The following is a 56,931-nucleotide window of genomic DNA, read 5'->3' as shown; positions in this document are numbered from 1 at the left end:
CGGCATGGCGATGGGGCTAATGACCATCGCGTCGGGCTATCTCTACGCCTGGCTCGGGCTCGTCAGCTATTACGTCATGGCGCTCGTCGCGCTTTCCGGCCTCGGGCTGGTGATCTACGCCTATTACCTTCAGCCCCAGAGGGCGTTTTCCGGCGGGAAGACCAGAGAAGCGGCATAATGCAGGCCGGGCTCGCGGTCTCGGGCGAGCAGCAGCGGACCGTCGAGATCGACAAAATCGGCATTCTGGGCGAGCAGCACCGCCGGCGCCATGGCAAGCGAAGTGCCGACCATGCAGCCGATCATAATGGAAAAGCCGAGCCGCTCGGCTTCCGCCTTCATCGCCAAGGCTTCCGTCAGGCCGCCCGTTTTGTCGAGCTTGATGTTGATCGCATCGTAGCGGTCGGCAAGGCTTGCGAGATCGCCGGTGTGATGAACGCTCTCGTCGGCGCAGACGAGGAGTGGGCGGCGGATCTCGGCAAGCAGCGCATCCTGGCCGGCCGGCAAGGGTTGCTCGACGAGGGCCACACCTGCTTCCGCGGCGATATGAAGGTGACGTTCCAGCACCGCTTCGGGCCAGCCCTCGTTGGCGTCGAGAATGATTGCGGCATCAGGTGCTGCCGCACAGACGGCGCGGATGCGGCTTTCATCGTCGCCGGTTCCGACCTTGACCTTGAGCAGAGCGCGGCCGGCATGTTCGCGCGCCTGGGCGGCCATCACCTCCGGCTCGCCGAGCGAGATGGTGTAGGCGGTGGTGAGCGGCTTGAGCGCGGTGAGGCCGAGCCGGGCAGCGACAGCTTGGCCCGTGCGTTTGGATTCGAGATCCCAGAGCGCGCAATCGACGGCGTTGCGCGCCGCGCCCGGCGGCATAGCCGACAAGAGATCGGTACGCGAGATGCCGGCTTCAACAAGCGGGCGCGCGGCCTCGATCTGGGCGAAGACGCTCTGCATGGTCTCGCCGTAGCGGCGGTAGGGCACGCATTCGCCGTGCCCCTGCGCGCCTTCTTCGGTGAGCGTGCAGGTGATGACCTCGGCCTCGGTCTTTGCGCCGCGCGAGATGGCAAAAGTTCCGGCAATCGGGAAGGAATTCATCTGGATATCGAGTGTGCGCGGCATTATTGCTGTCCTGCGAGCATGGAAATTGGACGTTGCTTCTGTATATTGACGCGCCGGGTCACGAACGATCCGCTTCGCGATTCGGCAATGTCGCCATAAGCCTTGAAAGACATAAGTATCTTGAACGCCGAGAATCGCAACGCCGCCTCGCTTGACGTGGACGACCATGCCGATGGTTCCGGGCAGCATGTGCGTCTCAGCGGCAATTGGCGCAGCGCCTATGTGCATTTCGTTCTGCGCGATTTCGAAAAGCTTCGGCGAGCAAAGACCGGCGATCTGACACTCGACCTCTCGAATGTTTCCGACATCGATACCGCCGGCATCTGGCTGCTCTGCCGGCTGAAGAAGGAAGAGGAAGCGGCCGGGCGCACGGTGCGCTTCGTCGGCACCAATCCGCATATCGACGAAATGCTGGAGATGTTTTCCGAGGAGCCGGCCAAGGCGGAGCCGGAGCAGAAGGAAAAGGTCTCGCTCGCCGCACGCATCCTGGCGCCGATCGGCAAGATGACCTACGACGTCTGGGACAATCTCGCCGCCTCCATGTATATCCTCGGCTCGGCGGTGCGCGGCGCGCAGATGAAACTCGGCCGCGGCAGCGGCGTTTCGCCGGCTTCGATCGTCAACCAGATTGACCATATGGGCGTGCGCGCGGTTCCGATCATCCTGCTGATGTCGTTTCTGATCGGCGCGATCATCGCCCAGCAGGGCGCTTTCCAGCTGCGCTATTTCGGCGCTGAGGTTTTCGTCGTCGATCTCGTCGGCATCCTGCAATTGCGCGAAATCGGCGTGCTCCTGACCTCGATCATGATCGCCGGCCGCTCCGGTAGCGCGATCACCGCTGAAATCGGCTCGATGAAGATGCGCGAAGAGATCGACGCGCTGAAGGTCATGGGGCTGAACCCGATCGGCGTGCTGATCTTTCCAAGGCTGGTGGCGCTGACCATCGCGCTGCCGCTTCTGACGGTATTGGCGAACTTTGCCTCGCTCGCCGGGGCTGCCGTCGTCGCCTGGGGCTATTCCGGAATCACTTTCGCCAACTTCCTGGCGCGCCTGCACGAGGCGGTGACGCTGTCGACCGTGCTCTCAGGCATGATCAAGGCGCCCTTCATGGCGCTCGTTATCGGCATCGTTGCGGCCGTCGAAGGGCTGAAAGTCGGCGGCAGCGCCGAATCGCTCGGCCAGCACGTGACGGCCTCGGTGGTGAAGGCGATTTTCGTCGTCATCCTGATGGACGGGCTTTTTGCGATGTTCTATGCAGCGATCAACTTCTAGCATGGCGGGTGGCGTGGACGAGCAACCGATCGAAGGCCAGGGACGGGGCAGGGATGTCGTGCTTTCGGCGCGCGACGTCACGGTCGCGTTCGGCTCGAAGGTCGTGCTCGACAATCTGAACCTCGATATCTATCGCGGCGAGATCCTCGGATTCGTCGGTGCGTCCGGCACCGGCAAATCGGTGCTGATGCGCACGGTGCTGCGGCTGCTGCCGCGCCGCTCCGGCACAATCAAGATCCTCGGGCAGGACTTCGACGAACTCGACGAACCGCAGCGCAATGCGCTCGACATGCGGCTCGGCGTGCTGTTTCAGCAGGGGGCGCTGTTCTCGTCGCTGACGGTGAAAGAGAATATCCAGGTGCCTATGCGCGAATATCTCGACCTACCGCGCTCGCTGATGGACGAACTGGCGCATCTGAAGATCCGCATGGTTGGGCTTGCGGCCGATGCCGCCGACAAATATCCGTCCGAACTATCCGGCGGCATGATCAAGCGCGCAGCACTCGCCCGCGCGCTGGCGCTCGATCCGGAACTGGTGTTCCTCGACGAGCCGACCTCCGGTCTCGATCCGATCGGCGCGGCCGAGTTCGACGACCTGATCGCCAACCTGCGCGATAGCCTGGGACTGACTGTCTATATGGTCACACATGACCTCGATAGTTTGTTTTCGGTCTGCGACCGTATTGCCGTGCTCGGAAAGAAGCGGGTAATGGTGGAAGGCACGATCGACGATATGCTGGCCTATGACGATCCGTGGGTGCAGGCCTATTTCAAGGGTAAACGGGCGCGATCGATCGTGCCGCAGGACAGTGGCGCGCGGCACAGCGGCGGCGGGAAGTGACCGGATAGATGGAAACCAAAGCCAACTACACAATTGTCGGTTTTTTCACGGTGCTGGTGATCGCGGCGGCGTTCGGCTTCGTCTACTGGATGGCCGAATATGGCCGCGGCGGTCCGATGACGGAACTGATCGTGCGTATTCCGGGCTCGGCCAACGGCCTCAGCGTCGGCTCGCCGGTGCGCTTCAACGGTATTCAGGTGGGCTCGGTGCAGACACTGTCGATCGATGCCGACGATCCGCAATATTCGCTGGCCTTCACGCAGGTGCGCACGGATGCGCCGATCTATCCCTCCACCAAGGCCGCCCTTGAAATCCAGGGCCTGACGGGCGCTGCCTATATCGAGCTGTCCGGCGGGCGCAAGGGCGAGGAAAGCATCCTCCAGCATGCGATCGATACCGGCAAACGCGCCGTCATCATCGCGGACCAGTCGAGCGTCACCAATCTTCTGGCGACTGCCGACAAGATCCTCGATCGCGCCAACGATGCGGTCGGCGAGCTGCAGGGTTTCATCGAGGATTCGCGCGGACCGCTGACCGAGACCTTCAAGAATGCCGAGACCTTCTCGGAGGCGCTAGCCAAGAATTCCGGCAATATCGACGCCTTCCTGCAGAGCGTCGGTGAGCTTTCCAACACGGTGAAGGCGGTTTCGGGCCGTGTCGATTCGACGCTTCAGGCTGTGGAATCGCTGGTCAAGGCGGTCGATGCGCAGAAGATCGACAACATCGTCTCCAATGCCGAGAAGATCACCGCCAATGTCGCGGATGCTTCCGGCGACCTCAAGGGGGCGATCCAGAAGTTCGACGAGACGGCCACGACCTTCAACAATTTCGGCAAGCAGGCGCAGGCGACGCTCGACCGCGTCGATACGCTCGTCGCCCAGATCGATCCGGCGAAGGTGAAGGGCTCGGTCGACGACATCTCGCAGGCGACCAAGGACGCCCGCGCCGCCGTCGCTTCGATCCGCGACGTCGCCAATACGGTGTCGGCGCGCCAGAAGGATATCGACCAGACGATCCAGGACGTGTCGCAGCTTGCCAACAAGCTGAACTCGGCCTCGACCCGCATCGACGGCATTCTCATCAAGGTCGATGCGCTGCTTGGCACCGACAATACGCAATCGCTGTTCACCGAGGCGCGCGCGACGCTCGAATCCTTCAAGAAGGTCGCCGACAACCTGAATGCGCGCATCGGGCCGATCGCCGACAATCTGCAGAAGTTCTCGAGCGGCGGCCTGCGCGACGTGCAGACGCTCGTCAACGACATGCGCGGCACCGTGAACAATCTGAACGATACGATCACCAACTTCGACCGCAATCCGCAACGCCTGATCTTCGGTGGGGACACGGTCAAGCAATATGACGGCCGGACGCGGCGTTAACAGGGAAGTCAGGGGTAGCTTATGGTCGCATCGCATCTGTTGTCGCGCCGTTCATGGATCAGGGGAACGGTGATCGCGCTGCCGCTCACGGCGCTGATCCTTTCCGGTTGCGGCACGTCGGCCAAGAACGACACCTATGATCTTTCCGCTTCCGTCAGCGGCGACGGCCCGGCGGCCAAATCTCGCCAGATCCTGATCGCCGGCCCGACGGCGCTGAGGGCGCTCGACAGCGAACAGATCGTCATCCGCGTGTCGCCTTCGGAAATCCAGTATCTGTCGCGGGCGCAGTGGGGCGACAAGCTGCCGCGCATGGTGCAATCGAAGCTGCTCGAAGCTTTCGAGAACTCCGGCAAGCTTGGCGGCGTCGGCATACCAGGGCAGGGACTGGCGATCGACTACCAGGTCGTCACCGATATCCGCGCCTTCGAGATCGACGCTTCGAACGGCAACCAGGCGGTGGTCGAAATATCAGCCAAGCTCCTCAACGACCGCAACGGCTCGGTGCGCGCCCAGAAGGTGTTCCGTGCCACGTCGCCGGCCGGCGGCGACAATGACGGTTTCGTCAAGGGCCTCGACCGCGCCTTCTCCGCGGTTGCCTCCGAAATCGTCACCTGGACGCTGCGTTCAATCTGAAATGGCTTTTTCGCTATCGCTGCTTCGACATCGAGGGTTGTGAAGCCTGAAAAATTTGAGGCCGATGAAGTCCAGGGCCGCCATCGTATTCAATTTCTTCACGAATTTGTGGAACCCATCATGTTAACGCTGTCAGGAGGCATGCTGCATGGTGGTCGCACGCGTATTCGGAAAGTCGTCGTCGGAGGCTATTCAGCGCGAAAACGAGCGGCTGGCTGCGCTGCAGCAGCTCGATCTCCTCGACACGCCGCGGGACGAAGGATTCGAGCGCATCGTGCGCTTGATAAAGCAGATCTTCGCCATCGACATCGGCATCGTCTCTCTGATCGACGGGCATCGGCAATGGTATAAGGCCTGTTCCGGCTTGGCAGCCGACGAGGTGGCGCTCGATGATACGTTCTGCCGCTGCGTGGTTGACTGTGACGAACCGGTCATCGTGCAGGATGCGACCAAGGATTCACGCTTTGCGCGGCATCCTTCGGTGACGGGCGCGGACCATATCCGCTTCTATGCCGGCGTTCCCTTGCGGACGAAGGCCGGGCACATGATCGGAACGGTATGCGCCATCGACCGCAGGCCACGATCCTTCGGCAATAGAGACCTTGCCATTCTCGAAGAACTGGCGGGAGCGGCGATGGACCGCATCGAACTCATGCAGTCGGCCGCCACCGACAGCCTGACAGAGGCGATGACGCGGCGCGCCTTCAAGCAGGAGGCCGATCAGTTGATTTCGCTTGCGCTGCGGCATCAGCATGACCTCTCATGCATCGTCTTCGATATCGACCACTTCAAGAAGGTCAACGATACGCATGGACATGCCGCGGGAGACGCGGTTCTCAAGGCGGTTGCGTCGATCTGCAAGGCCACCCTCCGCGTCGGTGATCTCTTCGGCCGCATCGGAGGCGAGGAATTCGCCGTCGTCCTGCCGCATGTCGACCGGGAGGGTGCGGTTGCGGTCGCCGAAAAGCTCAGAGCCGCCATCGCCTCCCAGCCGGTTTTCGGCGATCACGGCTCCCTGAACGTGACGGCCAGCCTTGGAACGTCGGCGCTTTCCATCGTCAGCAAGGACATAGAGACGCTGCTCGCTCAGGCGGATGCCGCGATGTATCAGGCCAAACGCGACGGGCGGAACCAGTGCGTGTCGTGGAGCTCCATCCACGCCGATCATGCCATCGGCGCCCGGCGGCGGGTGCTGAAGGCGGGTTCGATATTGTTCAACGACCGGCGCTCGACCATCGACTGCACCGTCAAGTCCATCGGCTCGGAGAGCGCGGGGATCTCAGTCTCCAATACGACCGGGATTCCCTCGGAATTCATTCTCGCCATCAAGGGAGAAGGATTCGAAACGAATTGCCGGGTGATCGCACAGGACCGGCAGCACCTGGAAGTGGCTTTCCGATAGCTAAGCCAGCAGCAGCCTATTTGGTCGGCTGCGCGTCCGTCATCGTGGCTCCCGGCTGGCCGGTTGCCGTGACCGTAGGCGACGACGGCAGATAGTTGTCCAGCAGGCCCGCCATCTTGTCGTCGCGCAGGCTTGCGGTCTTTTCGCCCATGACGACGCCCACCACGCGGCGGCCGTCCTTCAGCGCCGACGTCACGACATTGTAGCCGGATGCGTCGGTGTAGCCGGTCTTGATACCGTCGACGCCGTCATAGCGGTACATGAGGTTGTTATGGCCGCGCAACTTCATGCCGCGGAACTGGAAGCCGCGCATGGAGAAGAGCTTGAACTCTTCGGGGTAGTCCCGCATCAGCGAAACGCCGAGGGTCGCCATGTCGCGCGCCGTGGTGACCTGCTCGGGATCGGGCAGACCCGACGGGTTCTTGAAGATCGTATCCTTCATTCCGAGCTGGTGCGCCTTGTCGGTCATCGTTTTGGCGAAGGCCTGCTCGGAGCCGCCGAGCTGCTCGGCGATCGCCACGGCCGCGTCATTGGCCGAGAGCACGACGATGGCTTCGACCGCTTCGCGCAGCGTCACCTTGCGGCCGGCGCCGACGGCAAGCTTGAAGGGCTCCTTGCTTTCGGCATTTTCCGACATGGTCAGCTTCTGATCCCAGGCGAGGCGGCCCTCATGCAGGGCCTCGAAAGCCAGATAGAGCGTCATCATCTTGGTCAGCGACGCCGGATAGTTCAAGTCGTCCTGGTTGGAAGCTTCGAGGACCTGCCCGGAATGCACATCCACGACGAAGCTTGCCTGACCTGCCTCCGCCAGAGTGAAAGCGCCAAGCAGGAAGGCGGACGAGAGCGCTGTGGCAAGAAGCCGGGATGTCGTCTTGGTCATCAATGTTGCTGTCTCTATCGGTTGAAGGTCGAACGAGCCGTTCAGTTGATTGTAGCGCATTGGAAAAGTTTGTGACGGAATGAAGGACGGGCGGCTACAAAAATTGGTGATCCACAGGTGATTGGGTTTGTTCAGCACTTCGCCTAAAACGAGATGCCGATGAATATTCACGGAGGAAGTGAAAGTCATGCTGATCATCTTCGGCGGCTTGCCGGGAAGCGGGAAAACGACAGTCGCCCGCGCGCTCGCGAAACGGCTTGACGCGCTACATCTCAGGGTCGACACGATCGAGCAGGCGATCAGGGCGTCGGGCGATGCTGAAAGAGACATTGGTCAGGCCGGTTATGTCGTCGCCTACGGGGTGGCGCAGGATAATCTCACTCTCGGCAGATTGGTCGTTGCTGACTCGGTCAATCCCCTGGAGATAACACGCAGTGCATGGCTGGCGGTTGCGGCGCGATCTGCGGCGATCGCGGTCGAGGTGGAGGTGATCTGTTCCGACAAGACCGAACATCGCCGGCGAGTCGAGACGCGGAAAACCGATGTTGAGGGACTCGTGAAGCCGACCTGGCAAGAGGTTGTCGATCGGGTTTACGAGGATTGGGGGCGGAGGCCAATCGTTGTCGATACGGCTGCCAAGAGCGTCGAGGAGACCGTGGACGGGTTGGTCGCCAAATTGGGGATTGATCGCCGGCCCTCGATTTGATGCCAGCTTTCCTTTGGCGCGCCGCCCCTTAGAAAAGAATGTCTGCGGCAGGACGGACGGCCACCGTGACTTTGCCGGCGTCGAAGCCGTCGAGCGTTTCGTTGTGGTGTGCGACGATCTCCGCGAAGGTGAGGGTTGCCGTGTCGCCGGTGGTGTGGCCATCGGCAATCAGCGTCACATCATATCCGAGCGATACGGCGCGCCTGACCGTCGTATCGACGCAGAATTGGGACATGCAGCCGCCGACGATCAGATGAGTGACCGATCGTTCGTCCAGGCGCTCCGCGAGATCCGTCTCGAAGAAGGAGTCGGCGCTTTTCTTGCGCACGACGACTTCGCCCTGCCTCGGCGCAATTTCCGGGTGCAGCGCCCATCCCGGCGTGTCGACGGCCAATCTGTGGCCGCTGCCGCCATCATGCTGCACCAGCACGACAGGCACGCCGGCCCGTCTTGCCTTTTCCTGAAGCGAGGCAAGCCGGGTGACAGTCTGATCGAGTGCGGAATCGATGTGCGGCTGCCGCTCCGGCGTGGCTTTCCCGGAAAGAATTGCGTTCTGAACGTCGATGATGAGAAGAGCCTTGGTCATTCGCACGCTTCCTGCTCACATGATCTAAAACGAAAGCCGCCTGACACGGTGTTCAGGCGGCTTTCCAGTCGAGATATCAATCAGCTCAGCTGAGCCTGCCTGCGGCGTGGGCGAGCATGGTGTAAACCTTGCCCGTGTCCGAGGTGAGGTAGGACTGCGAGACGATCTGGTTCGGGTCGCTGCGGGCGACGTCGGCAAGCAGCTTTTCGAAATCGCCGATGTAGCGGTCGACGGCGGTGCGGAATTCCGGTTCGCGGTCGTATTTGCGCTTGATCTCGTCGAAGGTCTGCTGGCCCTTCAGCGTGTAGAGGCGACGGGTGAAGACGTCGCGCTCGCCGCGCTGGTAACGCCGCCAGAGATCGACGGAGGCGTCGTGATCGATGGCGCGGGCGATGTCGACCGAGAGCGAATTCAGGGATTCGACGACATGGCGCGGATTGCGGACATCGCCGCTGCGCGCTGACGGTGCTGCCTGTGCGGCCGGGGCGCGGGCGGGCGCTTCCTCGGCGGCTTCCTCACGCGATGCGCCGCGCAGGAGATCGCTGATCCAGCCGCCGCTTTCCGCTCTGGCCGGCTCCTGGCGGGCAGGTGCGGGCTGCTGCTGGGCGGGGCGCTGAGGCGCGGCAGCGGGTGCCGATGGCGCGATCGTTCCGCGCAGACCCGTGGCTTCGATCGGCGAGGGGGCGGGCTGCTGCGGCTGGGCGGCGACCTGCTGGGTTACGGCCGGCTGAGCGGGACGTGGGCCAGGTTGCGCGGGGCGCTGGGCAGGCTGAGCCTGGGCGAGCGTGCGGGCGACGGGTTCGGATATTTCGAGCTGCTGGCTACTACGGCCGACGAGCTGGGAAATATCCTGCAGCGCCTTGATCTGCTCGGCGACGGCCCGGCGCATGGCCGAGGCGCTTTCCTTGGCTTCCTCGGGAAGATCGAAGGCGCCGCGCTTCAATTCGGCGCGGGTGGCGTCGAGCTCGCTGCGGATATCGGCGGCGGAGCGGCGGATATCTTCGGTCGCGCCGGAGAAGCGGCCGACGGCATCCTCGATCGCTTCACGCAGCGATTCCCGCATGTTCTGCGCGGCGCCGTCGGAGGCGCGGCCGGCTTCGGCGAGCATGCGCTCGACTTCCGACAGCGAGGCCGTGAGACCGCCGCGAATGCGGTTGGAGAGATCGCCGGAGCGACGCTCGACATTGGCGAAGGTGGTGTCGATCGTCGTATTGGCTTCGTCGCCGGCTCGGGTAATCGCCTCGCGCATCGTTTCGGCCGCTTCCTGGGCACGCTTCTCGGTCTCGCCAAGAATGCGGCCGACATCGGCGAAGGAGGACTGGACGCCCTGGCGCAGATTTCCGGTGACCTGAGTGGCGCGTTGCTCGGCCCGTTCGAAGACGGACTCGATCATGCCGCCGAGGCCGCGCATGGTCTTTTCAATCTCGTCGGAGCGCTGGACAAGGCCGACCGAGAGCGTCTGCAGCGCGCCTTCGCGCTCTTCCAGCGTCGAGGCGAGGTTGGACTGGGCGGCGCCGAGAAGCTGGGAGGCCTGGGTCAGAACCTTCGAGTGTTCGTCGAAGCGGCCGATGATGCTTCCGACCTGCGACAGCGTCTGGCCCGATATATCGGAGAGGCGGTCGACCTTGCCTTCGAGAAGCCTGGTCGAGGCGGAAACCATTTCGGCGGCCTTGGTGGCGGAGTCGGCAAAGCGCGTGGTGGTCTCGCCGAGACGGCTGTCGACGCCGGTCAGCTGTTCGGCGGCGCGGTTCATCATCATCGCCATCGCCGCGCTGCTTTCCGACATGCGCTGGACGAGGCCGTTGACGTTTTCCACCAGGCTGTTCTCGATGGCAGTGACGGCATTGGTCACATTCTCGGTGCGGGCGGCAACGGCGCTGGCAAGCGCTTCGTTTTCCGCGCGCAGACGATCGGCGCTGAGATTGGCCGCCGCGGTGATGCGGGCGGCGGCCTGCTCGCCGGCATCGGTGTAGCGGTCGATGATCGGACGCGCGGTCTCGTCGAGGATGCGTGTCAGTTCGACCGAGCGGCCTGACAGCATCGAGTTGAGGTCGCGGGTGCGCTCCTCGAGCGTGGTGCGGATCGAATTGCCGCGCGCTTCCAGCGCCCGGTCGATATCGGAGAGCGTCGTATCGATCTCGCGGGTACGCTCTTCGAGATTGGAGCGGATGGCGCTGCTGCGTGCTTCCAGCGCCCGGTCGACATCCGCCATGGTGGCGGAAATCTCGCTGCCGGCCCCCGTCAGCGTCGAGCGGATGGCGTTGCCGCGCGCTTCCAGCGACTGGCCGGCATCCGACAGAGCCTTGGAAATCGCATTGACCTGCGTGCCGACGATGGTTTCGGCCTCGGCGACCTTGTTGACGATGGCGTTGCCGGCTTCCGAGAAGGTCTGGGCGACGGCTGCGGCCTGGCTTGCCAGCCGGTTCTGAGCCTCGGCGACGCGGGTGACGATCTGCGACGAGCGCTCATCCATCGTGCGGGTGAATTCGTCGCTTTTCGTGTTGAGGTCCTCGGCGAATTGCTGGCCGGTCTTGCCCAGCAGTTCGGTGGTCCTCGTCGCTTCGCCTTCCATGCCCTGGGCGGCTTCGGCAACTGCGCTGCGCAGCGTCGAGGCGAGGCCGGCGGCCTTGCCTTCGATGGTGCGGTTGACGGCTTCAAGGCCGACGGTCAAGGCGCGGTCCATGGTGGACAGGCGTTCCTCGATGCGTTCATTGCCGCGGTCGAGGGTTTCGCCGAGGGTCGCCGTGCGGCCTTCGATGGCCCCCGTCAGGGTCGTGGTCCTGGTGTCCAGCGTCTCGGCCAGATTGGCGGTGCGGCTGTCGATCGCCTGGGTGAGGTTCGCAGCGCTGCGTTCGAGCGTTGCCGAGATGCGCTGGCTGGCGTCTTCGCCGAGCGCGCCGATCCGCGAGATGCCATCGGTAAGTACGCCGGAGAGCTGGCTGCCGACCGATTCCACTCTTTCGGCAACGCCGCCGACACCGTCACGGATGCGGGTCTCGATGGCGGCGAGGCCGGCTTCGACCCGCGATCCGGTTTCTTCGAAACGGCCGGTCAGGCTGTCGACGGACTGGTCCAGATGAGAGGAGAAATTCTGGGCGGAGGTGGAAATCGCATTTGCGGCTTCCTGGAACCGACCGGCGATCTGCCCGGCGCCGGCATGCATGCGCTCTTCCAGTGTCTGTGCGCTGGCTTCGATCGTCTTCCGGAGCGAAGCCTCGCGCTCTTCCAGCGACATTTCGAGCATGCTGACGCTCGTCGCAACCGAGGTGCCGATGCTGGTCGCCTGTTCGGTCAGCGTATCGTTGATCAGCGCATGGGCCTGGTTCAGCGACAGGTCGATGGCGTTGGCGCGGTCTTCGAGCGTGGTGCGGATGCGGTCATGGGCGGAGGCAAGGCCGCCTTCGATGCGCGCCGCAGCCTCGTCGGCGAGGCCTCCGAGTCGCGCATGGGCATCGGCCAAGCGGCCTTCGATCCGGCCGGTCAGGCCGCCGACGAGATCTTCGAAGCGGGCGCCGCCGGCATCCAGAACGCCGGAGAGAGCCGCACTGTGTCCGGAGAGCGCATTTTCGAGCCGCTGCTGATTGTCGGTATAGGCGGCGTGGATGGCGTCTGTCTTGTCGGCGAAGGCGCCGGCAACGCGTGCCTCGGCACTGGCGACGGCCTCCATCATGGCGTTGCTGCGGGCTTCCAGCGCGCTGTCGAAGCGGCTCTGGTTGTCGTCGAGCGAAATGGCGAGCGCCATAGTCTTTTCATCGAGCGAATCGGTGAGCCGATCGTGGCTTGCCGCCACGGCGCCGATGATCGCGGCGGTGCGGTGGCCCAAGCTCTCTTCCAGGCGAGCCTGGCCGTCGCTCAAAGAGGCGGCGAGGGCGGCCGCCTTCTGGTCGAGCACACCATTCAGCTGTTCATGCGTGCCGGCAACCGCATTGGTGATCGCGTCGGCGCCTGATGTCAGCGTCTCTTCGAGACGGCTCTGGCTTTCGTTCAGAGAGATGGCAAGCGCCATCGCCCGGTCGTCGAAGGTCTCGGACAGGCGGTCATGGGTGGCGGAGATCGCGCTGAGGAAGGACTCCGAGCGGGTTTCCAGCGTGTCCTGCAGGCGGGTCTGGCCCTCGTTGAGCGAGGCGGCAAATACCGATGCCTTTTGGTCGAGCGTTTCGGAAAGGCGCTCATGCGTACCGGAGACGGCCTTGAGGAAGGATTCCGAGCGGGATTCCAGCGTGTCTTCGATGCGGGACTGGCTCTCGTTGAGCGAGATTGCGAGCGTCATCGCCTTCTCGTCCAGCGTTTCCGACAGGCGCTCATGGGTGCCGGAGACGGCATTCAGCAGCGCTGCCGACCGGGATTCCAGCGTGTCCTCGATGCGAGCCTGGCCTTCGGTCAGCGAGATGGCAAGCGCCATCACTTTTTCGTCCAGCGTCTCGGAGAGGCGCTCATGCGTGCCGGAGACGGCATCCAGCAGGGCCGCGGAGCGGGTTTCAAGCGTATTTTCGATGCGGGCCTGGGTCTCGTTCAGCGAGGTGGCAAAAGCTGTCGCCTTGCCTTCCAGAGTCTCGGCAAAGCGTTCATGGGTCCCGGAGACGGCATTCAGCAGGGCGGCGGAACGGGTCTCGAGCGTATCCTCAATGCGGGCCTGGCTCTCGTTCAGGGAAATGGCGAGCGCCATCGCCTTTTCGTCGAGCGTTTCGGCGAGACGGTCGCTGGTGCCGGATACGCTGTTCAGCAACGCTTCGGCGCGCGTTCCGAGCGCCCCTTCGATACGGGCATGGCGCTCGTCGAGCGCGCTCGTCAAGGCGGCCGCCTTGGTATCCAGCGTTTCCGACAGGCGATCATGAGTACCCGAGACGGCATTCAGGAAGGCCGTGGAGCGAGTTTCCAGCGTGTCTTCGATCCGGCTCTGGCTTTCGTTCAAGGAAATGGCAAGCGCCATCGCTTTTTCGTCAAGCGTCTCGGAAAGGCGGTCATGGGTGCCGGAGACGGCATCGAGCAGGGCCGCGGAGCGGCTTTCCAGCGTATCCTCGATGCGGGTCTGGCTCTCGTTCAGGGAAATGGCGAGCGCCATCGCCTTTTCGTCGAGCGTTTCGGCGAGACGGTCATGGGTGCCGGAAACAGTATTGATGATGGCGTCGGAGCGGCTCGTCAGCGCTTCCTCGAAGCGGCCGTGATGGGTGGTCAGCGCATTGACCAGCGCACCGCCGCGTTCGGCCATGACGCTGTCGATACGTTCGTGGGCCGTGCCGAGCGCCTCGCGGATTTCCGCGGCGCGTGCTGCAAGCACGCCGGTCAGCTCTTCGGCGCGGCCGCCGAAGGCTGATGTGACCTGCTCGGTGCCGGCGGCAACGGCGGCGGTCAGATCGGTGGTGGTGGTGCGCAGCGTGTCGCGGAATTCCACCGAGCGGGCCTGGAGATTGTTCTGCAGGTCGGAGGTGCCCGATGCCAGCGCCAGCGCGATGTCCGACGTGGCGCTCTGCAGCGCTGAGGTCAATTCGCCGGTGCGGCCGGAGAGCGCCGTGGTGATTTCCTCCGTCCGGGTGCCGAGCGCGCTTTCCAGCACTTCATGGCCGGTGGCGAGCGCGGTGGCGAGCGCCAGCGACTGGTCGGTCATCGCGGAGCTGATCCGTTCGACGCTGGAGCTGAGAATGCCCTCGATCGAATCCGAACCGCCGGACAGCGTCTCGTTAATGCGGGCCAGGCTTTCCATCAGCTTGGTGTCGAGCGAACCGGTGCGCTTGTCGAAAGCGCTGGTGAATTCGGCGACGCGCTCGTCGAAAGCGGTCGACAGCTGGGCGACAGTCGTCTGCAGCCGCTCCTCGAAGAAGCCGGAGCGCACGTCGAGATCCATGACGGCATCGTCGGCGGTGCTCTGCAGGCTCTGGCGGAAGCTTGCGCCCTTTTCGTCGAGTGCGCTGTTCAGCTTCGACAGCACGTCGTCGAGCGTGCCGCTGATCGTGCGCTCGCCCGATGTCAGGCTTTCGTTGATCTCGCGGGTGCGGGCGATCAGGATCTCGTTGAGCTGGTGCGTGCGCTCGTTCAGCGCCGCGTTCAGCTTCTCGGTGCTGCTGTCCATGGTCGAGGCGCGCGTCTCGAACTGGCTGAGCAGCTTTTCGCCGTGTTCATTGAGATTGACCGAGAGGGCTTCGAGGCGGTTGTCGAATTCGGTGGCCAGCGCAAAACCGGAGGCGTTCAGCGTCTGAAGCAGGCTGTCGGTCTTGGCGGCGAGCAGGCTGCCCATCGACTGCAGGGCGCTGTCCGACTTTTCCAGGATCGTCGCGGCGCGCGTGTCGATCAGCGAGGCAAAGGCTTCGCCCGATGTGGCGAGCCGCACGGCGATCTCTTCGGTCGCCAGCGAAAGTTCTTCCTTCAGCTGATCGTGGACGCTGCCGATCGAGGTGCGGATGCGGTCGGCATGATTGACGATCGCTTCGCGCTCGGAGCCGAGTTCGTGGACGAGGCCGCGCACGCGCAGCTCGTTATCGGCATAGGAGCGTTCAAGCGCATTGACTTCGGAATGAACAAGGGTTTCCAGCTCGGAGGCGCGCGCGATAGTGCGCTCGATGCCTTCGTTCATGGCCGACACTTCACGGCGCACGGCTTGGCCGACGGTCATGATGCGCTCGGAGGCAATGGTTTCCGGCTCCGCAAGGCGCAATGCCACCTCTGCCATCGAGCGGGCGGCGTTGCGCATGTCCTGGGCGCGGGAAATCATGATGGCGAAGGCATAGAACATCATCACCGGGATGATGATGCCGACGAGGCCGGCGATGACGCCGGGCAGGGCGACGAGATCGGCGACCGAACGGATCTGCCAGATCTGCGGCGCGTAGAGCAGAGACATCAGGCCGAGGCCGGCCATGACCCAGAGGACGGAAAACAGGGTGGCGGTGCGCACGGCCGAGCGGCTGGAGGCGCCATCGAAGGATTTCAGGATAGAGGCGGGCGTATTGCGGCTGGCATCGTTGGCCGGCGCGAAGGCCGGAGCCCTCGAAGCCTGCTCGCCGGCGCCGCCGCGGCGGTTGCGGCGCTGCGCTTCTTCCTGGGCCTGCTGATTACGCGCATTCGATGGTTCAGACACATTAGCCTCCGGGGCCTGGGGCGCGCTGCCGCGGCGAGACGGCACGTTTTCCTTGCCGAAATCGATCTGGAGCGCCTCGTCCAATGCCTTGAACGCCTTGTCCTCGATCGACTCATTATATTTGTTGTTCGCCATTCGGTTATGCCTCGTTACTGTCAGCCGGTCCGGCACAGCATCCCGGGCTTCCGCCTTATCCGGGTAACAACTTCGCCGTTCCAGCCTTCCATCCCAACCGCGGACGGATAAGCATGTCATTTCAGAGTAGATAGCCGCTTTTTCAAACGGAAGGTATCAAAACACTACCATTATCCACTCGCTCGGCAAAGGCGCGTACCATAAACCCGCTCTACCAGTATCGTAGTGACACATCTGGGCTCTTCACACAATTAATGAAGGCTTGAGATTCACGGCTCGTTAACCCGTTGTTAACATCTTTGAATCCGTCGCCGCGCTTAAAAACCAATAATTTAGGGATGTTTAACGGATGTTAACCATATGGCGAGATTTCCGCCCTGAATGTGCCGGAATTTAACGTGATGGCCACCGTCCTGGCGCAGAACTGTAGCAACTGCGGACGATAAGAGACGGGAGAATTGGCAAATGGCAGCCCAGATGGCAGCATTGAGCATCGTATTCGAGGCGCCGGACAATGCAAAGGGACCCTGTCCCTCCAAAGTCCGGCCGATCGATCTGGTCCATCTTGCAAAGCAGACGATGGGTGACAAGACGCTGGAAATCGAAGTCCTTCAGATGTTTGCGCGCCAGGCGCGCGCCTGCCTGCAGGATATCGCCAGCGGCGAAACCAGCCGGGCGGGTGCTGCGGCACACCGGCTGAAGGGAGCGGCAAGCTCGGTCGGCGCGTTCCGCGTATCGCAGACGGCAGAAGCCATCGAGGAAACCGGCTGCGACGCCGCGGCGATGGCAGCGCTGGGTGCCGCCGTTGTCGACGCCGAGAATTTCATCCTGAAACTCTGCCGCGGCTGACCTCTCTCCAGCCATCGTTCGACCGAGGCCCGTTGTTTCATTGCGAAACCACGGGTCTTTTTGCGACGTGCCATATGACGCATTGAAGACGGCGGGCGACAGCTCGATCTGCGAGGTTAGAACACGTTCCGCAATGTTGACTGATGCGTCGAATTGTCGGAAGAAAATCCGCCCATCATTAGAAGACCGGAAAGTCCTGATGCCCAAACTTACCATCGTCGCCTTCGACGGCACGCGCTTCGACCTCGACGTCGACCAAGGCTCCACCGTGATGGAGAATGCCGTGCGCAATTCGGTGCCCGGCGTCGAGGCCGAATGCGGCGGCGCCTGCGCCTGTGCGACCTGTCATGTCTATGTCGATGAGGAATGGACCGAGAAGGTCGGCCAGCCCGAGGCGATGGAAGAGGACATGCTCGATTTCGCCTTCGACGTACGCCCGACCTCGCGGCTGTCCTGTCAGATCAGGATGAAGGCCGCCTATGACGGGCTCGTCGTGCACGTGCCGGAACGCCAGGCCTGAGGCGCGACGCCTCGACTGCCAGCGTTCGTCGAGAACTTCCCATACCCACAAAAAAGACGCCTCGCGCGCTGGTGCGAGCGAGGCGAGGCGGGCGCATTACCAACGGATGAGGGAGGAACATCCGCGGCTTCGGAACGCGCCAGGAGAACCCAGCGATGAAAGTGCAGATGCCGTACCTGAACTTTCGAATGTGTTCATATTAACGCGTTCCGGTTGAGTCTGCCAGGATGAAAAATGACCATTAAATCGCTGGGGAGGGCGTAAGTTTCCCACAGGTTTCGTTGCGCAGCTAAGCTTTCTCACTCGCAATCCGCTTGGAAAAGCCTTATTTTCCGCTGGCTCTGCCGTTGATTCGATTATTCAGCAATCTCAGCATACGCTTCTGAAAATTGACCGCCTCGACCCGGTCGAATTGCGCCTGCTGCCGGTCGTGCTCCTCTATACCGCGAGCTGATTCGTTGGAAACGAGTTCCTGCATGGCCTCGCAGCTGCGCTGCACCGGCAAAGCGCGAATGGCCCGCTCCATGGCACGGGCCTGATTGCGGGCGATCTCGGCGTGGCGTTCCTCGTGGCGCTTGATATCACTCGAAAGCGCATCCCAGATCATCGACAGTTCTTTGCTCGCGCCCTTGCGGCTGCTCCAGCGCGGCAGGATGATCTGGGTATGGACCGTGACCTTGACGTTGCCGACGCGGCAGCGCCCATCGTCCTGGATATAGGTGGCCTCGCCGCCGAAGCGGATCTTCGTGGCGCCTGGATGGCGCGCCGAGGAGCCGCTCGCCGTCGGGCCGCGCCGGCTGAGTTCGCGATCGAGCTCATCCGCCGTTTTGCCGCGGATGTCGAAATAGGAATAGCTTTTCGATGCAATCACTTCCGCTGCCGCTGGGCCGCAGAGGCAAAGAGCAATGGAAAAGGCGACAGGAAGGTACATATAACGCACTGCAAGCGGCATTCTGAATGCAACCCGTGTTGAAATCGGCAGGAGCTTGGGGCATAGCCACCACAAGCGCAATATCGGATGACGGTTTTTTCGTCATCAATGGGATAAGTCTGGTGACAGGGCTAGAAGGCAGTTTATGGCGCGTCGCCCATGGCCGGGAGATCGAACTCGGCCGTCGGTCGGCGATCATGGCGATCATCAACGTGACGCCGGACTCCTTTTCCGACGGCGGGCGCTTCGAAACCGTCGAGGCGGTCGTCGAGCATGCGTTGCAGGCAGTCGCCGACGGCGCCGCCATTATCGACATCGGCGGCGAATCGACCCGGCCGGGCGCCGCAGCCGTCAGCCCTTCCGAGGAACAGGCGCGCGTGCTGCCGGTGATCGAGGCGCTGCGCGGACGCACCGAAGCCCTCATCTCCATCGATACCTATCGCGCCGAGACGGCGCGGCTTGCGATCAGCGCCGGCGCTCATATCGTCAATGACGTTTTCGGGCTGCAGAGGGAACCCGCTATCGCCGATCTCGCCGCGGCGACCGGGGCCGGGCTCTGCATCATGCATACCGGCCGCGACAGGGCGAAGCTTCCCGACGTGATCGCCGACCAGATGCACTTCCTCAAGCGGTCGCTGGCGATCGCCGCAGCGGCCGGCGTCGGCAACGATCATATCGTGCTCGATCCGGGCTTCGGCTTCGCCAAGGAGACGGCCGAGGAGAACCTGGAATTGATGGCGCGGTTTTCCGAGCTTTCCCGCTTCGGCCTGCCGCTGCTTGCCGGCACCTCGCGCAAGCGCTTCCTCGGCACCGTGACCAGGCGGGAGGCGCCGGAGCGGGACGTGGCGACGGCTGCATCAAGCGCGCTGCTTCGCTTGCAGGGAGCTGCGGTTTTCCGGGTGCACAATGTCGCAATCAACAGGGATGCGCTCGATATCGCCGATGCTATGCTCAATGCCCGCCAGGATTTCGAGAGGAAGCGGCCGACATGACCATCTACACGATCACGCTGCAGAACTGCGCCTTCTTCGCGCGCCACGGCGTGCATGACGAGGAGGAGTTCCTCGGCCAGCGCTTTTTCGTCGATGCCGAGCTCGATGTCGTCGCGGGCGAGGCGCTGGAAAGCGATTCAATCGACGACACGGTGAACTACGGCATCGCCTTCACGGTGATCGAGGAGATCGTTACGGGCAAGCGGCGCTATCTGATCGAGGCCTTGGCGCTCGATATCGCCAAGGGGCTCTGTCAGAAATTTCCGCAGGTGCGGCGGGCGAGGATCACGGTGCGCAAGCCGAATGCACCGGTGCCCGGCGTGCTCGATTTCGTGCAGGTGAGCGTTGAGCACTTTGCCTGAGGCCGCATTGCAATCGGCCACCCTCGGCCTCGGCGGCAATATCGGCGATCCGGTAAAGGCGATGGCCGCGGCGCTGCAAAGCCTGGACCGGCGGGACGACTGCCGTGTCAGCGCCGTCTCGCGGCTCTATCGCACGCCGCCGTGGGGCAAGACCGACCAGTCGTTCTTCTTCAATGCCTGCGCCGCCGTCGAAACCTCGCTTCCACCGGAAGCATTGCTCGATCTCTGCCTGTCGATCGAGCGCGAGATGAAACGCGAGCGCATCGAGCGCTGGGGTCCGCGCACGCTCGATATCGACGTACTGACCTATGGCGACGTCGTTCAGGAGGCGCCGCGGCTGGAATTGCCGCATCCCCGCATGACCGATCGCGGCTTCGTGCTGATGCCGCTTGCCGATATTGCGCCGGGCCTTCTCGTCAAGGGCAGGACGGTCGGCGACTGGCTGTCGGATGCCGATGTGGCGGGCATCGAGGTCGCCGATAACAGCCGCGACTGGTGGCGGAAATTCTGAAACGAAAAACGGCGGGAAACCCCCGCCGCTTTTGGAAAATCCTGGATGCCGTCTTACTGAATGGAGCCGACAGCCATCTCATCGACCTGGCGGGTCAATGTCAGGCCGATGACGGGGATCATCTGGCTTTCGACCTTGACCGAGACGGTGATGTTCATCGTCTTGTCGTCCCGTACGCGGGCGATCATCGCGCCGTTCAGCTTGGCGCGGTTGATGCCGACAACGACGGTATCCTCGGTCACGGCGCCGGAGACGACATCGAGGCCCTTACCGGCAGCGCCATCGAGGAACTTGCCCTTGTAGGTGGAGCCAGCCTGCGAGATGACGGCGGTCATCGGCTGCTTGAAGACGCCGACGCGGCACGTGCCGTCGAGCTTGATGCCGGCGCTGCTGTCGCCGGTCGGCTCGCCGATCAGGTTGCAGGTGAATTTCGTGCCTTTATACTTTCCAGCGACGATCTCGCCCGGACCCTTCCAGGAGCCGGCGACGGATTCGAAGAAGGCCTTGTCACGGGTCGCAGCCGTGGCTGCCGGAGCGACATCTGCGACGGGAGACAATGCCGCGGCGGCAAGGCCGCAAACGAAGAGAAACTTGCGCGAATACATGGATTTTCCTTGGCAAACACCACTCACGAACTGGCTGCAAGTTTTGCCGAATAATGGTTAATCCTTCCTTTCGATCGTCCCGAAATGCACGGTAGCACAAGGGTTTTCGCGCGGCGCGGACTTCAGCATCCTGCTGCTAATCTCTTGAATCCACTTCAATTTCTCCAACATTACGCCACGTATGGTGAAAGCTGCCGAAACGTTACTGATGTCAAGGAGTGTTGCCGCGCGGTGACATCGAAGGCGTGAGATCGCCGATGAAATCGCCGATTCCCGGCCGTTTCAGCGCGCGGAAGGCGAGCGGGCGGCAGAGATCCATGGCTGCGATTCCAATGCGGGCGGTCATCAGACCGTTGATGACGCCTTCGCCAAGTCGGGCGGAGAGCTTTGAAGCCAATCCGTGGCCCAGTACCTGCTGGACGAGGCTGTCGCCGACGGCGATCGAGCCGGTGACGGCAAGATGGGCGAGCACATCGCGCAGCAGGCGGAACATTCCGAGCGTGCCGGGACGGCCGCCATAGAGCTCGGCCATGGCGCGGATGAGGCGCACGGCCTCGTAAAGCACATAGAGCAGGTCGACGACGGCGCGCGGGCTGACGGCGGTCACGATCGAGACACGCTTCGAAGCATTGACGATGAGGGCGCGGGCCTTGCGATCGAGGGGAGCGAGCAGCTCGCGTTCGGCGAGCGCAATCAGATGCGGGGCATCGATGACCTCGCCCTCGGTCGCCTTCAGCGTCGCGCGGCCCTTCGATGTTTCGGGATTGGCCGAAAGCAGCGTGGTGAGACGCGCGACGACGGCGCGCGCCTTTGCCGGCCGCGTCTCGAGGATGGCGGCTTCCGCTTCGGCCTTGATCGTCTGAACGGCGGCAAGGCGCATCATGCCCACGGTTTCGCGGATGACGAGGGCCAGCACGGCGAGGATGCCGACCGCCAGCACGGCAAGAGCGGCATAACCGAGCCAATCGGCGCGGGCGAAGAGATCGCGGATCAGCCGATCGGTCCAGAGGCCGATGCCGAGAGACAGCAGGATGCCGAAGGCGCCGGCGGCGATCTTGCCGAAGGAGGTTCGCCTCTTGCGCGGCGTAGCGACCGGCACGGCGCTCAGATCCCTATCGGGATTGAGGAATGGATCGTCCTCGTCACCAGTCAAGACGATGTTCTCTGAGAAGCTTTCCGGTCTGCGCCGCGCCTGTTGACCCCGGCCGTTTTCGCGCGGCTCCGGGTTCTCTTCTTCATAGATGAAAGCGGCGGGCGGGCGGCGCGGCGGGTCGGATGGGGGCTTGCTCATGCGAGACGGTCTCCGAACAGGAACTGCATGGCGCGGTCGAGGCGGATATGCGGGACCGACAGCTTGACGCCGCCGCCGGCCTCCTCGAGATGCGGCGGGCGGAATCTGACGACATTGACGTCGGGCAGCGGCTCGACTGTCTCGCCTGAAGCGATGCGGTCAAACAGGCTCTCCGGATCCTCCGGCAGGTCGCCCGGGAAGATCGCGGTCTTTCTCTGTCCGTCGAAGCGCTCGCCGGCGATGGTTTCGCCCTCCATCGGCGTGCCGACGATGACGGGCAACTCATGGCCGTCGCGCTTGACCGTCGCCTCGCGGGTCGCGCGCACGGAGGCCAGCGCCATGACATCGATGCCCGCACCCGCCATGCCAATGCGGGCAATGGCGCGATCGACGAGGCGGCGGGTCAGCGCATCGAGCCGGTCATGGCTCTCGTGATGGAGATGATCGGCCTTGGTTGCGGCGACCAGCACGCGGTCGATGCGGCGCCCAAGCAGCGAAGAGAGCAGCGAATTGGTGCCGGGGCGGAAGCAGGCGAGCACATCGGTCAGCGCGCGTTCCAGATCCTGTACGGCCTCGGGGCCGCGATTCATCGCCTGTAGCGCATCGACCAGCACGATCTGGCGGTCGAGCCGGGCGAAATGCTCGCGGAAGAAGGGTTTGACGACGACCGATTTGTAAGCCTCGTAGCGCCGCTCCATCATCGCCCAGAGCGAGCCGCGGCCGGGATGCCCGTGTGCCGGCAGCGCCAGCGGCGCGAAGGTCAGCGCCGGCGAGCCGTCGAGATCGCCGGGCAGAAGCAGGCGGCCGGGCGGCAAGGTGGAAAGCGAGCGTTCGTCGGCCTTGCAGGCCTTGAGATAATCGGCAAAGGCGGTGGCAAGGCCGCGGGCGATCATTTCGTCCGCCTCGGCGCCAATATCAGCGCCGTGGGTGAGCGCCAGCCATTCACGCGACAGCTCGGAGCGGACGCCGGTTTTCGCGAGCGCGATCGTCTCCTCGCTGAAGGTGCGGTAATCCTTGCCGAGTAGCGGCAGGTCGAGCAGCCATTCGCCGGGGTAATCGACGATATCGATCGACAGCCGGCCGGGCGAGAACAGGCGGTTCCAGCCGCTGGCGCTTTGATAATCCAGCGTGATGCGCAGCTCGGAAATCGCGCGGGTCGAATCCGGCCAGATGCGATCCTTCACCAGCGCGCGAATGTGATCCTCATATTGGAAACGCGGCACGGCATCGTCCGGCTGCGGCTCCAGCCGCACCGCCGAGACGCGGCCCGACTGCACGGGGTCGAACAGCGGCAGGCGGCCGCCATGCAGCAGGTTATGGACCAGCGAGGAGATGAAGACCGTCTTGCCGGAGCGGGAGAGGCCGGTAACACCGAGCCGCACGGTCGGATTGACGAGGCCGCTTGCCCGGTCGGCAAGATTATCGAACGCGATGCGGGCGTCGTCGGCAAAGGATGTCAGGCGTGGCGGCAAGGCGCGATTCCGGGTGGTGACTGCCGGCAATATAGGAAGGACGCGCCGCCCGAAAAAGAAGCGGCGCGAAAGACTTCAGACGACCACGAAATCGGCAAGGCGCCAGGCGTTGACCGACGCAGCGAAATCGATGACGGCAAGGCCAGCCGTCGGAAAGCCGCCGGGAAGGGCGCGGACCATCGCTTCGTGACCGATCAGCGCCTCCAGCGCCTGCTCCATGGTGGGGTTGTGGCCGACCAGCATGACGGACGCCGCATCCTGCGCGTCGATGATCTCGATATAGGTATCGACGGTGGCGTTATAGAGCGCATCGACATAACGCAGGTCGAGCGTGAGCCCCATCGCCCGGTGGACGGCGTCGGCCGTGCCGCGGCAGCGCCGCGCCGTCGAACTGATCAGAAGATCGGGGCGATATCCTTTGTCGGCGGCCTTGTCGGCGATGATTTCGGCATCGCCATAGCCCTTCTCGTTGAGAGGCCGGTCGAAATCGCGCTGTCCGGGTTCGGCCCAGGCGGCCTCGGCATGGCGCAGGAGATAGATGCGGTTGGGCGGAGGCAGGGGTACGGTCATGGGCAAATCCAGGATCGAGCGGGTCTTTTCAGTAATGGCTGCAATCGGCCGCCGTCAACCGGCAGGCGTGCAGCGACTGGCCGAAAGCTGGCCGACAACACGGCGTTTTGAAGGCGAAGCAAAAAACGGCAGCCGGAATAATGATGAGAAAATAGATCGTTAGCCGGAAATTGTAACAGATTTAAAAATCTGTTTACCTGTCGTATTTGGCTTGAATCGCGGCCAGCGCTTGGGATATACAGCCCGCCATGAGATGTTCTTCAGGAGAATCGCGTTGAGTGAGAAGATCGATCTTAGCAATTACGTTCCCTCGGAAGAGGAAGAGTTCATGAACGTAAACCAGCGTGCCTACTTCAGGGCGAAGCTGGTAGCCTGGAAAAACGATATCCTTAGAGAAGCGCGCGAGACACTCGACCATCTGGCCGAGGAAAGCGCAAACCATCCCGATCTCGCCGACCGAGCGTCATCGGAAACCGACCGGGCGATCGAACTTCGCGCCCGCGACCGGCAGAGAAAGCTGATTTCCAAAATCGACGCGGCGCTGCAGCGCATCGAAGACGGCACATACGGCTACTGCGAGGAAACCGGCGAACCGATCGGCCTCAAGCGTCTCGACGCCCGCCCGATCGCGACGCTGTCGATCGAGGCGCAGGAGCGTCACGAGCGCCGCGAAAAAGTCTATCGCGACGAGTGACGGTTTTCGTGTCGCCGTGAAATGGAACAAGGCGCCGCGATCCTATCGCGGCGCCTTTCATTTATAGGGGGTTACCAGTCGCGGCCGGCCTCCACGATTGCTCGCGATCGGCCTCCGTGGTGAGGTCAATCAAAATGCGGGCGCCGTTTCCGATCCGCCGCCGCAAAGCGGCTGCACCATCGGTGTCGATCAGAAGCTTGCCGTGTTCCTGAAGAGCCTGCAGCCGCGAGCGCGACACTTTCAGCTCCGTGGCCAGCAGACGGTCGAGGCGCGTGCTGATCGGCAACGGGACCATCAGCTCGATTTCCAATCTCGTCCAATCTGCCGTTTGACGCCGTATCTGCTTTGTAATGTCGAACTCGGCGAATTCGTCCACGCGTGGTGACTTACGCCTGAGAGCCTCGATATTGAAGGCTTCTGCGCGGATCCAATCCGGGTCGTTGGACTGCAGCGCATTAAGAATCACTGGATCGATGCCGCGAACATTCCGCCGTTCCAGGATTGGCCGGTTCCATGTCTTCTGGCAAATCAGGCATTTATAGATGAGCCAGGCATCGAGCTTGCGGCCGTTGGCGTTGAGCCGGATCCTGTCGCTGCTCCGGAAGGCTCTCAAACCTCCGCATCCGCTGCATGTTATCCAAGGCTGAGGCGCTGTCTGAGGGGTGATGGTCCACCGGACCTGAAGTGTCTTGCACATATCGTGTTGGTCTTCCGTTCGGAAGTCCACCAGGATGGTGCATGAGAAAACCCTTACGGGACGCGGCGTGGCGATGTTGTGGGCGGCTGAAGAGCTTAAGCAGCGGAGCTGCACCTGGCACAATTGACAATGCCAAACCGGTCTCTCGCCACCACCCGATGAACATGTTCATACCGCGGACGGCATCTTGCCGCCCTGAAGTACGGGTGAAACTGGAGTGAGACCGGTATTTACTTAGGCAAAGTGAACCTCAGTGCGCCAACGCTCTTCGACCTTGAGGGATAACAAAGGATCGACGCCAAGGGGAGTCCGGAGCGTTTCTAAAAGCTAAAAGCCACAACACTTGCGGCTTTTATGCAACTTTGTGATGAAGGCAGGGAAGCGCTACGCTTCCCTCACTTGTCGCGATTGACGCTCATCTCGCCGAAGATGCGGGCGACTTCCTTCTGCAGCTCGGTGTCGGCGCCGGTGATGGGGGCGAGTTCGGGATCGCGGCGCGGCAAGTTGGCGGGCTGCGGCTGGGCTTGGCGAGGGGCCTGGTTTGCCGGGGCAGGCACGATGCGTTCGGCCGTCAGATTGTTCGACATTTCCTCCTCCAGCACGCGCTGGAAATCGCGCCGAATCGCTGCTGCCGATTGCGCTGCGGCATCATCCTCGGGCGTCGCTGTGCGTGCGGCGGCCGGCATGCTCTGGATCGGCGGGGCGGAAACTTCCGGTTCGATTCGCTGCTGCGGCAGCACACGCTGGCGGGCCGCATCGAGGATCTCGGCGGCGCTGGCGGTATCGCGGAAGGGCGCGGGCTGCGCGGCGGCAATGGGAGCGGCCGGACGTTCCGGCGGGCGCGGCTGAGGGGGGGCGGCGCGCAGCGGAATATCGCGTTCGGCGGCCAGAGGAGGTGTTGCCTGCTCTGCCGGAAGCGGACTGGTGGCCACCGGCGGCGGCGCGGCCGGCTGGACAGGCGGTTCAGGGCGCGAACGCGGTTCCGGCGAAGCGGGCGCCGAGAAGGAAGGTTCGGCCACCGGCTCCGGGCGGGCTGCCACCGGCGGCCGGGTGGGAACGACGGGCGGCGTTTCCGGCCGCGCGACCGATATCGGACGTTCCTCCGCCGGCTGCGGCCGATAGGGGTTTTCCGCCGGCTCGGCCGTCTCCGTGAGGATGCGGCTTTCGATGACGATATCGGTCGGGCCGCCGATCATGATCAGGTGCTCGACGTCGTCGCGGCGGACCAGCACCAGCCGGCGGCGGGCATCAACGGCAGCTGCATCCAGCACCTGCAGACGCGGCTGACGGTTGCGGCCGCCGCGCACGAAGGGCGAGGGGGCGCGATTGCGGAGCAGCCAGAGCGCAATGATGAGCAGGAGAAGCGCCAGACCGACGCCACCGGCGGCAAGCAGGAAACGGCTGCCGTAAGCTCCGACAACATCATCGAACATAGTCACTCACTCCATTTTACGTCGGGCACATATTGACGACTTTTCCGTTCCTTAGGCAAGGGTACAAGGTCCTGTCCAGTCACGCGCGAACGCAATTTCGTGTTGTGCCGGTTCGGGGGCTGCTGGCTTCGCGGGCAAGGCGGCTGCGGCTAGCTTTCGGGGCAGATGGCGCTCTTGCCTGTGAATTCAAGCAGTCTTGCCAGCTACCGCTGTTTTTGCCGGCGTGGCAAATTGCTAAGAAGAAAAGAGTGCCTGATTCCTGCTTCGTCTTCGTGCTACGGACTAAGCTGGAAGGGTTTATGTGAGGAATAGATGACGAAACCGCGTCAGGCCGACGACTATAACGCACCGCTTGTGGATCGTGGGGGGCGTTCTGGCACGGTTTTGCGCATTCTTTTCCTGGCGATCGTGCTGATTGCGGCTGCCGGCGCTTTCGTCGTTTTCAAGCACTCGCTCGACAATGAGATCGTGCTCGGCGGTCTCGGCGTGCTCGCCATGGTCGGCATCTTCTTCCTGGTATCCTCGGTCATCGGCTTTATCGAGGTGATGCCGCAGCGCCAGTCCGACAGTCTCGCGCGGGCCTTTCTCAACAGCCATCCCGACGGCACGCTGATCACCGACGACAAGGGCCGGATCATCTATGCCAACGCCGCCTATGGCGCGCTGACCGGCGCCCGCAAGGCGACCGAGGTGCAGACGCTGGAAACGCTGCTCTCGCGCCATCGCGAATCCAACGAGGCACTGTACCGGCTGGTCAATGGGCTGCGCGAAGGCAAGGAGGGCCGCGAGGAATTCCGCCTGCTGCGCGCCGTCGGACCCGGCAGCAACAGCTCCGGCGCGCATTGGTACCGGCTGAAGGCTCGGCTGCTGGAGCCGGAGGATAACGGCGGCAAGCCGCTGCAGATCTGGCAGATCACCGACATCACCGCCGAACGCGACGACCAGGAGCGCTTCTTCAAGGAACTGCAGAACGCGATCGATTATCTCGACCATGCGCCGGCGGGCTTCTTCTCGGCCGGCAGGAAGGGCGAGATCTTCTATCTGAATGCGACGCTCGCAGAATGGCTGGGCCTCGACCTCACCAAGTTCATACCCGGCTCGATGACGATCGGCGATGTCGTGGCGGGCGAGGGGCTGGCGCTGATCCAGTCCGTGCAGGCCGAACCCGGCCTGAAGAAGACCGTGACGCTCGATCTCGATCTGCGCAAGACGAACGGCCAGAGCCTGCCGGTGCAGATCATCCACAGCGTCACTTCGATGCGCGACGGCGCGCCGGGTGAAAGCCGGACGATCGTGCTGGCGCGCGAAAGGGGCGACGAAAGCGGCCACTCGGCCTCGGCCGCCGCCATGCGCTTCACCCGCTTCTTCAACAATACGCCGATGGCGATCGCTTCGGTCGATGGCGAAGGGCGCATCCTGCGCACCAATGCGCCGTTCCTGAAGCTGTTTTCCGGCGTCGTCTCGCGCGACGATCTCGAAAAGAAGCCGCGGCTCGAAACCATCGTGCAGGAAAGCGACCGGCCGACGCTCGCCGAGGCGCTGGCGGCGGCGAAAGACCGGCAGGGCGATATCACGCCACTCGATACCCGCACGCCGACCGACGAAGCGCGCTACTTCCGCTTCTATGTCAACGCCGTCATCGACCAGAGCGATGAGGCGCCCGAGGAGGCGGCGATCGTCTATGCCGTGGAGGTGACCGAGCAGAAGGCGCTGGAAGCGCAGATGGCGCAGACGCAGAAGATGAATGCTGTGGGAACGCTCGCCGGCGGTATCGCGCACGACTTCAACAACGTGCTGACGGCGATCCTGCTTTCCTCCGACCATCTGCTGCTGCAGGCGCGGCCCTCCGACGCGAGCTTTGCCGACCTGATGGAGATCAAGCGCAACGCCAACCGCGCCGCGGTGCTGGTGCGCCAGTTGCTCGCCTTCTCGCGCAAACAGACGATGCGGCCCTCGGTGCTGAACCTGACCGATGTCGTCGGCGACCTGCGCATGCTGGTCGATCGGCTGCTTTCCGGCACCAACGTCAAGCTCGACGTCCAATATGGCCGCGATCTCTGGCCCGTCAAAACGGATCTCTCGCAATTCGAGCAGGTGCTGATCAATCTTTGCGTCAATGCGCGCGACGCCATGCCCGATGGCGGCACGCTGACGCTGCGCACCCGCAATTTGACGGCCGCCGACGTCGCCGCCTTCAACTATTCCTATATGCCGGCCGAGGACATGGTGCTGGTCGAGGTTGCCGATAACGGCACCGGCATCGCGCCAGAGATCATGGACAAGATCTTCGAGCCTTTCTTCACCACCAAGGATGTCGGCAAGGGCACCGGTCTCGGCCTCGCCATGGTCTACGGCATCGTCAAGCAGTCGGGCGGATACATCCAGCCGGAGTCCGAAGTCGGCAAGGGCACCACCTTCCGAGTCTTCCTGCCGCGCCACATTCCGGAGCCGGCGGTTGCGGCAGAGGCGGGCGCGATCGACGGCGCCATTGCCGGGACAGAAGTGCCGCCGCCCGCATCGCCACAGCAGCCCGAGGACCTGACCGGCTCGGCCGTCGTGCTTCTCGTCGAGGATGAGGAAGCGGTGCGCCGCGGCGGTAAACGCATGCTGGAAACACGCGGCTATACCGTGCACGAGGCAGGCTCTGGCGTCGAGGCGCTGAGCATCATGGAAGAGCTCGACGGAAAGGTCGACATCGTCGTTTCCGACGTCGTCATGCCTGAAATGGACGGCCCGACGCTGTTGCGCGAGCTGCGCAAGAACTATCCCGACCTGAAATTCATCTTCGTCTCCGGCTATGCCGAGGACGCCTTTGCCCGCAACCTGCCGCCGGACGCGAAATTCGGCTTCCTGCCGAAGCCGTTCTCGCTGAAGCAACTGGCTGTGGTGGTCAAGGAGACGCTGGATAGCTAGCGGTTACGGCTTCGTGGTTTCCGGATAGGGCGTTCGACGTGGCACCCCCCTCTGTCCTGCCGGACATCTCCCCCACAGGTGGGGAGATTGGCTGGGCGCACCGGCGTTCCCCAGCAACAAGCGTTGCAATCCGGCGAAACAGTAGAGAGGCGGGAGGGGCACGCCTCTTGTCGATCTCCCCACTTGTGGGGGAGATGCCCGGCAGGGCAGAGGGGGGTGACCCACGGCAATCCGCTAAAGCCAGGGCGGGACCTGCCTGCCTCTCAAAAATTACTCACCCAACGCCACGGCAATCTCCGCCGCCAGCCGTGCATTATTCTCCACAAGCGCGATATTCGTCTTCAGGCTCTGGCCGTCCGTCAGGTCGAAGATCGTCGAAAGCAGATAGGGCGTCACCGCCTTGCCGGTGATTTCGTCACGCTCGGCGCTATCGAGTGCGCGTTCGATATAGATCTCCATCTCCTCGCGCGGGATCTCATCGGCTTCGGGTACCGGATTGGCGATCAGCATGCCGCCGTCGATGCCGAGCTGTTCACGCGTCGTCTGGAAATTGGCGATTGCGGCCGGGCTGTTCAACGACAGCGGGCTGCGAAGACCCGAGGAACGCGACCAAAAGGCGGGGAATTCCTCGCTCTCATAGGTGACGACGGGCACACCGCGGGTTTCCAGCACTTCCAGCGTCTTCGGAATGTCGAGGATCGCCTTGGCGCCGGCGCAGACGACGATGACGCCGGTTCGCGCCAGTTCCTCGAGATCGGCGGAGATATCGAAGCTTTGCTCGGCGCCGCGATGCACGCCGCCGATGCCGCCGGTCGCAAAGACACGGATGCCGGCGCGGGAGGCCGCGATCATCGTCGCCGCAACGGTGGTGGCGCCGGTTCGCCGCTCGGCGATCGCGAAGGCGAGATCGGCGCGCGACACCTTCATCACCTCCGTCGCCTTGGCAAGCTGCTCCAGTTCGGCGGACTCTAGACCGATATGCAGCGTGCCATGGATGACGGCGATGGTTGCCGGCACGGCGCCCTGTTCACGGATGATCGTCTCGACGCTGCGGGCCATCTCGATATTGCCGGGATAGGGCATGCCGTGGGTGATGATCGTCGATTCCAGCGCCACAATCGGGGCGCCGCGCTGCTTGGCGCTGGCGACTTCCTTCGAATAGGCGATCGGCAGAAGAGGGGAGATGGGCTTGGTCATGATCTTGTCCTGTGATCGATAGAGCATGATGCCGAAAAGTGCTGGCGGTTTTCGGGCCGCATCGTGCTCAAGCTATTTTGTTTGGCCGCTTCAATGCAGAATTCTGACCTTGGGAACAAGAGCAAGCGCCTCATTCAGCAGGTCCGGCGTCAGATTTTCGTTGACCGCGTGCCGCGACTGGACGGTCAGCACCGCCGCTGCGGTGCCGTGGCGGATGGCTTCCTCGAGCGGCAGGCCTGATATCAAGGCGGCGAGCGTGCCGGCGGCGAGGGAATCGCCGGCGCCGGTGACATCGGCGACGGTCTCGGCGACCGGCGGCTGAAGCGTCACGGCGCGGCCCGGGCCAAGCGCCACGAGTTCCCGCCGGCCACGGGTGATGACGGCGTTCCTTACGCCGATCTCGTTCAGGAGCGGCGGCCAGTCTTCCGCGTCCTCCGGCTGCCTGCCGGCAAGGACCGCTGCTTCCGCCTCGTTCAGGAATAGATAGTCGATATCCCCGACGCAGGACCGCAGCTTCACGACCTTGGCCGGCGAAATGGCGATCGCGGCGACAGGCTTCGCGAGCGAATGCGCCTTTGCGACGATGGCCGCGACCGTCTCTTCCGGCAGATTGGCATCGAAAAGGATCAAATCATGGGCGGCGAAGGCATCTCGCACCCAGCGGATCGAAAGGCGTCGCGGCACAAAGAAGCGGTAGAGATCCATATCGGCAAGGGCGATGACGAGATTGCCATCCTTCTCGATGATCGCCGTGTAGCTTGGCGTCTTGCGGTCGAGAAAGACGAAGGGCCGGTCGTCGATGCCGGCGTAATCGGCGGCTTCGCTCACCATCTCGCCAATGGCGTCGCCGCCGCGCGGCGAGATCATCGTCACTTGAAAACCGAGCCTTGCAAGATTGCGCGCCGCATTGAAACCGCCACCGCCAGGCTCCTCGAACCACGTGCCGGGATTGCTGGCGCCCGGTGCGGTGTCACCAGAAATACGGCCGCGCCGGTCGATATGAGCACCGCCGAGAACGAGAATCTTTTTCTTCATCTGCGCGGCTCTCCCGACGCCGGACGAGCGAATCGGCGGCCGATACACGCTTCCGCCAAAGCTGGTTCAGGTGGCTTAAGCCTTTGCTTTGCATCGATAAAACAAATATAGAACACGAACCGTTTTACCTTTTTCTTTCAACTGTTTGATCGCCTATTGCGGGAGTGGAACAAATAGGGTACAAACTCGACATTGCTTGAGCGGCTTCAATAACCTAAAGGTGGATCGGATGTCTCAGAATTCATTGCGGCTGGTAGAGGACAAATCGGTGGACAAAAGCAAGGCGCTTGAAGCGGCACTCTCACAGATAGAGCGGTCGTTCGGCAAGGGCTCGATCATGAAACTCGGCTCCAACGAGAACGTCGTGGAGATCGAGACGGTTTCGACGGGCTCGCTCGGCCTCGATATCGCGCTCGGCATTGGCGGCCTGCCGAAGGGCCGCATCATCGAAATCTACGGTCCGGAAAGCTCCGGTAAGACGACGCTCGCGCTGCAGACCATTGCGGAAGCCCAGAAGAAGGGTGGCATCTGCGCCTTCGTCGACGCCGAACACGCTCTCGATCCGGTCTATGCCCGCAAGCTCGGCGTCGATTTGCAGAACCTTCTGATCTCGCAGCCCGATACCGGCGAACAGGCGCTCGAAATCACCGATACGCTGGTGCGCTCCGGCGCCGTCGACGTTCTGGTCGTCGACTCGGTCGCCGCGCTGACGCCGCGCGCCGAAATCGAGGGTGAGATGGGCGACAGTCTTCCGGGCTTGCAGGCGCGCCTGATGAGCCAGGCGCTGCGCAAGCTGACCGCTTCGATCTCCAAATCGAACTGCATGGTGATCTTCATCAACCAGATCCGCATGAAGATCGGCGTCATGTTCGGTTCGCCTGAGACAACGACTGGCGGCAATGCGCTGAAATTCTATGCCTCCGTGCGCCTCGACATCCGCCGCATCGGCGCGGTCAAGGAGCGCGAAGAGGTGATCGGCAACCAGACCCGCGTCAAGGTCGTCAAGAACAAGATGGCGCCTCCCTTCAAGCAGGTCGAGTTCGACATCATGTATGGCGAAGGCGTATCGAAGACCGGCGAACTCGTCGATCTCGGCGTCAAGGCCGGCATCGTCGAAAAGTCGGGTGCCTGGTTCTCCTACAACAGTCAGCGTCTCGGCCAGGGCCGCGAAAACGCCAAGACCTTCCTGCGCGACAATCCGGATCTCGCCCGCGAGATCGAGCTGTCGTTGCGGCAGAATGCCGGTCTCATCGCCGACCGCTTCCTGCAGAATGGCGGGCCGGATGCCAATGACGGCGATGACGCTGGGGAAATGTAATTTCCGCGCGGAGCTTTTCCGTCAGTCCGCCTGAAGTTCACACCGGCCGCATTCTCTGATCAGAATGCGGCCGGTTCTGTTTGTCGGCTGGACAGTGGCGGAGGTGAACGTTAAAAGCCGATGGATTTGTATTTACCTGCCTCGGGCAGCATCGAAGGGCATAGAATGAGCGGCGTGAACGATATCCGGTCGACCTTCCTCGACTATTTCAAGAAGAACGGCCACGAGATCGTTTCCTCGAGCCCGCTTGTGCCGCGCAACGACCCGACGCTGATGTTCACCAATGCCGGCATGGTGCAGTTCAAGAACGTCTTTACCGGGCTGGAAAAGCGTCCTTATTCCACAGCGACGACCTCGCAGAAATGCGTGCGCGCCGGCGGCAAGCATAACGACCTCGACAATGTCGGCTATACCGCGCGTCACCTGACCTTTTTCGAAATGCTCGGCAATTTCTCCTTTGGCGACTATTTCAAGGAGAATGCGATCGAGCTTGCCTGGAAGCTCGTGACGGAAGGTTTCGATCTGCCGAAACATCGCCTGCTGGTGACCGTCTATTCCGAAGACGAGGAAGCAGCGGCGCTGTGGAAGAAGATCGCCGGTTTCTCCGACGACAAGATCATCCGCATCCCGACCTCGGACAATTTCTGGCAGATGGGCGATACCGGCCCCTGCGGCCCCTGCTCTGAAATTTTCATCGACCAGGGTGAAAACGTCTGGGGCGGTCCTCCCGGTTCTCCTGAAGAGGATGGCGACCGGTTCCTGGAATTCTGGAACCTTGTTTTTATGCAGTTCGAGCAGACCGAGCCGGGCGTTCGCAACCCGCTGCCGCGTCCGTCGATCGATACCGGCATGGGTCTTGAGCGCATGGCCTGCATTCTCCAGGGCGTTCAAAGCGTCTTCGACACCGACCTGTTCCGCACGCTGATCGGCGCGATCGAAGACACGATGGGCGCCAAGGCTGAGGGAAGCGCCAGCCACCGCGTCATCGCCGACCATCTGCGCTCCTCGGCTTTCCTGATCGCCGACGGCGTTCTGCCGTCGAATGAAGGTCGCGGTTATGTGCTGCGCCGTATCATGCGCCGCGCCATGCGGCACGCTCAGCTTCTCGGCGCCAAGGAGCCGCTGATGTACAAGCTGCTGCCGACACTGGTGCAGGAGATGGGCCGCGCCTATCCGGAGCTCGTGCGCGCCGAAGCGCTGATCTCGGAGACGCTGAAGCTGGAGGAAGGCCGCTTCCGCAAGACGCTGGAGCGTGGCCTGTCGCTGCTGTCGGATGCGACGACGGACCTCGGCAAGGGCGACATGCTGGATGGCGAGACCGCTTTCAAGCTCTACGACACCTATGGTTTCCCGCTCGACCTGACGCAGGATGCCTTGCGCGCCCGCGAGATCGGCGTCGATATCTCCGGCTTCACCGACGCCATGCAACGCCAGAAGGCCGAAGCCCGCTCGCACTGGGCGGGTTCCGGCGAGAAGGCTACCGAAACTGTCTGGTTCGAGCTGAAGGAAAAGCATGGCGCAACCGAGTTCCTGGGTTACGACACCGAGGCCGCTGAAGGCGTGGTGCAGGCAATCGTTAGGGAAAGCGCAGTCGCTGACGAAGCCAAGGTCGGCGACAAGGTGCAGATCGTCGTCAACCAGACGCCGTTCTACGGCGAATCCGGCGGCCAGATGGGCGATACCGGCGTGATCTCCTCCGACCATGGCAAGATCGAAATATCGGACACGCAGAAGAAGGGCGAAGGCCTGTTCGTGCATTCCGGCACTGTGGTCGAAGGCGTGATCAAGGCCGGCGACGCTGTTGCGCTGACCGTCGATCACGCCCGCCGTTCGCGCCTGCGCGCCAACCACTCGGCAACCCATTTGCTGCATGAGGCGCTACGCGAAGTGCTTGGCACCCATGTGGCGCAGAAGGGTTCGCTGGTCGCGCCCGAGCGCCTGCGTTTCGACGTTTCTCACCCGAAGCCGATGTCGGCCGAGGAATTGAAGATCGTCGAGGACATGGCCAACGAGATCGTGCTGCAGAATTCGCCCGTCACCACGCGGCTGATGAGCGTCGACGATGCAATCGCGGAGGGCGCGATGGCGCTGTTCGGCGAGAAATACGGCGATGAGGTGCGTGTCGTTTCGATGGGCACCGGGCTGCATGGCGCAAAGAGCAACAGGCCTTACTCGGTCGAGCTTTGCGGCGGCACGCATGTGTCGGCCACCGGTCAGATCGGCCTCGTGCGCATCCTCGGCGAAAGCGCCGTCGGTGCAGGCGTTCGCCGTATCGAAGCGGTGACCGGCGAATCGGCGCGCGAATATCTCGCCGAACAGGACGAGCGCGTGAAGACGCTCGCTGCCTCGCTGAAGGTTCAGCCGGCGGAAGTTCTGTCGCGCGTCGAAGCACTCATGGACGAGCGCCGCAAGCTCGAGAAGGAATTGGCCGACGCCAAGCGCAAGCTCGCCATGGGCGGCGGGCAGGGTGGTTCTGCCGATGCCGTGCGCGAAGTCGCCGGCGTCAAGTTCCTCGGCAAGTCGATATCGGGCGTCGATCCCAAGGACCTCAAGGGCCTTGCCGATGACGGCAAGACCAGCATCGGTTCCGGCGTCGTCACGCTGATCGGCGTGTCCGATGACGGCAAGGCGAGCGCCGTCGTTGCAGTGACGCCGGATCTCGTCGAGCGCTACAGCGCTGTCGATCTCGTCCGCATCGCCTCGGCCGCCCTCGGCGGCAAGGGCGGCGGCGGCCGCCCCGATATGGCGCAGGCTGGCGGTCCCGATGGATCGAAGGCCGATGAGGCGATCGAGGCGGTGGCTGTAGCACTCGCCGGGTGAGCTGACGGTTTATTTCTGAGTTTCGAAAAGGCGTGAGTTCGGCTTCCGCCTTAACTTGTTGCTGGACGTTCCCCAAACCTCCCTCATTCCTGTGCTTGTCACAGGAATCCAGTGCGCCCAAGTCCTTGGGCGCGATAGACTCTTTCCCTTGAAGTGTTGATTCATTCACGGCGCGGACGCGCCGTGGCTGGATTCCTGTGACGAGCACAGGAATGAGGGAGGTGAGGTGGCGTAGTCGGCATGTAGCGACGTCTCTTCTACCGTGTAGCGTTGGGATCCGGAGCCAGCAACTCAGCAGGATTTGTCAAATCGAGATATGGTTCTCTCCAGCCGATCGATTTGCATGAGGTTCGATATGAATGGCGAAACGGCATGGGCGCTTTATGAAAACCGTCTGAGACGGGTTTCGGCCTATATTCACGACCACCTCGACGAGGAACTGGATATGGAGCGTCTGGCCGACATCGCCTGCATGTCGAGCTATCACTGGCACAGGATCTACCGGGCGATCTATGGCGAAACGCTGGCGGCGACCGTCAAGCGGCTGAGGCTGCATCGCGCGGCGGGCGACCTGGTCGGCACCGAACTTGCCGTCAGCGAGATTGCAAAGCGATCGGGCTATCCCAATCTCCAATCCTTCAATCGCATCTTCAAGTCGGTCTACGGCATGCCGCCGGCCCGCTACCGGAAAGAGGGAAGCCACACTGCGTTCCAACCCTCACCCAACGGAAAGACTAAAGCCATGTTCGACGTTACCATACGTGAGATCGCGCCGACCGAACTGATCGGCGTTGCCCATACCGGCTCCTACATGCAGATCGGCAAAGCCTTCGAGACATTGTTCGGCACGCTTTATGCGCGTGGCCTCGCCAGGCCCGACATGCGAATGATCGGCGTTTATCTCGACGATCCCGACATCGTGCCGGCCGAACAGCTGCGCTCGATCGCCTGCGTGACAGGCGGCTCCGGGGTTTCCGCCGAGCCGCCCTTCGAACGGCGCACGATCGAGGGCGGCGAATATGCCGTACTTCGGCACAAGGGTCCCTATGCCGATATGCACAAAGCCTATCAGTGGCTTTATGCGGAATGGTTGCCCAAATCAGGGCGGCAGCTGAAGGACAGCGTCATGTTCGAGGAGTATCTCAACAACCCGCGCGACGTGCCGCCGACCGAGCTGATGACGGATATTCACATGCCGCTCGCCTGAGAGCGCGGCAGAGCTTCGAAGGGTTGCAGCGCCTTTTCGCATCCCAAAAGATATGCGGCGCTGTAATCGCTACATCTGATGCGCTCAGGCCGCCTGCATCGTTTTGCCGGCCTCATCATCCAGCGCATTGGCGCGTTTGTAGGCCTCGCGTTCGCTGATGCGGCCGAAGTAATCGATGAAGGCCTGGCGTTTTTCGATGCTGCCGAAGCCGAGGCCCCAGCCGATATGGGCGCCGACATAGACGTCCGCGGCAGTGAAGCGTTCGCCGGTCACATATGTCGAGCCGGAGACGGCCATCTCGAGCGTGTTCATGACATCGCCAAAACCGCCGCAGCCGGCCATGCGCAGGCGTTCCGCAGGAATTTCAAAGCCGAGCGCCTTCATCGTCACCGCCGATTCCAGCGGGCCGGCGGCAAAGAACATCCAGCGGTAATAGGCAGCGCGTTCTTCCGGCTTCGGGGCCAGCGCCTTTTCCGGGAAGGTCTCGGCGAGATAAGCACAGATCGCCGCGCATTCGGTGACGATCGTGTTGCCGTGACGGATCGCCGGCACCTTGCCCATCGGATTGATCCTGAGATATTCCGGCGCCTTCATGGTTTCGCCGAAGGTCAGAAGTTCGGTGCGATAGGGCTGACCGATCTCTTCCAGCATCCAGCGCGCGATGCGGCCGCGCGACATCGGGTTCGTATAGAATACCAGTTCTTCGGTCATGACATCCTCCTCGTGTTCCCGTTATTCCCGGGCCTTGCCGTCGCCCGGAATCAATAGCGCGGCGCAGTCTTTGTGCAAGTCCCCGACGTCAAAGCGCCTTGCGGTACTGGATAAAGCCCGAGCGTTCGGCGATCTTGTCGTAGAGGCGCCGTGCCGTGGCATTGCTTTCATGGGTCATCCAGTAAAGCCTGCCCGCACCGTTTGCACGGGCCAGATCCGCGACGGCCTCGATCAGCGCGGCGCCGGTGCCGAGCCCGCGTTGGCTATCTGCGACATAGAGATCCTGCAGGTAACAAGTCCATTGCGGCAGCCAGCAGGAGCGGTGAAAGATCGCATGCACGATGCCGACGAGGCGGCCGTCGTCGTCGAAGGCGCCGAGCGCATGCATCGGTTCTTCAGGATCGCGGAAGCGGCCCCAGGTGAGGTCCGTCGTCTCGGAGGGGATGACCACTTCATAGAAACGCTGATAGGCCGCCCATAAGGGCTCCCAGGCGGCGCGGTCAGAAGGTTCGAGCGGACGCACGGTCGCCGTCATTTCCTGTTCTCCCAAAATGAAAACGGCGGGGAAATCCCCGCCGTTTCAATGCTATCCCGAAAGGGCCGGCTTACGCCATTGCCTTCTGCAGGTTCTGGTCGATCTTGTCGAGGAAGGCGGTGGTGGAGAGCCACGGCTGATCCGGGCCGATCAGCAGCGCCAGGTCCTTGGTCATGAAACCGGATTCGACGGTATCGACGCAGACCTTTTCCAGCGTGGAAGCGAACTTGGCGAGTTCGGCATTGTCGTCGAGCTTGGCGCGATGCGCGAGGCCGCGGGTCCAGGCGAAAATCGAAGCGATCGAGTTCGTCGAGGTTTCCTGGCCCTTCTGGTGCTGGCGGTAGTGGCGGGTCACCGTGCCGTGGGCGGCTTCGGCTTCGACCGTCTTGCCATCAGGCGTCAGAAGAACCGAGGTCATCAGGCCGAGCGAGCCGAAGCCCTGGGCGACCGTATCGGACTGGACGTCGCCGTCATAGTTCTTGCAGGCCCAGACGTAGCCGCCCGACCACTTGAGCGCCGAGGCGACCATGTCGTCGATCAGGCGATGTTCGTAGGTGATGCCGGCTTCCTTGAACTGATCCTTGAATTCGGTTTCGTAGACTTCTTCGAAGATGTCCTTGAAGCGGCCGTCATAGGCCTTGAGAATGGTGTTCTTGGTCGACAGGTAAACCGGCCACTTGCGCATCAGGCCGTACATCATCGAAGCGCGGGCGAACTCGCGGATCGATTCATCGAGGTTGTACATGGCCATGGCAACGCCGGCGCCCGGTGCGTTGAAGACTTCCTTCTCGATGACGGTGCCGTCTTCGCCGACAAACTTGATCGTCAGCTTGCCCTTGCCGGGGAATTTGAAGTCGGTGGCGCGATACTGGTCGCCGAAGGCATGACGGCCGACGACGATCGGCTGCGTCCAGCCCGGAACAAGGCGGGGAACGTTGCGGCAAATGATCGGCTCGCGGAAGATGACGCCGCCGAGGATGTTGCGGATTGTGCCGTTCGGGCTCTTCCACATTTCCTTGAGGTTGAATTCCTTGACGCGGGCTTCGTCAGGCGTGATCGTCGCGCACTTGATGCCGACGCCGTACTTCTTGATGGCGTTGGCGGCATCGACGGTCACCTGGTCGTTGGTGGCGTCGCGGTTCTCGACGGAGAGGTCGTAATAGTCGATATCGAGGTCGAGATACGGATGGATCAGCTTGTCCTTGATGAGCTGCCAGATGATGCGCGTCATTTCATCGCCGTCGAGATCGGCGACTGGATTGGCGACCTTGATCTTCTTCATGTATCTGCCTCGTAAGCTGGAAGGGATGGTTGTCCCGGCTGGGTGATGTGGTCCGGAGCGCTATAGCACTGTGTACCGGGAACGCAAAGCAGAACGGGCAGGGACATGACGTTTTTGCCGCCATTGCCAAGTGCTGGAAAAGGGATAGTCTCGCCGCCATCAGCCCCCTTGAGTCCCGGACATTTTGCCAATGAAGAAGATCGCCGTTCTGCTCGCCGGCCTCGTTGCCGCCCTGTCCGCTCTGCCAGGCCTTTCGCTTGCGGCCGATGCGACTGCGCCGGTCGAGGAGATCATGAGGGACACGCAGAAGAACTGGGCGGGAGACGACAGCGACTGGATAGACATTTTTGGCGAGGCGATGCTGAGCCGGCTCTACAGCCATGATTTTAGCGACAAATACAAGGCGGCGGTCCAGAACCCGGCGGCGGACGAGGACGGCATTTCGCCCTTTGACTACGACGTGATCGTCAACGGCCAGGATGCCTGCCCGCTGCAGAACCTTTCCATCGACAGTGGCCAGCCGGCGAACGGCGCCACCGAGGTGACAGTGAAATTCAAGGCCGCGACCTGCATGGAGGGAACGCCCGACAAGGATGCCATCACGACCGTGCGTTTCGACGTGATCGAGGAGGACGGTAAGACCGTCATCGACGACATCATGATCCAGGGCGAAGAGGGGAAGGGGCCGATCTCGCTCAAGGAAGCCATGGTGCAGATCGCCAAGGGCGAATGAGGCGGTCATCCAGTCAGGCTTTGCTACACTTGGCCGCGTTCAGATCCACTAGATACTTTTTTTCGTGTTGAGCGGGGACCTCTCCCGCCAAGTAGATCGGTGCGACACAATCAAATCCGCGGATCGGCTGCACCAATTACACTTGAACTTCAACCCTATGGCATTCCCACCCGGCGGCAGAGCCATCAAATCCAGTTCGTCATGGATGCCGCACGGATCACAGTAAAGATCATAGCGCAGGCCCATAGCTATTACGTCCGCCCATGTGGCGTTCGAGGCCCTAGACATCACTTTCCGCGCTCCTCATCTCTGCAGTCCACATCATGAACATAAAGGGAACATTACCATAATTCTATGGCTCCTCAAATCAAGCTCATTGCTCTCGCAAACCGTAGCCAGCAATGCCAAGGTGTGATTTGATTTTTGTTGTAGCGGCGGTATCTCGCTCTCGGGACGGCTGCCTCCGGCGCGCATGAGGACTGGCGAGGGTGATTTCCGGCTTTGAGTTTCGAGACTGGCTGCTGGCCAATGACCCGGCGCTTTCGCGCCTGCGCATGGGGTCGCGCGTCACGCTGTCGATCGTTCTGTCCTTCCTGATCCTTTATGCGATCAGCACGCTCATCGTACCGCTGCCGGTTGCTTCCTATGGCCTCGGCATCGTGCTGTCGATCGAAGGCGGGGTCGCGGTGCGCGACAAGGGCTCGACGCGCCAGCTCATCACCCGATTGCTCGGCTGTCTTGCGAGCATGGTCGTCGTCGGCCTTGCGGCGGCACTCGAGTCGCAGCGTATTGTTTCGGATGTCATTTTTCTCGTGGTGATCTTCCTCGCCTCGTCCGGCCGCGTTTACGGCCCCCGTGGCTTTGCAATCGGCATGTTTGCCTTCACTTCCTATTTCATGGGATCTTATTTTCATCCGAAGATGGCAGCGTTGCCGCTCGTGGTGGTCGGCCCGATCGTCTCGGCGCTCGTCAGCCATTGGGTGAGGGCGGTGCTCCTGCCCGATAACTGGCGGCGCGATCTGCTGCGGTCGCTGGAGAGCGTGCGGGGCCGCATCAACCAGATCCTCTTCAAGCTTGCTGCCCTTGCAGCGGATGGCAAGATCGAAGACACCGACCGGCAGGAACTGCGCCAGCTGGAGGAGCGGCTGAAGGAAGTGGTGCTGATGGCCGAAAGCTTCATCCCGCGCCCGCCGGGTGGCGTCTTCGACGGCGCCTCCGCACCGGCCGCGGAACTGGCGATCCGGCTGTTCGATGCGCATCTGGCGGCGGAGAGCGCGATCGTGCTGAGCTTCCAGAGCCCGCCCTCCTTTGCGCTCGTCCACGCCGTCATCGAGGAGGACAAGGCGGTGCTTTCGGAGGAGGAGAAGACCGTTGACGATAAAAAGGGGCAGCCGCAGGGTGAAACGGTGCGCGCACTTCTCTGGCTTGCCGCCGCACGCCGGCAACTGATGAAAACGATCGATGCCGGCCGCAGCTCGAACTTCGCGGAGATCGCCGCAGTCGACGAGATCAGCACGGCAGCACCAATCGATTTTTCATTGAAAAATCCGCTTATCCGCTCGGCCCTTCAGATCACCTTGGCAGCGGCAATCGCCATGACGCTCGGCCTGGCGCTTTCCCGCGAGCGCTGGTTCTGGGCGGTGCTAGCGTCCTTCCTCGTCTTCACCAACACCAATTCGCGCGGCGACACGGCCATCAAGGCGCTGCAGCGGTCGATAGGCACGTTGTTCGGCATCGCTTTCGGCCTGGTGCTGGCGACGCTGCTTGCGGGACATCCGGCGATTGCCATTGCCGTTTCGGTCGTCTGCATCTTTCTTGCCTTCTTTTTCCTGCAGATTTCCTATGCGACGATGACATTCTTCATCTCGATCGTTCTCTGTCTCGTCTATGGCATGATGGGCGTACTGACCTTCGACCTCTTGAAGCTGCGTCTCGAAGAGACCGTCATCGGCGCGGTCGCGGGAACACTGGTGGCTTTCCTTGTGCTGCCGGCGCGTACCCGCGGCGCGCTCGATACGGCGATCGCCAAATGGTTCGATGCCTTGAGGGAGCTGCTGTCGGCCGTATCGGAGAAGAAGAGCCAGCCGGAGCTCATCGTCATCTCGCAGAAGGTCGATGCCTGTTACCGCGACATTACGCTCGCCGCGCGCCCGCTCGGCTCCACTTGGTCCATTGTCACCAGGCCGGGACAAATCCGCCGGACATTGGCAATTTTTCTCTCGGCGACCTATTGGTCGCGCATCCTGGCGCGGAACCATGTCGCTGATGCCGTCGATGACGATCTGAAGCGGCGGATCGCTGCCGATATCGGCACGCTGGAGAGGGTTGCCATCCGCGGCTCGGAATGTTTCCTCATCACCCGCAAGCAGATGAGGCCGGCGAGCCGCCACCTACCGCTCTGGCGAGAGGGGGCGCGGCTCGCCGTCGAAATGATCGGCTCGACGCTGGAGCGGCTCTATCCCGCGGAGACGCAGGACTTGCCGTTTGCGGCTGGCAAAGCTATTGCGCCCCTGAATCAAGAATAATGGGCACTCAGGAATAGGAAGCACGATAGGCACCATGGCCGGCACCAACAGCGAGCGTCAACTTCTGGCCGAAGGGCCGGTTATCATTCTGGTCGAGCCGCAGATGGGCGAGAATATCGGCATGGTGGCGCGCGCCATGGCGAATTTCGGGCTTGTCGATCTTCGCCTCGTCAATCCGCGCGACGGCTGGCCGAATGAGAAGGCGCAGGCCGCGGCCTCCAAGGCCGATCACGTCATCGAGGGCACCAAGGTCTTCGCCACACTGGAAGAGGCGATTGCCGATCTCAACTTCGTCTACGCGACGACGGCGCGCAGCCGCGACAATTACAAGCCGGTGCGTGCGCCGGTCTTTGCCGCCACAAATCTGCGCAGCCGATTTCGGGCAGGCGAGGCGACCGGCATCCTCTTCGGCCGCGAGCGCTGGGGCCTGACGAACGAGGAAGTGGCGCTGGCCGACGAGATCGTCACCTTCCCGGTCAATCCGGCTTTTGCCTCGCTCAATATCGCCCAGGCTGTGCTGCTGATGTCCTATGAATGGATGAAATCGGGCATGGAGGATCTGGAAGCCGTGCCGTTCCAGGCGCTCGAGCAGCGGCCCTCCACCAAGGAGCAGCTTTTCGGTCTGTTCGACCAGCTGGAAGAGGCGCTCGATTCACGCAACTATTTCCATCCGCCCTCGAAAAAGCCGAAAATGGTCGACAACCTGCGCGCAGTCCTCTCCCGCCGGGCATTCACGGAACAGGAAATCAGCGTGCTGCGCGGCGTCATCTCCTCCCTCGACCGCTTTTCGCGCAACAGTCCGCGCAAAGGCGGCTCCACCAGATCCGGCAAGAAAGCGCTCGCCGATGACAGCGCCGACGAATGAGCTGAAACCCGTCCTTGTCTTCGATTCAGGGATCGGCGGACTGACGGTGCTGCGCGAAGCGCGCGTGCTGATGCCCGAACGCGGCTTCATCTATATCGCCGACGATGCCGGCTTTCCCTATGGCGGCTGGGAAGAGCAGGCGCTGAAAGAGCGGATTATCGGGCTCTTCGGCACGCTGCTCGAAGAGCATGATCCCGAGGTCTGCATCATTGCATGCAATACCGCCTTCACGCTGGTCGGCGCCGATCTGCGCGCCGCCTTTCCCCAGATGACCTTCGTCGGCACGGTGCCGGCGATCAAGCCTGCCGCGGAGCGGACGCGTTCGGGCCTCGTCTCGGTGCTCGCAACGCCGGGCACGGTGAAGCGGGCCTATACGCGCGACCTCATCCAGTCCTTCGCGCAGCAATGCCATGTGCGGCTGGTCGGCTCGGAGAACCTCGCGCGCATGGCCGAGGCCTATATTCGCGGCGATGCTGTTTCCGATGAGGCGGTTACGAGCGAAATCGAACAATGTTTCGTCGAGAAGGACGGCCGCAAAACCGATATCGTCGTGCTCGCCTGCACGCATTATCCCTTCATGGCCAACATGTTCCGGAGGCTCGCGCCCTGGCCGGTGGACTGGCTGGATCCGGCGGAGGCCATTGCCCGGCGCGCCCGCACGCTGGTGCCTGAGGTCGCGGATGCCGTTCACCCCGACAATTTCGACTTTGCCGTCTTCACATCGGGCAATCCCGATTTCGCCACCCGGCGGCTGATGCAGGGCTTCGGGCTGAAAGCGTAATGCCGGGAATTGTCCTGTGGGTTGGCAAAATCCACTCCTGAAAATCAGCAGATTCTTTGATAGACGGGGCGTTGCCGTTTCGGAAGAATGGCGCTTCGTTCATGTGAGTCTCTTCGTCGCGAGGATCAGTATTGCAAGTTGGCATCGATATGGGATTGGCGTCCGGCGCTCCGGCGACACTCGATATCGAGGAGTTGCTGGCGACGCGTCTGCTCGTGCAGGGCAACTCAGGATCGGGCAAGTCGCATCTGTTGCGCCGCCTGCTGGAGCAGTCCGCGCAATGGGTGCAGCAGGTCATCATCGATCCCGAAGGTGATTTCGTCACGCTGTCCGATCGTTTCGGCCATGTGGTCGTGGATGGCGAGCGCACAGAGGCCGAGCTTGCCGGCATTGCCAACCGCATCCGTCAGCACCGCGTTTCCTGCGTTCTAACGCTGGAAGGGCTCGATATCGAGCAGCAGATGCGGGCGGCGGCGGCCTTCCTGAACGGCATGTTCGATGCCGATCGCGAATATTGGTATCCGGTTCTGGTTGTCGTCGACGAAGCGCAGATGTTTGCGCCTTCGATTGGCGGCGACGTCTCGGAAGATGCGCGCAAGATGTCGCTCGGGGCGATGACCAACTTGATGTGCCGCGGCCGCAAGCGCGGGCTTGCCGGCGTGATTGCCACGCAGCGGCTTGCCAAGCTCGCCAAGAACGTCGCTGCCGAGGCCTCGAATTTCCTGATGGGCCGTACCTTCCTCGATATCGACATGGCGCGCGCCGCCGACCTGCTCGGCATGGACCGGCGCCAGGCCGAAATGTTCCGTGACCTGAAACGCGGCAATTTCGTCGCCCTCGGGCCGGCATTGTCCCGTCGGCCATTGCCGATCCAGATCGGCGCGGTCGAGACCTCGGCGCGCTCCTCCAGCCCGAAGCTCATGCCGCTGCCGGATGCGCCGCAGGATGTGGAGGATCTGATCTTCACGCCCGATCCGGAGGAATTCCAGCGTCCGCTCGTGCGCCGCGCGCCGCCGGCGCCGCGGCCGACGACCGATATTCTGGCGGAGCTCTCGCGCTCGACGCCGGCGGCATCTCCAGCGCCGGTCGAGGCGAGGGCGAGCCAGCCGGAGATTTCAGCCGAGGAACGGGAAGAGCGGCTTGCCGGCGTGCTTGCCGAAATACTCGACGATCCCACGTCCGCCTTCCGCACCGATTCCGTGCTCTATCAAGACTTCCTCGTGCGGCTGCGCATGCGCCGCGTGCCGGGGCCGCCGATCGCGCTGCCGGATTTCCGCCGGCGCGTGGCGATCTCCCGCTCGGGCGTCGATGCGGCGACCGCCGCGACCGATGCGTGGACAACGGCGCTGTCGCTGTCGGCAAGTGTGACCGACGATCTTCAGGGCGTCTTCCTGATGCTCGCCAAAGCCGCCGTCTGTGGTGAGCCTTGCCCATCGGACGCCCGCATCGCCCGTGCCTACGGCACCCATTCGGCGCGCCGCGCCCGCCGCCTGCTCGGTTATTTCGAGGAGCAGGGGATTGTCGTCGTGCACACGGATTTTTCCGGCAAGCGCATCGTGGCTTTCCCGGACATGAATTGCCAGACCGCGCCGGGTGACGCCAATGCGCCCGATACAGGCGATCAGCCGCTGGCTGCGGAATAGTGGCGCTTTCGGGCTTTGGCGCAGTTGACATTTTCATGACGGGCCTCTAAAGACCGCGCCAAGCACCGGGCAGCAATGTCCGGTGTTTCATTTGACATGTCCCGTGGATCGTTTCTGTTCGCTAACCGAAACATCCTGTCAGGTCTCCCAAAGAGGTCAGAGGAGGGCGTGTTTCCTTCGCGCGGTTTGGCAACAAATCGCCTTAAACATTTGAAAGGAAATGCGATGAGCAAGCGCGAATCGTCCAAGTACAAAATTGACCGCCGTATGGGCGAAAACATCTGGGGCCGTCCGAAGTCCCCGGTGAACCGCCGCGAATACGGCCCGGGCCAGCACGGCCAGCGCCGCAAGGGCAAGCTTTCGGACTTCGGTGTGCAGCTGCGCGCCAAGCAGAAGCTCAAGGGCTACTACGGTGACCTGCGCGAAAAGCAGTTCCGCGCGATCTTCGCCGAAGCCGACCGCCGCAAGGGCGACACCTCGGAAAACCTCATCGGTCTTCTGGAATCCCGCCTCGACGCGATCGTCTACCGCGCCAAGTTCGTTCCGACGGTCTTTGCTGCCCGTCAGTTCGTCAACCATGGCCACGTGACCGTCAACGGCGTGCGCGTCAACATCGGCTCCTACCGCTGCAAGGCTGGCGACGTCATCGAAGTTCGCGAGAAGTCGAAGCAGCTGGTGACCGTCCTGGAAGCCGTCAGCCTCGCCGAGCGCGACGTTCCGGATTATATCGAAGTCGATCACAACAAGATGGTTGCCACCTTCGGCCGCGTCCCGACGCTCAGCGACGTTCCCTTCCCGGTCGTCATGGAACCGCATCTGGTCGTCGAATTCTATTCGCGTTAAGAAAAACCAGGCGTTTTCGCTTATGGAAAAGCCGCTCTTTCGGGCGGCTTTTTTGTTATCCGGAGAGAAGCGATGGCGGATTTGCAGGCGACCCTCGACAGCATCTACACCGATATTTTGCCGCGCATCGGCGAGGGCAAGGTCGCCGATTATATTCCCGAGCTTGCCAAGGTCGATCCGCGGCAGTTCGGGATGGCGATCGTCACCGTCGACGGCAAGGTCTATCGCGTCGGCGATGCCGATATTTCCTTCTCGATCCAGAGCATCTCCAAGGTCTTCATGCTGACGCTGGCGCTCGGCAAGGTCGGCGAGAGCCTGTGGAAGCGCGTCGGGCGCGAACCTTCCGGGTCGGCCTTCAACTCGATCGTCCAGCTCGAGCATGAGAGCGGAATCCCGCGCAATCCCTTCATCAATGCTGGTGCGATCGCCGTCACCGACGTCGTCATGGCCGGTCACGCGCCGCGCGAGGCGATCGGCGAGTTGCTGCGCTTCGTGCGGTATCTGGCCGATGACGAATCGATCACCATCGACGACAAGGTGGCGCGCTCGGAGACGCAGACCGGCTACCGCAATGCCGCGCTCGCCAACTTCATGCGCGCCTACCGCAATCTCGACCATCCCGTCGATCATGTGCTCGGTGTCTATTTCCACCAATGCGCGCTGTCGATGAGCTGCGAGCAGCTGGCCTGCGCCGGGCTGTTTCTGGCAGCGCGCGGCAGCAATCCGATGACCGGCCATTCCGTGGTGTCGCCGAAGCGGGCGCGGCGCATCAATGCGCTGATGCTGACCTGCGGCCATTACGACGGTTCGGGCGATTTCGCCTATCACGTCGGCCTTCCCGGCAAGAGCGGCGTCGGCGGCGGCATCTTCGCCGTGGCGCCTGGTATCGCCTCGATCGCGGTCTGGTCGCCGGGGCTGAACAAGGTCGGCAATTCGCAGCTCGGCGCCGTGGCACTGGAAATGCTTGCCGCGCGCACCGGCTGGTCGGTTTTCGGCGATTGAGGCTGTGTGGGCGAAGGTCTTTCTGCTAAGGCAAGATGAAGCTTCGATGGGACCAAGCAATGAATATCGCAGCCAACATTGATGACCTGGAAACCGGCGAGGCCGACAGCGCTATCGGCCATGCGCTGTTTGCCGATGCGCCGCGCTCGGTTTCTTTCAACAAGCTGCGCAAGCGGCTGCTGAGACAGGTGCGCCAGGCCTTCGATGATTTCGGCATGCTGAAGGGGCAGAAGCGCTGGCTGGTCGGCCTTTCCGGGGGCAAGGATTCCTACGGATTGCTGGCGCTGCTGCTCGATCTGCAATGGCGCGGGCTGTTGCCGGTGGAGCTCATCGCCTGCAATCTCGATCAGGGCCAGCCGAACTTTCCCAAGCATGTGCTGCCGGATTATCTGACGAGGATCGGCGTGCGGCATCGGATCGAATATCGCGATACCTACTCCATCGTGAAGGAGAAGGTCCCGGAGGGCGCGACCTATTGCTCGCTCTGTTCACGGCTGCGCCGCGGCAATCTCTACCGCATTGCGCGGGAGGAGGGCTGTGATGCGCTGGTTCTCGGCCACCACCGCGAGGACATTCTCGAAACCTTCTTCATGAACTTCTTCCACGGCGGACGCCTCGCCTCGATGCCGGCGAAGCTTCTGAACGACGAAGGCGACCTGATGCTGCTGCGGCCGCTCGCCTATGCCGCCGAGGATGACCTCGCCAAATTCGCCGCCGCCATGCAATTCCCGATCATCCCCTGCGATCTCTGCGGCTCTCAGGATGGGCTGCAGCGCAATGCGATGAAAGACATGCTCGCCGATATCGAGCGGCGCATGCCAGGCCGCAAGGACACGATGCTGCGCGCGCTTTCGCATGTGAACCCGTCGCATCTGCTCGATCCGAAACTCTTCGACTTTTCCAGCCTAGGTGTCACCGATCCTTCATGAAGGGCCGGCTATGCAGGTTGTTCATTGCATGAAGGACAGATTTCGCATGACTATTTCTGATAGGGACATTCTCTTTCTCGGCGAGTGCGTGAAGGAGGCGGCGCGCGCGGAGATCATGCCGCGTTTCCGCAATCTCGGCACTGCCGACGTTTCGGAAAAGACCTCGGCAATCGACCTCGTGACGCAGGCGGATCTGCTCGCCGAACACCGGATTACCGCGGCGCTGAAAGAGCGCTTTCCCTCAGCCCTCATCGTCGGTGAGGAAGCTTATGACGCCGACCGGTCCGTCGTGCCGGCGCTTGCCGACGCCGAACTTGCCTTTGTCATCGATCCTGTCGATGGCACCTTCAATTTCGCCGCCGGGTTTCCCGTCTTCGGGACGATCCTCGCCGTCACCGTCAAGGGCGAAACCGTCGCCGGCATCATCCATGATCCCGTGCTCGGAGACACCGTCACGGCAATTAAGGGAGCGGGCGCCTTCCTGACGCGGCAGGATGGGCAATCGAGCAAGCTTGCTGTGGCCGAGCCTGCCGCCTTGAACCAGATGGTCGGCGGCATCTCGTGGGGCCATATGGAGGACCCGGATCGCTCGCGCATTTCAGCCAACATGGCGAAGATCAAAATGACCTTCGCTTTCAATTGCTCGGCCTACGAATATTGGATGGTCGCCTCGGGCAAGCTGCATTTCATCGGCCATGCGAAGCTGATGCCCTGGGATCATCTGGCCGGCGTGCTCGCGCATCAGGAGGCGGGCGGTCATACGGCCAAGTTCGACGGCACGCCCTATCGTCCGGGCGAAACGACTGGCGGCATCATTTCCGCGCCCGACAGGGAAAGCTGGCAGCTTATCCAGCGCGAGATCGTCGGCATCTGATTTGAGGCCTTTCCGGAAAGGCCGAACCGAAAGGATTTGGACATGACTGCGACTGTCGACGTGACCGCTCTTGCCGATCTCTTGCGCCGAGCGGCGCAGGCGGAGATCCTGCCGCGCTTTCGCCGGCTCGGCGGTGAGGATGTGCGGGCCAAGAGCGAAGCGACCGATCTCGTCACCGAGGCGGACGAACAGGCCGAGCGCATGATCAAGGCGGAAGCCGCGCAGCTCTGGCCGCAAGCGCTGTTCCTTGGCGAAGAGTCGGTCGCGGCCGAACCGGCTCTGCTCACCGGGCTCGCGGATGTCGATCTTGCAATTGTTGTCGACCCTGTCGATGGTACATTCAATTTCGCTTCGGGCATTCCCGCCTTCGGCGTCATGGCCTCCGTCGTTTCCGGCGGCGAGACCATCGCCGGGATCATCTACGATCCGATGGGCGACGATTGGGTGATGGCGGAGAAGGGCGGCGGTGCTTGGCTGCGGCGCCCGGATGGCGAAGCGCAGCGGCTGCAGACGGCCGAACCGGTCGCGCTCGACCAAATGGTCGGCATGGCCTCGACCGGATATCTGCCGCAGGAGAAGCGCGCCGAGATACTCGGCAATCTCGCCAAGGTGCGCTTCCTCACCAACTACCGCTGCGCGGCCCATGAATACCGCACCTTTGCCGGCGGGCATGTGCATTACCTGATGTACAACAAGCTGATGCCCTGGGATCATCTGGCCGGCACCTTGATCTCGCAGGAGGCCGGCGCCCATGCGGCGCGGCTCGACGGATCGCCCTACCTGCCGCATCACCTCGACGGCGGGCTGCTGGTTGCGCCCGACAAGGCTTCGTGGGAACTGCTGCGGCGTGAGGTGTTTACGGTCTGACAAACCGACCCTTGCAAGGGCCGGTGGGGGCAGCCGAATTTGCGGCGGGCTCACGCACGCTCATGCGCAGGGCTTTTCCATCAAGAAGTTTTCCAAGCTTTGGCCGCGCTTCTCGACGATTTGCCTGGCGACCATCCGGAAGCCCTTACGCTCGAAGAATGGCCGGGCGGTTCTGCTGGCTTCCGTATAAATTCGGCTGTACCCCAACCTGAGAGCCTCTTCCTCAACCCTGCGCAACAGGCGGGTTGCCACTCCAACTCCCTGAAATTCGGGGTGAACGAACATCATATCCAGGCATCCATCGCCGGTCAGATCGGAAAATCCTACCGGTTTTCCGCCGATTTCCGCGATCCAGCCAGGCCTGCTCATCCTCCGTTCCGCCCATAGGCTGCGGTCTTCCACCTTTGCCCAGGCATCGATCTGAGCGGCGGAATAGTCTTTCGAGGAGACTTCCCGGATCGAGCGCAGGAAAATCTCGATCGTCGCGTCCACGTCGTGTGGCACGTAGGGCCGGATCAGAATTCGCTCGTCCATCGAGATATCCTGGATTGATCCGCGCCTCCTGGCTCAGAAGTGAGCAGCGCCCGGATCGAGCTGGGGGCTATCTCCCGGATGCGTGAAGAGCTTGCCGTTTTCCGCCCAGAGGGTGGCGGCGATCGTCACCAGGCCAAACAGCGCGAAGCCGCCGAAGAGAGGCTGCACGGTGCCATTGAACATCTGGCCGACCAGGCCGCCGAGGATGGCGCCGAAGGTGGTCGAGACGAAGCCGGTGACGGCGGTCGCCGTGCCGGCGAGATTGCCCATCGGCTCGAGGCTGATGGCGGTGAAATTGGTGGCGATCACGGCAAACATCATCAGCACGATGGTGAAAATGCCGTAGGCGACGGCGAAATCGGGCTTGCCTGCCAGCGAATAGAAGAAGCCGGCGGCCGAGAGCGCCGTGAAGATCAGCAAAGCCGCGTGTGAGATGCGCCGCATGCCGAATGTGCGCACGAAGAAGCCGTTGGCGAAATTGGCGACCGCTATGCCGCCGGCGGTGGCCGCAAAAGCGATCGGCAGCCAGTCGCCGAGGCCGTAGACCTCACCGAAAACCTGCTGCACCGAAATGACATAGGCGCTGATGACGCCGGTGAACATGGTGAGGCCGATCATGTAGCCGCAGGTGATGCGGTTGGTGAGTACGGTCTTGAAACCATCCGCGACGGAACCGACCGACAGCGGCAGGCGCTCTTCCGGCGGCAGCGATTCCTTCAGGCGCAAAAGCGCCCAGACGAATAGGACGGAGGCAACGATGCCGAGCAGGATGAAGATCCAATGCCAGTTGGCGTACATGATGATCAGTTGGCCGACGGAGGGAGCAACGATCGGCACGATCATGAAGACGATCATGACATAGGACATGACGCGGGCCATCTCGCGGCCGCCGAAGCAGTCGCGCACGATGGCCATGGTGGTGATGCGCACCGCCGCACCGCCCACGCCCTGGATGAAGCGCATGACCAGCAGCATTTCGAAGCTGCCGGTTGCCGCGGCGGCAAACATGGCGAAGAGGTAGCAGACAAGGCCGCCAAGCAGGATGTTGCGGCGGCCGAACGTATCCGAAAGACTGCCGAAGAATATCTGCGAGACGCCGAAGCCGAGGAAGAAGACGCCAATGATGAGCTGCGCATCGTTGGTATTGGTGACGCCGAGGGAATGGCCGATATTCGGCAATGCCGGCAGCATGCTATCGATCGCCATGGCGATGCTGGCGGTCATGATGGCAATGGTGACGACGAATTCGCCGAAACCCATGCCGATGCGGCGGGAACCTTGGTTTTCCTGATGGGGTTTATGCGGCGGCGTCATGTGGAGATATCCCAAATGCGAATGGCCCGGTCGTTCAGACGGCCGGGTTCTGCTGGTGGAAGAGGCGGCCTTTCTCGGCGATCAGCACAAAGACCAGCCCGACGACCGACACGGCAAAGTAACCGGCGACCATCGGCAAGGCAGTGCCGTCGAAGGCCTGGCCGATGCCGGCGCCGATAAGGGCGCCGCCGACCGTGCTCATGAAACCGAGGACGGAGGAGGCGGTGCCGGCGACGTGGCCGAGAGGCTCCATGGCGAGCGAATTGAAATTCGAGCCGATCCAGCCGAACTGGAACATGGCCAGGCCGAAGAAAGTGATGAACAGCGCGAAAGGCATCGGCTCCGAACTCGCCATCTGGACGATCAGCCAGATGGTGTTGATGGCGATGAAGCCGAGGAGCGAGCCGTGCGACAGCCGGCGCATGCCGATCTTGCCGACGAAACGCGAATTGAAGAAGGACGACAGCGACATGAAGATCGCGACGCCGGCGAAGGCGACAGGGAAATAGACGCCGAGACCGTAGATGCCGACATAGATCTGCTGGGCGGAATTGATGAAGCCGAACAGCGCCCCGAAGATGAAAGTGCTGGCGATGGTGTAGCAGAGCGCCACCCGATTGGTCAGCACCAGCTTGAAGGCGCCGAAGATCGAACGGGCGGTGAAAGGCCTGACATTAGCCGGATGCAGGGTTTCCGGCAGGCGCAGATAGGCCCAGACGGCGATCGCAGTCGCCATGGTGGCGATGAAGAGGAAGATCAGGTGCCAGTTGCCGAAGAACATCACCACCTGGCCGGCGCCCGGCGCAATCACCGGCACGATCATGAAGACCATCATGATCAGCGACATGACCTCCGCCATCTGGCGGCCGCCATAGATATCGCGAACGATGGAGATGGTGATGACGCGGGTGGCAGCCGAACCGACGCCCTGGATGAAGCGTAGCACGAGCAGTCCGGCGAAGGAGGGAACGAAGACGCTGCCGATGGCGGAAAGGATATAGATAGCGAGGCCGATCAACAGCGGCAGGCGGCGGCCGAAACGATCCGAAAGCGGGCCGTAGAAAAGCTGGGCGCAGCCGAAGCCGAGCAGATAGGAAGAGATGACGAACTGGCGGTGATTCTCGCTTTCGACGCTGAGGCTGGCGCCGATCTGTTGCAGGGCCGGGAGCATGATGTCGATCGCGAGCGAGTTGATAGCCATCAGGAAGGCTGCAAGCGCGATGAACTCACGCTTGCCCATGGGCAGGCGGCCCGCGGACACGGCTTGTGATGAATCTGTCACAATGAAATTCCCATAAACAGGCCAAGGCGCTGCTCAGCGCAGCGCCTCGGACTCGAGAAACAGATTTGGAAACCGGACGGACGCCCGGTGACCGGTCAGGCGGCGCCGCGAACGGTGACGCCGTTTTCCTGGAGGTGCTGCTGCAGCTCACCGGCCTGGAACATCTCCCGGACGATGTCACAGCCGCCGATGAACTCGCCCTTTACGTAAAGCTGGGGGATCGTCGGCCAGTTGGAATAATCCTTGATGCCCTGGCGGATTTCCGAATCGGCAAGCACATTGATGCCCTTGTAGTCGACGCCGATGTAATCGAGAATCTGCACGACCTGCCCGGAGAAACCGCACTGCGGAAACTGCGGCGTGCCCTTCATAAAGAGGACGACGTCGTTGCTCTTGATTTCGTTGTCGATGAATTCGTGAATGCCGCTCATGGGATCTGATCCTTTCAACAGGCGAGTTAAAGGCCCGCCGTTTCAATCGTTTCCCTTAGATAGCATGCGACGGCAGGAATTCCAGCCGCCCGAACCAAAAAAAGACCAATCTGGTCAGACCACTTTGGGATTGTTGCCGTCGCGTTACGGTGGGGAGCGCGGCGAGATTCGCGCGGTCTCAACTGCGGCGCTGACGGCTGCGTCCGGCGGATGTGCGGCGCCTGCTCACCTGTTTGCGGGCGGGTTTGCGTTTGGCCGTGGTCGTCTTGCGCGCTGCGGTGGTCGCGGCGGGGCGTGTTTTCCGTCTGCCGCGCTTCGTCGTGGTGCGGCCGGTGGTTTTCTTGAGGATTTCCTTCAAGACGCTGTCTACGACGCCTGAAATCAATTCTTTGACGAGATCGGCCACAAAACCCTCCGTTCGTGATGGAAACGACATCGCTGCTATTGAATTCCTGATGACTTCGGTTAGCAAGGCGGCTTCGAGACCATCCCTGCTTTTTCGCCGATATCGGCCGCTAAGCAGCCGGATCGCAACAACATGCCAGGCAGCCGCCCGGCCGAAAGAGCGGAATGAAATTCATCGAGAAGCGCGTCGTCCTGCATTTTCCAGGCTTCGAGCCGCTTGACGGCCTTGCCCACAGGGCGCGCTACGAACGCTCTGCCAGGCAGAGCTCCGCGGTCTGGGGCTACTCGATCAAGACGGGAACGCCGGATGACGGCAGCGATCCCCTCAGTTTCGAGGTCACGACGAGCGAAGCGGCACCTGGGAACGCCGACGAGGGGGCAACGGCCGATTCTGCCGGCTGGCAGACGAAGAGCCGGATCCACATGGTCGAGCACGATGCGCTCGTGCGCCGGCTGCGCAGCGGCAATACGCTCAGTCAGATTCTTGCGGGCTTCCGAAGCTTCGCCCAGATCATCCTCGAAGGCGGCATGCGGGGATATTTCCGTCATGCCTGGCGCTTCGGATTGTTCTTTCTCTTCCCCTTCCTGCTGACGGCGCTCGCGCTCGCGCTGACGGTGCAGATCGCTATCCTTCCAAACGAGGTCGGCTTTTCGGCTTGGCACATGCTCTGGAGTGCGCCGCTGGCGCTCTGTTTCTTCATCTTCGCCTTCCTGCCGTTTTCCGAACGTTTCCATACGTTGCATCTCTTCGCCGATTGGGAAATGGCAGTGGCGCTCGGCCGTATGGACCGGGCCGATTTCAACGAATGGCTGGAGAACCGGGCCGATTCCGTGCGCAAGGCGCTCATGGAAGAGGCGGATGAATATGTGATCTCGTCGCACAGCATGGGATCGAGCGTCGCTGCCCATGTGATCGGCATTCTGCTCGAAAGGGAGCCGGAGATATTCAAGGGCAAGCGCGTGGTGTTCGCGACGCTCGGCAGCGCTATCCTGCAATGCGCGCTCTTATCGTCGGCGACGCTGCTTCGCGCCCGCGTCGGGCTGATTGCCCGCTGTCGCGAGATTTCCTGGCTCGACGTGCAGTGCCTGACGGATTCGATCAATTTCTATAAGGTGCCGGTCGTCGCCGTCTGCGGCCATGGCGATGCGCCGCCGGCGAAGATCCTTCGTATCCGCGTCAAGCAGATGCTGACGGGCGAGCATTACCGCAAGATCCGCAAGGACCAGCTGCGGGTGCACCGGCAATATGTGCTCGGGCCCGATCTCCAGGCACCATTCGATTTTACGCTGATGACATCAGGACCGATGCCGGCCTCGGTTTTTGCTGATCCGGACGAAAAGAGAATGCCTGGCTGAGGGTTGTGCTTTCCGAATAGCAAGATGCTGTTAGGCACGCCGAGCCCATTAGATAAGAGCAGTTCTCAGTGAAGTGCTCGATTTAGGGTAGGCCGCTACCCCGCACTCCTCATTCCTTTGCTCGTCACAGGAATCCAGTACGCCCAAGTCCTTGGGCGCGAAAGACTTTTTCCTTCGAAACAGGTGAGTCATTCACCGCGCAGACGCGCGGTAGCTGGATGCCTGTGACAAGCAGAGGAATGAGGGAGGTTGGAATTGAGCGAACTGTTAAAGCTGGACTTCTTTGGCGATCACCGCGCGTCCACGAAAAACAAAGGGCCCGGCAGGAAAAGTCCTCCTGCTGGTCGGTTCATCGCAAACTTTGAACCGACCAGGGGCAGCCGGTCAATCCGGTGCCGAGGTCTGCAATGCGAGCGCGTGCAGGACGCCGCCCATGTTGCCCTTCAACGCCTCGTAGACCATCTGGTGCTGCTGCACGCGGCTCTTGCCGCGGAAAGCTTCGGCGACGACTTCGGCGGCGTAGTGATCGCCATCGCCCGCCAGATCGCGGATCGTCACCTTGGCACCGGGAATCCCAGCCTTG

At 62.4% G+C, this 56,931-nt stretch carries 51 protein-coding genes and 1 pseudogene (2 of these 52 only partly in view); 29 read left to right on the top strand and 23 right to left on the bottom strand.

The window, feature by feature from the left end; translation table 11 throughout:
* A protein-coding gene (locus ATY77_RS26960; protein WP_088689573.1) for an MFS transporter crosses the window boundary here: on the top strand, positions 1–178 show its 3' end. It extends 1,040 nt beyond the left edge of the window; 178 of the gene's 1,218 nt are visible here — the last part of the coding sequence; its start codon lies off the left edge, out of view; its stop codon occupies positions 176–178.
* Here ATY77_RS26960 and dgcA read toward each other — a convergent pair.
* Complete coding sequence (gene dgcA / locus ATY77_RS26955) at positions 130–1,113, bottom strand: N-acetyl-D-Glu racemase DgcA (RefSeq protein WP_088689572.1); 984 nt, start codon at positions 1,111–1,113, stop codon at positions 130–132. The genes ATY77_RS26960 and dgcA overlap by 49 nt on opposite strands.
* A gap of 102 nt (positions 1,114–1,215) precedes the next feature.
* On the opposite strand from dgcA, the gene ATY77_RS26950 reads away from it, so the two are divergent.
* The 5 genes from ATY77_RS26950 to ATY77_RS26930 all read left to right on the top strand — a co-directional run bounded on the left by ATY77_RS26950 (position 1,216) and on the right by ATY77_RS26930 (position 6,640).
* A complete protein-coding gene (locus ATY77_RS26950; protein WP_190233619.1) occupies positions 1,216–2,385 on the top strand; it encodes an MlaE family lipid ABC transporter permease subunit in 1,170 nt (389 codons plus the stop codon).
* A 1-nt stretch (position 2,386) separates the two neighbouring features.
* A complete protein-coding gene (locus ATY77_RS26945; RefSeq protein ID WP_088689571.1) occupies positions 2,387–3,226 on the top strand; it encodes an ABC transporter ATP-binding protein in 840 nt (279 codons plus the stop codon).
* 8 nt (positions 3,227–3,234) lie between these two features.
* A complete protein-coding gene (locus ATY77_RS26940) occupies positions 3,235–4,605 on the top strand; it encodes an MlaD family protein (protein WP_088689570.1) in 1,371 nt (456 codons plus the stop codon).
* Between the two features lie 21 nt (positions 4,606–4,626).
* Positions 4,627–5,238, top strand: coding sequence for an ABC-type transport auxiliary lipoprotein family protein (locus ATY77_RS26935; RefSeq protein ID WP_088689569.1), 612 nt, complete (start codon positions 4,627–4,629; stop codon positions 5,236–5,238).
* Between the two features lie 148 nt (positions 5,239–5,386).
* Complete coding sequence (locus ATY77_RS26930; protein ID WP_088689568.1) at positions 5,387–6,640, top strand: sensor domain-containing diguanylate cyclase; 1,254 nt, start codon at positions 5,387–5,389, stop codon at positions 6,638–6,640.
* Between the two features lie 16 nt (positions 6,641–6,656).
* Here ATY77_RS26930 and ATY77_RS26925 read toward each other — a convergent pair whose 3' ends face one another.
* Complete coding sequence (locus tag ATY77_RS26925) at positions 6,657–7,520, bottom strand: D-alanyl-D-alanine carboxypeptidase family protein (RefSeq protein ID WP_088689567.1); 864 nt, start codon at positions 7,518–7,520, stop codon at positions 6,657–6,659.
* Positions 7,521–7,707: 187 nt separating this feature from the next.
* Between ATY77_RS26925 and ATY77_RS26920 the strand changes: the two genes are divergently transcribed.
* The gene (locus ATY77_RS26920; RefSeq protein WP_088689566.1) at positions 7,708–8,226 is read left to right on the top strand and encodes an AAA family ATPase; all 519 of its coding nucleotides are present in this window, start codon (positions 7,708–7,710) and stop codon (positions 8,224–8,226) included.
* A gap of 28 nt (positions 8,227–8,254) precedes the next feature.
* Here the strand turns inward: ATY77_RS26920 and ATY77_RS26915 are convergent, their stop codons facing one another.
* Together ATY77_RS26915 and ATY77_RS26910 are read right to left on the bottom strand one after the other, a co-directional pair.
* Positions 8,255–8,812, bottom strand: a complete 558-nt coding sequence (locus ATY77_RS26915) for a cysteine hydrolase family protein (protein WP_088689565.1) — start codon at positions 8,810–8,812, stop codon at positions 8,255–8,257.
* An 85-nt stretch (positions 8,813–8,897) separates the two neighbouring features.
* On the bottom strand, positions 8,898–16,019 hold the full coding sequence (locus ATY77_RS26910; protein ID WP_088689564.1) for a hypothetical protein: 7,122 nt from the start codon (positions 16,017–16,019) through the stop codon (positions 8,898–8,900).
* A 465-nt stretch (positions 16,020–16,484) separates the two neighbouring features.
* On the opposite strand from ATY77_RS26910, the gene ATY77_RS26905 reads away from it, so the two are divergent.
* Both ATY77_RS26905 and ATY77_RS26900 read left to right on the top strand, forming a co-directional pair.
* Positions 16,485–16,868, top strand: coding sequence for an Hpt domain-containing protein (locus ATY77_RS26905; protein ID WP_088689563.1), 384 nt, complete (start codon positions 16,485–16,487; stop codon positions 16,866–16,868).
* A gap of 199 nt (positions 16,869–17,067) precedes the next feature.
* The gene (locus ATY77_RS26900) at positions 17,068–17,388 is read left to right on the top strand and encodes a 2Fe-2S iron-sulfur cluster-binding protein (RefSeq protein WP_088689562.1); all 321 of its coding nucleotides are present in this window, start codon (positions 17,068–17,070) and stop codon (positions 17,386–17,388) included.
* A 325-nt stretch (positions 17,389–17,713) separates the two neighbouring features.
* Here ATY77_RS26900 and ATY77_RS26895 read toward each other — a convergent pair whose 3' ends face one another.
* Positions 17,714–18,340 (bottom strand): DUF922 domain-containing protein, encoded by a 627-nt coding sequence (locus ATY77_RS26895; RefSeq protein WP_088689561.1) that lies wholly within the window; start codon positions 18,338–18,340, stop codon positions 17,714–17,716.
* A gap of 101 nt (positions 18,341–18,441) precedes the next feature.
* On the opposite strand from ATY77_RS26895, the gene folP reads away from it, so the two are divergent.
* From folP to folK, 3 genes are read left to right on the top strand one after another with little or no spacing between them, the layout of a single operon-like run.
* Positions 18,442–19,311 (top strand): dihydropteroate synthase, encoded by an 870-nt coding sequence (gene folP / locus ATY77_RS26890; protein ID WP_088689560.1) that lies wholly within the window; start codon positions 18,442–18,444, stop codon positions 19,309–19,311.
* Positions 19,308–19,673 carry a dihydroneopterin aldolase gene (folB, locus tag ATY77_RS26885; RefSeq protein WP_088689559.1) on the top strand — a complete coding sequence of 122 codons (366 nt, stop codon included), beginning with the start codon at positions 19,308–19,310 and terminating at the stop codon, positions 19,671–19,673. Before folP ends, folB begins: the two co-directional genes overlap by 4 nt.
* The gene (gene folK, locus ATY77_RS26880) at positions 19,666–20,184 is read left to right on the top strand and encodes a 2-amino-4-hydroxy-6-hydroxymethyldihydropteridine diphosphokinase (RefSeq protein WP_088689558.1); all 519 of its coding nucleotides are present in this window, start codon (positions 19,666–19,668) and stop codon (positions 20,182–20,184) included. Before folB ends, folK begins: the two co-directional genes overlap by 8 nt.
* 53 nt (positions 20,185–20,237) lie before the next feature.
* On the opposite strand, the gene ATY77_RS26875 is transcribed toward folK, so the two are convergent.
* From ATY77_RS26875 to ATY77_RS26860, 4 genes are all read right to left on the bottom strand, one after another.
* A complete protein-coding gene (locus ATY77_RS26875) occupies positions 20,238–20,789 on the bottom strand; it encodes a hypothetical protein (protein WP_088674217.1) in 552 nt (183 codons plus the stop codon).
* Between the two features lie 211 nt (positions 20,790–21,000).
* Complete coding sequence (locus ATY77_RS26870) at positions 21,001–22,080, bottom strand: TIGR01620 family protein (protein WP_088689557.1); 1,080 nt, start codon at positions 22,078–22,080, stop codon at positions 21,001–21,003.
* A complete protein-coding gene (locus ATY77_RS26865; RefSeq protein ID WP_088689556.1) occupies positions 22,077–23,552 on the bottom strand; it encodes a YcjX family protein in 1,476 nt (491 codons plus the stop codon). The genes ATY77_RS26870 and ATY77_RS26865 overlap by 4 nt, the downstream gene beginning before the upstream one ends.
* A 75-nt stretch (positions 23,553–23,627) precedes the next feature.
* Positions 23,628–24,122, bottom strand: a complete 495-nt coding sequence (locus ATY77_RS26860; RefSeq protein ID WP_088689555.1) for a histidine phosphatase family protein — start codon at positions 24,120–24,122, stop codon at positions 23,628–23,630.
* Between ATY77_RS26860 and ATY77_RS32985 the strand changes: the two genes are divergently transcribed.
* Positions 24,121–24,285, top strand: a complete 165-nt coding sequence (locus tag ATY77_RS32985) for a hypothetical protein (RefSeq protein ID WP_190237701.1) — start codon at positions 24,121–24,123, stop codon at positions 24,283–24,285. The genes ATY77_RS26860 and ATY77_RS32985 overlap by 2 nt on opposite strands.
* 111 nt (positions 24,286–24,396) lie before the next feature.
* The gene (dksA, locus tag ATY77_RS26855; RefSeq protein ID WP_008525884.1) at positions 24,397–24,816 is read left to right on the top strand and encodes an RNA polymerase-binding protein DksA; all 420 of its coding nucleotides are present in this window, start codon (positions 24,397–24,399) and stop codon (positions 24,814–24,816) included.
* A gap of 61 nt (positions 24,817–24,877) precedes the next feature.
* On the opposite strand, the gene ATY77_RS26850 is transcribed toward dksA, so the two are convergent.
* The gene (locus ATY77_RS26850; RefSeq protein WP_088689554.1) at positions 24,878–25,513 is read right to left on the bottom strand and encodes a DUF1062 domain-containing protein; all 636 of its coding nucleotides are present in this window, start codon (positions 25,511–25,513) and stop codon (positions 24,878–24,880) included.
* A gap of 395 nt (positions 25,514–25,908) precedes the next feature.
* The gene (locus ATY77_RS26845; protein ID WP_088689553.1) at positions 25,909–26,952 is read right to left on the bottom strand and encodes a flagellar biosynthetic protein FliO; all 1,044 of its coding nucleotides are present in this window, start codon (positions 26,950–26,952) and stop codon (positions 25,909–25,911) included.
* Between the two features lie 306 nt (positions 26,953–27,258).
* Here ATY77_RS26845 and ATY77_RS26840 point away from each other — a divergent pair, with 306 nt between their 5' ends.
* Positions 27,259–29,859, top strand: coding sequence for a PAS domain-containing sensor histidine kinase (locus ATY77_RS26840; RefSeq protein ID WP_088689552.1), 2,601 nt, complete (start codon positions 27,259–27,261; stop codon positions 29,857–29,859).
* Positions 29,860–30,129: 270 nt separating this feature from the next.
* Here ATY77_RS26840 and ATY77_RS26830 read toward each other — a convergent pair whose 3' ends face one another.
* On the bottom strand, positions 30,130–31,056 hold the full coding sequence (locus ATY77_RS26830; RefSeq protein WP_088689672.1) for a pseudouridine-5'-phosphate glycosidase: 927 nt from the start codon (positions 31,054–31,056) through the stop codon (positions 30,130–30,132).
* A 90-nt stretch (positions 31,057–31,146) separates the two neighbouring features.
* Complete coding sequence (locus ATY77_RS26825) at positions 31,147–32,091, bottom strand: carbohydrate kinase family protein (RefSeq protein ID WP_088689551.1); 945 nt, start codon at positions 32,089–32,091, stop codon at positions 31,147–31,149.
* A gap of 229 nt (positions 32,092–32,320) precedes the next feature.
* Between ATY77_RS26825 and recA the strand changes: the two genes are divergently transcribed.
* Both recA and alaS read left to right on the top strand, forming a co-directional pair.
* The gene (recA, locus tag ATY77_RS26820) at positions 32,321–33,409 is read left to right on the top strand and encodes a recombinase RecA (protein WP_088674365.1); all 1,089 of its coding nucleotides are present in this window, start codon (positions 32,321–32,323) and stop codon (positions 33,407–33,409) included.
* Positions 33,410–33,574: 165 nt separating this feature from the next.
* On the top strand, positions 33,575–36,229 hold the full coding sequence (gene alaS, locus ATY77_RS26815) for an alanine--tRNA ligase (protein WP_088689550.1): 2,655 nt from the start codon (positions 33,575–33,577) through the stop codon (positions 36,227–36,229).
* Between the two features lie 70 nt (positions 36,230–36,299).
* On the opposite strand, the pseudogene ATY77_RS33320 reads toward alaS, so the two are convergent.
* Positions 36,300–36,449: pseudogene (locus tag ATY77_RS33320) on the bottom strand (tRNA lysidine(34) synthetase TilS); the annotation flags it as partial.
* 135 nt (positions 36,450–36,584) lie between these two features.
* On the opposite strand from ATY77_RS33320, the gene ATY77_RS26810 reads away from it, so the two are divergent.
* Positions 36,585–37,436, top strand: a complete 852-nt coding sequence (locus ATY77_RS26810; RefSeq protein WP_088689671.1) for an AraC family transcriptional regulator — start codon at positions 36,585–36,587, stop codon at positions 37,434–37,436.
* Positions 37,437–37,520: 84 nt separating this feature from the next.
* Here the strand turns inward: ATY77_RS26810 and ATY77_RS26805 are convergent, their stop codons facing one another.
* From ATY77_RS26805 to ATY77_RS26795, 3 genes are all read right to left on the bottom strand, one after another.
* Positions 37,521–38,147: a glutathione S-transferase family protein gene (locus ATY77_RS26805; protein ID WP_088689549.1), complete on the bottom strand. Its 627-nt coding sequence runs from the start codon at positions 38,145–38,147 to the stop codon at positions 37,521–37,523.
* Positions 38,148–38,235: 88 nt separating this feature from the next.
* Complete coding sequence (locus ATY77_RS26800) at positions 38,236–38,682, bottom strand: GNAT family N-acetyltransferase (RefSeq protein WP_088689548.1); 447 nt, start codon at positions 38,680–38,682, stop codon at positions 38,236–38,238.
* Between the two features lie 70 nt (positions 38,683–38,752).
* Positions 38,753–39,964: an NADP-dependent isocitrate dehydrogenase gene (locus tag ATY77_RS26795; protein WP_020921416.1), complete on the bottom strand. Its 1,212-nt coding sequence runs from the start codon at positions 39,962–39,964 to the stop codon at positions 38,753–38,755.
* A gap of 190 nt (positions 39,965–40,154) precedes the next feature.
* Between ATY77_RS26795 and ATY77_RS26790 the strand changes: the two genes are divergently transcribed.
* From ATY77_RS26790 to ATY77_RS26745, 10 genes are all read left to right on the top strand, one after another.
* The gene (locus ATY77_RS26790) at positions 40,155–40,697 is read left to right on the top strand and encodes a hypothetical protein (protein WP_088689547.1); all 543 of its coding nucleotides are present in this window, start codon (positions 40,155–40,157) and stop codon (positions 40,695–40,697) included.
* Positions 40,698–41,185: 488 nt separating this feature from the next.
* A complete protein-coding gene (locus ATY77_RS26785) occupies positions 41,186–43,222 on the top strand; it encodes an FUSC family protein (protein WP_088689546.1) in 2,037 nt (678 codons plus the stop codon).
* A gap of 34 nt (positions 43,223–43,256) precedes the next feature.
* Complete coding sequence (locus ATY77_RS26780; RefSeq protein ID WP_088689545.1) at positions 43,257–44,087, top strand: RNA methyltransferase; 831 nt, start codon at positions 43,257–43,259, stop codon at positions 44,085–44,087.
* The gene (gene murI, locus ATY77_RS26775; protein ID WP_088674232.1) at positions 44,068–44,868 is read left to right on the top strand and encodes a glutamate racemase; all 801 of its coding nucleotides are present in this window, start codon (positions 44,068–44,070) and stop codon (positions 44,866–44,868) included. The genes ATY77_RS26780 and murI overlap by 20 nt, the downstream gene beginning before the upstream one ends.
* Positions 44,869–44,999: 131 nt before the next feature.
* Complete coding sequence (locus ATY77_RS26770; protein WP_088689544.1) at positions 45,000–46,511, top strand: ATP-binding protein; 1,512 nt, start codon at positions 45,000–45,002, stop codon at positions 46,509–46,511.
* Between the two features lie 225 nt (positions 46,512–46,736).
* Positions 46,737–47,354, top strand: coding sequence for a 30S ribosomal protein S4 (gene rpsD, locus ATY77_RS26765; RefSeq protein ID WP_004676212.1), 618 nt, complete (start codon positions 46,737–46,739; stop codon positions 47,352–47,354).
* 72 nt (positions 47,355–47,426) lie between these two features.
* Positions 47,427–48,356: a glutaminase gene (locus tag ATY77_RS26760; RefSeq protein ID WP_088689543.1), complete on the top strand. Its 930-nt coding sequence runs from the start codon at positions 47,427–47,429 to the stop codon at positions 48,354–48,356.
* 59 nt (positions 48,357–48,415) lie between these two features.
* A complete protein-coding gene (gene ttcA / locus ATY77_RS26755; RefSeq protein WP_088689542.1) occupies positions 48,416–49,285 on the top strand; it encodes a tRNA 2-thiocytidine(32) synthetase TtcA in 870 nt (289 codons plus the stop codon).
* A 46-nt stretch (positions 49,286–49,331) separates the two neighbouring features.
* Positions 49,332–50,159: an inositol monophosphatase family protein gene (locus ATY77_RS26750; protein WP_088689670.1), complete on the top strand. Its 828-nt coding sequence runs from the start codon at positions 49,332–49,334 to the stop codon at positions 50,157–50,159.
* Positions 50,160–50,201: 42 nt separating this feature from the next.
* On the top strand, positions 50,202–51,026 hold the full coding sequence (locus tag ATY77_RS26745; RefSeq protein ID WP_088689541.1) for an inositol monophosphatase family protein: 825 nt from the start codon (positions 50,202–50,204) through the stop codon (positions 51,024–51,026).
* A gap of 60 nt (positions 51,027–51,086) precedes the next feature.
* Here ATY77_RS26745 and ATY77_RS26740 read toward each other — a convergent pair whose 3' ends face one another.
* From ATY77_RS26740 to ATY77_RS26720, 5 genes are all read right to left on the bottom strand, one after another.
* A complete protein-coding gene (locus tag ATY77_RS26740) occupies positions 51,087–51,560 on the bottom strand; it encodes a GNAT family N-acetyltransferase (protein ID WP_088689540.1) in 474 nt (157 codons plus the stop codon).
* A gap of 33 nt (positions 51,561–51,593) precedes the next feature.
* Positions 51,594–52,874, bottom strand: a complete 1,281-nt coding sequence (locus ATY77_RS26735) for a multidrug effflux MFS transporter (RefSeq protein ID WP_088689539.1) — start codon at positions 52,872–52,874, stop codon at positions 51,594–51,596.
* 34 nt (positions 52,875–52,908) lie between these two features.
* A complete protein-coding gene (locus ATY77_RS26730) occupies positions 52,909–54,114 on the bottom strand; it encodes a multidrug effflux MFS transporter (protein ID WP_088689538.1) in 1,206 nt (401 codons plus the stop codon).
* A gap of 137 nt (positions 54,115–54,251) precedes the next feature.
* Positions 54,252–54,587 (bottom strand): Grx4 family monothiol glutaredoxin, encoded by a 336-nt coding sequence (gene grxD, locus ATY77_RS26725; RefSeq protein ID WP_009994514.1) that lies wholly within the window; start codon positions 54,585–54,587, stop codon positions 54,252–54,254.
* Positions 54,588–54,765: 178 nt separating this feature from the next.
* Positions 54,766–54,993, bottom strand: coding sequence for a hypothetical protein (locus ATY77_RS26720; RefSeq protein WP_088674243.1), 228 nt, complete (start codon positions 54,991–54,993; stop codon positions 54,766–54,768).
* A 164-nt stretch (positions 54,994–55,157) separates the two neighbouring features.
* Here ATY77_RS26720 and ATY77_RS26715 point away from each other — a divergent pair, with 164 nt between their 5' ends.
* A complete protein-coding gene (locus ATY77_RS26715) occupies positions 55,158–56,348 on the top strand; it encodes a hypothetical protein (RefSeq protein ID WP_088689537.1) in 1,191 nt (396 codons plus the stop codon).
* 384 nt (positions 56,349–56,732) lie between these two features.
* On the opposite strand, the gene ATY77_RS26710 is transcribed toward ATY77_RS26715, so the two are convergent.
* Positions 56,733–56,931, bottom strand: partial view of a BolA family transcriptional regulator gene (locus ATY77_RS26710; protein ID WP_004676237.1) — the 3' portion only. It continues 35 nt past the right edge of the window; the window shows 199 of its 234 coding nt (coding positions 36–234); its start codon lies beyond the right edge, outside the window — the gene reads right to left on this strand; it ends in the stop codon at positions 56,733–56,735.

Origin of the sequence: Rhizobium sp. R634 (genome assembly GCF_002211305.1) — a bacterium.
GTDB lineage: Bacteria > Pseudomonadota > Alphaproteobacteria > Rhizobiales > Rhizobiaceae > Rhizobium.
Note: the sequence above shows the minus strand (reverse complement) of the source record. Positions and strands in the feature narration are given on the sequence as shown.

What these genes read in the sequence shown, in the direction of transcription:
- grxD (WP_009994514.1), bottom strand. Translation starts at nt 54,587, where the DNA reads ATGAGCGGCATTCACGAATTCATCGACAACGAAATCAAGAGCAACGAC.
- ATY77_RS26940 (WP_088689570.1), top strand. Translation starts at nt 3,235, where the DNA reads ATGGAAACCAAAGCCAACTACACAATTGTCGGTTTTTTCACGGTGCTG.
- ttcA (WP_088689542.1), top strand. Translation starts at nt 48,416, where the DNA reads ATGAATATCGCAGCCAACATTGATGACCTGGAAACCGGCGAGGCCGAC.
- ATY77_RS32985 (WP_190237701.1), top strand. Translation starts at nt 24,121, where the DNA reads ATGGGCAAATCCAGGATCGAGCGGGTCTTTTCAGTAATGGCTGCAATC.
- folB (WP_088689559.1), top strand. Translation starts at nt 19,308, where the DNA reads ATGACCATCTACACGATCACGCTGCAGAACTGCGCCTTCTTCGCGCGC.
- ATY77_RS26860 (WP_088689555.1), bottom strand. Translation starts at nt 24,122, where the DNA reads ATGACCGTACCCCTGCCTCCGCCCAACCGCATCTATCTCCTGCGCCAT.
- ATY77_RS26730 (WP_088689538.1), bottom strand. Translation starts at nt 54,114, where the DNA reads ATGGGCAAGCGTGAGTTCATCGCGCTTGCAGCCTTCCTGATGGCTATC.
- recA (WP_088674365.1), top strand. Translation starts at nt 32,321, where the DNA reads ATGTCTCAGAATTCATTGCGGCTGGTAGAGGACAAATCGGTGGACAAA.
- ATY77_RS26825 (WP_088689551.1), bottom strand. Translation starts at nt 32,091, where the DNA reads ATGAAGAAAAAGATTCTCGTTCTCGGCGGTGCTCATATCGACCGGCGC.
- ATY77_RS26800 (WP_088689548.1), bottom strand. Translation starts at nt 38,682, where the DNA reads ATGACGGCGACCGTGCGTCCGCTCGAACCTTCTGACCGCGCCGCCTGG.
- ATY77_RS26760 (WP_088689543.1), top strand. Translation starts at nt 47,427, where the DNA reads ATGGCGGATTTGCAGGCGACCCTCGACAGCATCTACACCGATATTTTG.
- ATY77_RS26790 (WP_088689547.1), top strand. Translation starts at nt 40,155, where the DNA reads ATGAAGAAGATCGCCGTTCTGCTCGCCGGCCTCGTTGCCGCCCTGTCC.
- ATY77_RS26905 (WP_088689563.1), top strand. Translation starts at nt 16,485, where the DNA reads ATGGCAGCCCAGATGGCAGCATTGAGCATCGTATTCGAGGCGCCGGAC.
- ATY77_RS26810 (WP_088689671.1), top strand. Translation starts at nt 36,585, where the DNA reads ATGAATGGCGAAACGGCATGGGCGCTTTATGAAAACCGTCTGAGACGG.
- ATY77_RS26740 (WP_088689540.1), bottom strand. Translation starts at nt 51,560, where the DNA reads ATGGACGAGCGAATTCTGATCCGGCCCTACGTGCCACACGACGTGGAC.
- ATY77_RS26805 (WP_088689549.1), bottom strand. Translation starts at nt 38,147, where the DNA reads ATGACCGAAGAACTGGTATTCTATACGAACCCGATGTCGCGCGGCCGC.
- ATY77_RS26915 (WP_088689565.1), bottom strand. Translation starts at nt 8,812, where the DNA reads ATGACCAAGGCTCTTCTCATCATCGACGTTCAGAACGCAATTCTTTCC.
- ATY77_RS26900 (WP_088689562.1), top strand. Translation starts at nt 17,068, where the DNA reads ATGCCCAAACTTACCATCGTCGCCTTCGACGGCACGCGCTTCGACCTC.
- ATY77_RS26870 (WP_088689557.1), bottom strand. Translation starts at nt 22,080, where the DNA reads ATGAGCAAGCCCCCATCCGACCCGCCGCGCCGCCCGCCCGCCGCTTTC.
- murI (WP_088674232.1), top strand. Translation starts at nt 44,068, where the DNA reads ATGACAGCGCCGACGAATGAGCTGAAACCCGTCCTTGTCTTCGATTCA.
- ATY77_RS26920 (WP_088689566.1), top strand. Translation starts at nt 7,708, where the DNA reads ATGCTGATCATCTTCGGCGGCTTGCCGGGAAGCGGGAAAACGACAGTC.
- ATY77_RS26910 (WP_088689564.1), bottom strand. Translation starts at nt 16,019, where the DNA reads ATGGCGAACAACAAATATAATGAGTCGATCGAGGACAAGGCGTTCAAG.
- rpsD (WP_004676212.1), top strand. Translation starts at nt 46,737, where the DNA reads ATGAGCAAGCGCGAATCGTCCAAGTACAAAATTGACCGCCGTATGGGC.
- ATY77_RS26895 (WP_088689561.1), bottom strand. Translation starts at nt 18,340, where the DNA reads ATGCCGCTTGCAGTGCGTTATATGTACCTTCCTGTCGCCTTTTCCATT.
- ATY77_RS26850 (WP_088689554.1), bottom strand. Translation starts at nt 25,513, where the DNA reads ATGTGCAAGACACTTCAGGTCCGGTGGACCATCACCCCTCAGACAGCG.
- ATY77_RS26935 (WP_088689569.1), top strand. Translation starts at nt 4,627, where the DNA reads ATGGTCGCATCGCATCTGTTGTCGCGCCGTTCATGGATCAGGGGAACG.
- ATY77_RS26925 (WP_088689567.1), bottom strand. Translation starts at nt 7,520, where the DNA reads ATGACCAAGACGACATCCCGGCTTCTTGCCACAGCGCTCTCGTCCGCC.
- ATY77_RS26945 (WP_088689571.1), top strand. Translation starts at nt 2,387, where the DNA reads ATGGCGGGTGGCGTGGACGAGCAACCGATCGAAGGCCAGGGACGGGGC.
- ATY77_RS26840 (WP_088689552.1), top strand. Translation starts at nt 27,259, where the DNA reads ATGACGAAACCGCGTCAGGCCGACGACTATAACGCACCGCTTGTGGAT.
- ATY77_RS26930 (WP_088689568.1), top strand. Translation starts at nt 5,387, where the DNA reads ATGGTGGTCGCACGCGTATTCGGAAAGTCGTCGTCGGAGGCTATTCAG.
- ATY77_RS26715 (WP_088689537.1), top strand. Translation starts at nt 55,158, where the DNA reads ATGAAATTCATCGAGAAGCGCGTCGTCCTGCATTTTCCAGGCTTCGAG.
- ATY77_RS26830 (WP_088689672.1), bottom strand. Translation starts at nt 31,056, where the DNA reads ATGACCAAGCCCATCTCCCCTCTTCTGCCGATCGCCTATTCGAAGGAA.
- ATY77_RS26745 (WP_088689541.1), top strand. Translation starts at nt 50,202, where the DNA reads ATGACTGCGACTGTCGACGTGACCGCTCTTGCCGATCTCTTGCGCCGA.
- ATY77_RS26795 (WP_020921416.1), bottom strand. Translation starts at nt 39,964, where the DNA reads ATGAAGAAGATCAAGGTCGCCAATCCAGTCGCCGATCTCGACGGCGAT.
- dgcA (WP_088689572.1), bottom strand. Translation starts at nt 1,113, where the DNA reads ATGCCGCGCACACTCGATATCCAGATGAATTCCTTCCCGATTGCCGGA.
- ATY77_RS26780 (WP_088689545.1), top strand. Translation starts at nt 43,257, where the DNA reads ATGGCCGGCACCAACAGCGAGCGTCAACTTCTGGCCGAAGGGCCGGTT.
- alaS (WP_088689550.1), top strand. Translation starts at nt 33,575, where the DNA reads ATGAGCGGCGTGAACGATATCCGGTCGACCTTCCTCGACTATTTCAAG.
- ATY77_RS26875 (WP_088674217.1), bottom strand. Translation starts at nt 20,789, where the DNA reads ATGTATTCGCGCAAGTTTCTCTTCGTTTGCGGCCTTGCCGCCGCGGCA.
- ATY77_RS26735 (WP_088689539.1), bottom strand. Translation starts at nt 52,874, where the DNA reads ATGACGCCGCCGCATAAACCCCATCAGGAAAACCAAGGTTCCCGCCGC.
- ATY77_RS26750 (WP_088689670.1), top strand. Translation starts at nt 49,332, where the DNA reads ATGACTATTTCTGATAGGGACATTCTCTTTCTCGGCGAGTGCGTGAAG.